Genomic DNA, 57,159 nt, shown 5'->3' with positions numbered 1-57,159 from the left:
CTGTTCGCGCATGGTGTCTGGCTCGGCGAGTGATAACGTGTAGGCGGTGGTCAGTGCGTCGGGTGAGGCTATGCCCGCAAGCGAATGAACAGGCTTGTTTTTCTGTTTGGCCTCCAGGTCCCACAGTGCACAATCGACGGCATTTCGTGCGGCGCCCGGTTTCATCTGGCGCTGCAGTTCGACACGGGTCAGGCCAGCCTCGATGCGCGGGCGAATGGAAGCGATCTCGGCCAACACTGAATCGATCGTTTCACCGTAGCGGCCGTAGGGCACGCACTCGCCGGAACCGGTGTGGGTGCCGTCACTGATTCGGCAAGTAACGACGCTCGCCGTCGTCTTGGAGCCGCGCGAGATCGTAAAGGTGCCTGCGATCGGGAAATGTTCCACCGCTGCATCGAGAGAAAGTGACATGAAAACGTCTCCGGCCTGCATTCTGAAGGGCTGGTATCGCCACCGGTCGAAGGTTCGGGTGACAGCAACGATACGAGCGGTTATGACGGTGTAAGGATTTACGAATCTTTACGGCGGCGCGCGTTGAGATGCGCAAAGTTCGCTGTAACACTTTAGGCCCGCTGCATAAATTTGTCCTGAGACCGACCCCGATCCAGGGAATTATGCAGTAGAAATTCGGGAAAACAGAAGCCACGTGTCGCAACCTGCCCGCAAGATGACCGCTGATGTCGCGCTGGCCGAAAGTGGTGGCGAGCGAAGCTATGTCTTCACCGGCGTCTGGCGGCATGAAACAGCCGAGGCGATGGCGGCGAAGCTGGACCAGCTCGCGCGCAAGGGTGACAGCGCCGCTCAGTTCGACCTTTCCGGCGTGACCGCGATGGATACGGCCGGGGCCTGGATCATCCGCCGCTTCGTGACCCGTGTCGTCGGGCCGTCCAGAGATGACGTTCACTTCGCCGACGGCGGGCAGCGCTATGTCGAGCTGCTCGACGCCTTGCCGGCAGAACTGCGTTCGCCCGATGAAGGCAAGGAGCGGGTGCCGCTGTTCCAGCGCATATTCGCGCCGGTCGGCGAGGTCATGATCGCGACCTGGGAAGATATCGTCGCTGCCATGTACATTCTTGGCTCTGCGGTGCGCGGCGCCCAGCTGAAGCTTGGACGGCACAGCGGTGTCTCGCCGGCGGCGATCGTTCATCAGATCGACCGGATGGGCGTGATGGCAGTGCCGATCATCATGCTGATGTCGTTCCTGATCGGTGCGATCATTGCGCAGCAGGGCGCGTTCCAGCTCCGCTACTTCGGTGCGGAAGTCTTCGTCGTCGATCTCGTCGGCATCCTGCAATTGCGCGAAATCGGCGTTCTTCTCACCGCGATCATGATTGCCGGCCGTTCCGGCAGTGCCATCACCGCCGAAATCGGCTCGATGAAGATGCGCGAGGAAGTGGACGCGCTGAAGGTGATGGGGCTGAGCCCGATTGGCGTTCTCGTCTTTCCGCGCCTCGTCGCGCTCACCGTTGCTCTGCCGCTGCTGACGATCATCGCGAACTTCGCGGCCTTGACCGGTGCCGCTCTGGTTGCCTGGGGCTATTCCGGCATCACCATCCCGACCTTCCTTGCGCGTCTGCAGGAAGCGGTCGATTTTTCATCTGTCGCCGCCGGCATGATCAAGGCGCCGTTCATGGCGCTGATCATCGGGGTGGTGGCGGCCGTCGAGGGGTTGAAGGTCGGCGGCAGCGCGGAATCGCTTGGCCGTCACGTGACGTCCTCGGTGGTCAAGTCGATCTTCGTGGTGATCCTGATCGACGGGCTCTTCGCCATGTTTTACGCGTCAATCGATTTTTGAGGCGGAGAACAGCGTGAACCCATTGGAAAAACGGCACGATGCGTACCAGGCGACCGAGGCGAACGGGCGGGAGTCCGTTCTTTCAGTCCGTGACCTGACGGTGGGCTTCGGCTCCAACATCGTGCTCGACAAGCTGAACCTCGAAATCTACCGCGGCGAGATCCTTGGTTTCGTCGGCGCTTCCGGCACGGGCAAGTCGGTGCTGATGCGCACCGTGCTGAGGTTGCTGGCGAAGCGTTCCGGCAAGATCGAGATCTTGGGCGCCGACTACGACAAGATCACCGAAGCCGAGCGCATCGCGCTCGACATGCGCCTCGGCGTTCTCTTCCAGCATGGCGCGCTCTTTTCGGCGCTGACGGTGCGCGAGAACATCCAGGTGCCGATGCGGGAATATCTCGACCTGCCGCAGAGCCTGATGGACGAACTGGCGCGGGTGAAGATCGAGCTGGTCGGCCTGGAGCCGGAAGCGGCGGAAAAATACCCGTCGGAGCTTTCGGGTGGCATGATCAAGCGCGCGGCTCTCGCACGCGCACTGGCGCTCGATCCCGACCTGGTCTTCCTGGACGAGCCGACCTCGGGCCTCGATCCGATCGGGGCTGCCGAGTTCGACGAGTTGATTGCCAAGCTGCGCGACACGCTGGGATTGACCGTGTATATGGTGACTCACGACCTCGACAGCCTGTTTTCCGTCTGTGACCGCATCGCGGTTCTCGGCAAGAAGAAGGTTCTGGTCGAGGGGACCGTGGAGGACATGCTGGCCTGCGACGACCCCTGGGTGCAGTCCTATTTCAGGGGCAAGCGGGCACGTTCGATCGTGCGGAACGATCAATGATTTCGAGAAGGCGGTTTTGACGCACACATGTCGAGATCGGAGCAAGAGCCGGTGAAGCGGCCACGAAGGTAGTCGGTACGAATGGAAACGAAAGCGAACTACGCCATTGTCGGTTTCTTCACGGTGTTCGTGATCGCGGCCGCATTCGGCTTCGTCTACTGGATGTCGCAATACGGCCGCAGCGGCGAGATGGTCGAGCTGGTGGTCAATATTCCGGGTTCCGCCAACGGTCTTTCCGTCGGTTCGCCGGTGCGCTTCAACGGTATTCCCGTCGGCACGGTGCGCAATCTTGCGATCGACGCCAATGACCCGCGCTATTCGATTGCGGTCACCGAGGTTTCGATCGATGCGCCGGTACTGAAATCGACCAAGGCGACGCTGGAAGTGCAGGGCCTGACGGGCGCCGCCTATATCGAGCTCAGCGGCGGCCGCAAGGGCGACGAGAACATCCTGAGATCCGCGATCGAAAATGGCACACAGGCGCGCATCCTTGCGGATCAGTCGAGCGTTACCAGCCTGCTGGCGACTGCCGACCAGATCATGGACCGGGCCAACGACGCCATCACCGACATCCAGGGTTTTGTGACCGACGTGCGCGGCCCGCTGACGAAAACGATCGGCAATGCCGAAACGTTCTCCACGGCGCTTGCCAACAATTCCGGCGCGATCGACGATTTCCTCAGGAGCGTGACGGAGCTTTCCGGTTCGGTCAGCGCAGCCTCCAAGAAACTCGATTCGACCCTGGAGGCTGCCGAGACCCTGGTAAAGTCGGTGGATCCGAAGAAGATCGACCACATCGTTTCGAATGTCGAGCAGATCAGCAACGACCTGAAGGCGGCTTCGGGCGGAGTGACGGAGACGCTTGCTGCGCTGCGTCGAACGGTCGAGACCTATGACCAGTTCGGCAAGAACGCCCAGAAGACGCTGGAGCGGGTCGATACGCTGGTGGCCTCGGTGGACAAGGAGAAGGTCGAGCTCGTCGTCAACGACATCACAGCAGCGACCGCAGACGCCCGAAAGACGGTCGCCAACATTTCCGCATTTGCCGAAAAGATCACGGCGCGGCAGCAGGATATCGACCGTACCATCACCGATGTCACCCAGTTGGCAAGCAAGTTGAACGCCTCTGCCAACCGGGTCGACAGCATTCTCGTCAAGGTCGATGGTTTCCTTGGTGATGCGGATGCGCCTTCGCTTTCGGCTGACGCCCGCGCGACGCTCGCGTCATTCCGCAAGATGGCCGACAATCTCAATGCGCAGATCGGCCCGATCGCCGACAACCTCAAGCGCTTCTCGGGCTCGGGCCTGCGCGACGTCGAAGCACTCGTCACCGATACGCGGCGTACGGTCCAGAGCCTGGAGAACACCATCTCCACATTCGACAAGAACCCGCAGCGTCTTCTCTTTGGCGGCGAGACGGTGAAGCAATATGATGGCCGTACCCGGCGCTGATTCGGGCGTGGCAAACAGGCGTTATGCTTCGGCTCAAAAGTGCGCCAAGGTGTTTGGGACAAGGGTATTGGCAGTATGAGTTTTCCGGGGCTGGTGGGTGTGCGAGTAGCAGGAGCATGGCGCTCCGCCCTGATTTTCGTGCTGGCAGCCGGACTTGCCGGCTGCGGTACGAAAGCCGTCAACGACACGTACAGCCTTTCGGCTACACCTCTCGTTGAAGGACGGGCATCGACCGGCAAACAAATCCTGGTGCCCGAGCCGACGGCGCTGAAGGCGCTCGACAGCGACCAAGTCGTCATCCGCCTGTCCGGTTCCGAGCTGCAATATCTCTCCAAGGCACAATGGAGCGATCGCCTGCCGAAGCTGGTGCAGTCGAAGCTCGTGCAGGCCTTCGAAGACACCGGCAAGATCGGCGGCGTCGGCAAGCCGGGCCAGGGCCTTGCGATCGATTACCAAGTCATCACCGAAATCCGCGCCTTCGAGATCTCGACGGAAGGTGCCGATACGGCCGTCGTCGAAATCTTCGCGAAAATCCTCAACGACCGCAATGGCACGGTGCGGGTGCAAAAGGCGTTTCGGGCCACGGCCAGCGTGAAGGGTGCGGGCAACCCGGCCTTCATCGAGGCGATGGATCAGGCTTTCGCCAGCGTTTCCGCCGAGATCGTCAGCTGGACGCTGGGCTCCATCTGACGCCTTCTATTTTATGCCGGCTATTTCGATCCGGTTGATCACTTCCGCGACGCCTTGCATGTGTCTTGCCGCCTCTTCGGCGCGGGCAGCTTCGGCCGCGGTCGCGACGAAGCCGGCAAGGATGATCGTGTTGCCCTTGGCAGTCACCGTGAGATCGGCGGCATCGAGGCCGGGCGCCACCGCCAGAAAATGGGCGACGCGGCGCTCGAGCTCGGCCGGGTGATCCGCGGCCTGCCGCTCCGGCTCGTCGCCGTAGAATGTTCGCTTCTTGAAAATCATCGCATCCACCTCGCTCAACGCAGGGGAAACGTCGGATGCCACGCTTTGTTCGCCTGTTTCATTCGAAACAGCGGGAAATCCTCAGTCGTGCCATGTGTCTCCTCAAGCGACGGGATCTGTCGCGGTCACGATCAGCATGCAGGGGACATATCGATGCGCGGCTCTTTTTTCGCCATGGCTCTGGCGATAGCGATGGCACTTGCCTTCGGCACACCGGCGCAAGCCGGGAACTACAGCTATGGCTACAGGCAGAGCTGCGTCGTCAAAACCGTCAAGACCTACGGCGCCTATGGCAGGGTCATCCTGAAGAAGGTGCGGATATGCAGTTGAGGTGGCGAGAGCGTTCGTGCCTGGCGAAACGTTCTCTGTGCTTGCCTTAGGGCCAGCGCACCACCGGGGGCAGCGACGACAGGATCGACTCGACGTTGCCGCCGGTCTTCAGGCCGAAGATCGTGCCGCGGTCATAGAGCAGGTTGAACTCGACATAGCGACCGCGCCGCACGAGCTGCTCATCCCGGTCTTCCTCGGTCCAGGGCATGTTGAAGTTGGTGCGGACGATCTTCGGGTAGACGAGGGCAAAGGCCTTGCCTACGTCGCGGGTGAAGGCGAAGTCCGCATCCCAGCCACCCTGTTCCTCCGACGAGCGCAACCAGTCGTAGAAGATGCCGCCGGTTCCGCGCGGCTCGTTGCGGTGCGGCAGGAAGAAGTAGTCATCGCACCACGTCTTGAACTTGGCGTGGTCGGCGACCGCATGGCGGCTGCAGGTGATTTCCATGGCGCGATGGAAGAGCTGCGTGTCCGCATCGGTCATGACGCGGCGGCGGTCGAGCACCGGCGTGAGGTCTGCACCGCCGCCGAACCAGTTGCTCGTCGTCACCACCATGCGGGTGTTCATATGCACGGCCGGCACGTTGGGGTTCACGGGGTGGGCAATCAACGAAATGCCGGAGGCCCAGAAGCGCGGATCCTCGGCGGCGCCCGGAATCTGGCTGCGGAATTCAGGCGAGAATTCACCAAAGACGGTCGAGGTGTGGACGCCCACCTTTTCGAAGACGCGGCCTTCCATCATCGACATGCAGCCACCGCCGCCCTTGCCATCGTCCCGGCTCCAATCCTTGGCGACGAAACGCCCGGGCGCGCGATCGGAGAGGGGACCGGTCAGTTCATCCTCGATGCCTTCAAAGGCAGCGCAGATGGTGTCGCGCAGCCCTTCGAACCACGCACGCGCCTCGGCCTTCTTCACTTCGATATCTGCGGGGAGGCCCGGGGGGAGCTGCGGTCGTTCCATGGAAAATTGCGTCCTGTTGGCGGGTTTCCCGATGAAATGCCGCCGATTCGATTGAAGTCGCCACAGTTCACACTTTCGCGCCGATGGCAACGTCGGTCCAGCACCTCGGGGCGGTCTGTCGCACCAGAGCGCTGATGGGCAGCGCGAGCCTGCCGCAGAACAATCCTCTGGCAAAGCTCTAGCGCCGTCACTATCTTAGTTATCAGAGGTATAGCCCATGGCAAGAATACCTGCAGGCCCGCCGCTCGATGGATTGCGGCGGCAGATCGCCCGGCATCGCCGGGACAAACCGACACGAGGCGATGGCCTTTTCGTGCGCGAAACCTTTCGGCTCGATCGCAGCGCCGCCCGGGCGAAGGCACGGGAATGGTTCGATACCTGGCCGAAGGCCGCCTACTGGACCGAGGTCGAAAGCTGGCGGCAGCTCGATGGCGACGAGATCGAATTCACCATGCGCCGCCTGCCGAGTGCGGATTGACTCATTTAACTGCCCTCAAGGGTGGCCATCATCATCCATCAACCGCGGTCCGGCGCCTTCCATCGACAGCACGTCGTGCGGGTTGCGCAGCGGACATTCACGCAGCGACAGGCAGCCGCAGCCGATGCAGCCCGTCAGATGATCGCGCAATGCCATCAGGTTGGCGATGCGTTCGTTCAGCTGTTCGCGCCAGTTTTCGGACAATCTGCCCCAATCTTCGACGGTTAACGGACGATCGTCCGGCAATACCGACAAAGCGTCCTGGATCTCCGACAGAGGGATGCCGGTGCGCTGGGCCACCTTGATGACGGCGACCCGTCGCAGCACGCTGCGCGGATAACGGCGCTGGTTGCCGCGGGTGCGGTTGCTGCGGATCAGCCCCTTGGCCTCGTAGAAGTGCAGGGTGGAGACGGCGACGCCGCTTCGCTCCGCCACTTCGCCGACCGTCAGCTCGCGGCGCAATTCGCTGCTTTTCACAACTGTCATGATGGCTATTGACCTCAACTATTGTTGAGGTTTTATAGCATTGGCTCCATGACGTCGACAACAGGAGCTTGATCCCATGACTGAGAAAATGACCCTTGCCGTGATCTATGGCAGCGCGCGCCAGGGTCGCTTCTGCGATACGGTCGCCAACTGGCTGATCCGGGAACTTTCGGCTTCTGATGTGTTCACCCTGACGATCATCGATCCGGCGCGGCTGAGGACCTCGCGTGGGCTGGGCGCTGCGGTCAATCCGGGCGAGTGGCTCGAGCGCAAGATCGCCGAGGCCGACGCCTTCATCATCGTCACGCCCGAATACAATCACGGCTATCCGGCGGCGCTCAAGGAACTGATCGATTCGGTCTACGAGCCCTGGCACGCAAAGCCTGTCTCCTTCGTCTCCTATGGCGGCGCCTCGGGCGGCATCCGGGCCGTCGAGCAATTGCGCCAGGTGTTCGGGGAGCTGCATACGGTGACGCTGCGCGATGGCATCACTTTCCCCAAGGCGTGGTCGAAGTTCGACGCTGCCGGCAACCTCTACAAGCCCGAGGAATTGCGTGCGCCGCTGTTCGTGATGATCGACCGGCTGACCTGGTGGGCACGTGTTCTGAAACAGGCGCGCAAGAGCGCACCCTACAACGAGGTGGCGGCGTAACGCGCCGACCACTGACGGTGGCCGGTTCCGCTTGCAGCGCCCCTCGATCGACAGCCAAGGAGGTAGCAATGTTTACACTGTCAGGCTGGAGAAACCTGCCGGATCGCTTCGCCGGCGATCATCGCGGCGGAGATGGCGATGTTCAGCGAGCGCTGGCCCTCCGCCATTGGAATGAGGATTCGGCCGTCGGCACGCTCGTGCACGTGGTCGGGCACGCCGGCGCTCTCCCGTCCGAAGAGCAGGATGTCGTCGGGGCGAAACTCGTAGCGCGTATAGGGCAGGGCAGCCTTGGTAGATGCGAGCACCAGTCGGCGTCCGCTCGCCGCTCGCCACTCTTCGAAGCGCTCCCAGTTGACATGGCGGGTGAGCGCCACCGAGGCGATATAGTCCATGCCGGCGCGCTTCAGGTTGCGGTCGGAGAGGTCGAAGCCAGCCGGTTCGATCACGTCGACGCAAAGCCCGAGACAGGCGGCAAGACGCAGGATCGTGCCGGTATTGCCGGGAATGTCGGGCTGGTAGAGGGCGATGCGCAGATTGCTCACGTCAGGTCACTCGTTTCCGGTAGCATCACGCCGCGCGTCAAATTCCGCGGCCAGGATGCCCATCATGATGTCGTCATGCCACTCGCCGTCGATCAGAGCCGACTCACGTTCGCGGCCCTCGATGGAGAAGCCGGACTTGCGATAGGCGGCAATCGCCCGCTCATTGAAGGCGAGAACCCTGAGCGACACCCGATGAAGGGCAAGTTCATCGAAGGCATGGGCCAATACCCGCTTGGTGACCGCCGTGCCAAGCCCCTTGCCGAGGCGTTCCGGATCGAAAATGCCGATGGCGAAGCTCGCACGCCGATCGACGTGATTGAGATTGTCGAGCCTCACTTCGCCGGTGAGGCCGTCCTGATCGATGATCCAGGCCGCCGGGTGTCCGGCGATCCGCGCAACCCAGGCGCCTGACTGAAGAGGCCGGGAAAGGACCGGCCCGCACCGAACATTCGGTAGATTTCCGGATGGCGGCCGAGCCTCAGGCGCGCATCCACATCACCGTCGCGGGGGCGGCGAAGGACGAAACCGACACCTTGAAGATCAGGAGGCGTATCCGATGAAGCAGTCATCCGTGTTTTCCGCTGCCAAAGGCTCGGCGCTGCGTGCTTTTGCGGTCGCTGATATTGCCGGCGCTAATCTGTGCCGAAACGGCAACAGATATCCGAACGGTGAAAAAATGTGCAAGAAACAGCCTGCGACAATCTGGCATGCCGGCGCGAATAAGGGTAGAGATCAGGCCTCTTCAACGCGAACCGACGGAGGCAAACATGAATGTATTGATGTTGACACGCCTTCCTGGAGTAGTGGGCCACCGTTTGGCCTGACCGGTTCCGCGACCTATCTTTTAAAAGAGATCGACGCGCTTCCGGGACTCCGGAAGACGAAGCCCTCTTTCGGGCTGCATTTCCGGACTGACCTTTTCATCATATGAATGCGGGGAAACCCCGCTTTCCTTCAAAATACTCTGAAGGAGCAATGCAATGTTCGGCTGGTTTGAATCCCGCCTCAATCCCTATCCGGCGGAGGAGCCGACGCTCCCGCCGAAAAGCCTTTTCGGCTTCTGCTGGCATTATTCCAAGCCGGCCGTGCCGTGGCTACTGATTATGTCCGTCTGCACCATGCTGATCGCCGTCGGCGAGGTGGCGCTGTTCCAGTTCCTCGGCAACATGGTCGACTGGCTGTCGAGCGCCAACCGCGACACATTCCTGGAGGCCGAGGGCGGCAGGCTCTTCTGGATGGGCGCACTCGTCCTCATCGGCCTGCCTGGCCTGGTGGCGATCGACTCGCTGATCATGCACCAGGTGCTGCTCGGCAACTATCCGATGATCGCCCGCTGGCAGATGCACCGCTACCTGCTGCGCCAGAGCATGACCTTCTTTGCCAACGAGTTCGCTGGACGCGTGGCGACGAAGGTGATGCAGACGTCGCTTGCGGTGCGCGAAACGGTGATGAAGATCCTCGACGTCTTCGTCTATGTCGTCAGCTACTTCGTCACCATGCTCGCGGTCGTGGCGACCGCCGACTGGCGCCTCGTTATCCCGCTCACCATCTGGCTCGCGATCTACATCTGCATCGTCAGCTATTTTGTGCCGCGCCTGCAGAAGATCTCCAAGGAGCAGGCCGATGCGCGCTCGATGATGACGGGCCGGATCGTCGACAGCTATACCAACATCGGCACGGTCAAGCTGTTCTCGCATGCCGGCCGCGAGGAAGGCTATGCGCGTGACGGCATGGACGGTTTCCTCGACACCGTACATCGCCAGATGCGCAAGGTGACGCTGTTCCATATCCTCGTTTATGCCAACAACAGCATCGCACTCTTTGCGATCGCCACGCTTGGCATCCATCTCTGGCTGACGAGTGCGATCTCGGTCGGCGCGATCGCGATTGCGGTCGGTCTGGCGATGCGCATCAACGGCATGTCGCAGTGGATCATGTGGGAAGTCTCGGCGCTCTTCGAGAACATCGGTACGGTCTATGACGGCATCGGCATGATGACAAAGGCGCACGATATCGTCGATGAACCGGATGCCAAGGCGCTGAAGGCGGACAAGGGGGCGATTGCCTTCGACAACATCCGCTTCCACTACGGCAAAGCCAAGGGCGTCATCGATCACCTGTCGCTCGACATCAAACCGGGCGAGAAGATCGGTCTCGTTGGTCGCTCAGGCGCCGGCAAGACGACGCTGATGAACCTGCTGTTGCGCTTCTACGACCTGGAGGACGGTGCGATCCGGATCGACGGCAAGGATATCTCCACCGTCACGCAGGACAGCCTGCGCGCCCAGATCGGCGTCGTCACGCAGGACACCTCGCTGCTGCACCGCTCCATTCGCGATAATATCGCCTATGGACATCCGGAGGCGGACGACGAGGCGATCATTACCGCGGCGAAGAAGGCGAACGCCTGGGACTTCATCCAGGGGCTCGAGGACAACCAGGGCCGCAAGGCGCTGGACGCCCAGGTCGGAGAACGTGGCGTCAAGCTTTCCGGCGGCCAGCGGCAGCGCGTCGCGATCGCGCGCGTTTTCCTCAAGGACGCGCCGATCCTGATCCTCGACGAGGCGACCTCGGCGCTCGATTCCGAAGTCGAAGCGGCGATCCAGGAAAACCTCTTCGCGCTGATGTCCGGCAAGACGGTGATCGCGATCGCCCACCGCCTGTCGACGCTGACGGAGATGGACCGGCTGGTGATCCTCGAAGCGGGCCGGATCGTCGAGACCGGCTCGCACGGCGAACTCGTCGCCAAGGGCGGCCTTTATGCCGACCTCTGGTCGCGCCAGTCCGGCGGTTTCATCGCCGACGACGTCGAGAAGGAAGAGGCGGCGGAGTAAGATGCCGTCGGCCCGCCGTTCGAAAGAGCGGCGGGCCGCTCTCTTAGACGTTACGCATTTGTAACCCGCAATCGGACGGAAACCGATTGCTGTTCCCGCCGAACCGCCTATATCGGAACCATGCTCAGCGCCATCGTCCGCCTCTTCGAGAACTGGATCAAGCCGTTCGCGCCGCGCGAGCGTCTGCAGCCGCCCAAATCGCTCTGGGGCTTCGCCTGGTTCTACGCCAGACAGGCGAAGGGACCGTTCATCGCGATGGCCGTGCTCGGCGGTCTCGTCGCCATGCTTGAGGCCGGGCTGTTCTATTTCGTCGGGCGACTGGTCGACGTTCTCGACACGGTGAAGCCGGAAGCCGGCTGGAGCGGGCTCATCGCCGCGAACGGCCCCGAACTTTTGTTCATGCTGCTGACGGTGATGGTGTTCCGCTTTATTGCGGTGTCGCTGGCGGCGCTCGTCGAAGAACAATCGATCATCACCGGTTTTCTCAATCTGGTGCGCTGGCAGTCCTATGTGCATGTGGCCCGACAGTCGCTGACCTTCTTCCAGAACGACTTTTCCGGCCGCATCGTCACCAAGGTCTGGGCAGGCGCCCAGGCGACGAGCGATCTGATCGTCTCGCTGCTGCAGGTCGTCTGGTTCATCGTCATCTACACGGCCTCGACCATGGCGCTGGTGGCGCAACTCGACTGGCGTCTGGCGGCGATGGTCGCCTTCTGGATCGTCGTCTTCCTGGCGCTCGCCCGCTACTTCGTTCCGCGCATCCGCAAACATGCCCGCGATACGGCCGAGATGGCCTCGATGCTGAATGGCCGCATGGTCGATGCCTATTCCAATATCCAGACGCTGAAGCTCTTCGGTCGCGACGACGAGAACGACCGCTATATCCGCTCCGGCTTCGATCGGTTCCAGCATGCGGTCATTCCGTTCACGCGGCTTCTGACGGCGGTGCGCGCTTCGCTGGCGCTGCTTTCCGGCATGATGATCACGGCCATCGCCATCTATGCGATCCATCTCTGGCTCGGCGGCGCGATCAGTTCCGGCGCCGTCGCCTTCACGCTGGCGCTGGTGCTCCGGCTCAACATGCTGCTTGGCCGCATGATGACCCAGTTCAATTCGATCATGCGCAACATCGGCACGATCCAGAACTCGGCCGAACTCGTGTCGCAGCCGATCGGTCTCGTCGACCGGCACGATGCCGCAGAGCTCGCCGTCAGCCAGCCGGAAATCCGATTCGAACACGTCCGTTTCCATTACGGCAAGGGCGAGCGCGTCATCGACGATTTTTCGCTGATCGTTCGCCCGGGCGAGAAGGTGGGCATCGTCGGCCGTTCCGGCGCAGGCAAGTCGACGCTCGTCAATCTGCTGCTGCGCTTCTATGACCTCGAGGGCGGCCGGATCCGTATCGACGGGCAGGATATCGCAGCGGTCACGCAGGAGACACTGCGCGCCCAGGTCGGCATGGTCAGCCAGGATACTTCGCTGCTGCATCGCTCGATCCGCGACAACATCCTCTTCGGCCGGCCGGATGCGAGCGAGGAGCAACTGATTGCCGCCGCGCGCAAGGCCGAAGCCTACGACTTCATTCTCGGCCTGCAGGACCAGCGCGGCCGCAAGAGCTTCGATGCCCATGTCGGCGAGCGCGGCGTCAAGCTTTCGGGCGGTCAGCGCCAGCGCATCGCCATTGCCCGGGTGATGCTGAAGGATGCGCCGATCCTCGTGCTCGACGAGGCGACCTCGGCGCTCGATTCTGAGGTCGAAGCGGCGATCCAGTCCAATCTCGACCGCCTGATGCAGGGCAAGACGGTGCTGGCGATCGCGCACCGGCTGTCGACGATCGCGGCGCTCGACCGGCTCGTGGTGATGGACAAGGGGCGGATCGTCGAGGAGGGAACCCATGCGGAACTCGTTGCCCGCGGCGGGCTTTACGCCGGGCTCTGGTCGCGTCAGTCGGGCGGATTTCTCGCCCGCGAGGAAGCGGCGGAGTAGGGCGGTTCAAGACCGCTTCAACGCCCGCTCGACCGGCCCGAATTCAGCCTAACTGGCGACCGTCAAGTCCTTGTGCCGATTGGCCGCGCTTTTCCCCGCGACAATCTGACCGCATCCCCTTGTCAAGGCTGGACATAATTTGCGATCAAGCATAGAACGCGCCGGATTGACGGGGAATCTGTGTGCCGTGGGTGCGCAGAATTTTTTCGGATTCTGGTGCCGATGTCGTGTTTGCAAGCGCAAAACGGCGGGGGCGTTAGCACTATGAATAGGGCGTGGTTCCTTGACCTGGATCAAACCGCAAGGGGCAGGAATTTCGCCGGGGGCGGATGCGGTTTCCGCAACATTGCGTGAGAGGATGGTTTAGCCGTGAGCGAACACGACACTTCAAGCGAGGCCTTGGGCGAGCCCACTCGCCGCGATTTCCTTTATCTGGCTACCGGTATGGCAGGCGTCGTCGGCGCCGGTGCTGTCGCTTGGCCGTTCATCGACCAGATGCGTCCGGATGCATCGACGCTCGCGCTCGCCTCGATCGAGGTTGATGTTTCGAGCCTGCAGCCCGGCATGTCGCTGACGGCAAAATGGCGCGGCAAGCCGATCTTCATCCGCAACCGTACTGAGAAGGAAGTCGAAGAGGCAAAGGCCGTCAAGCTCGACGACCTGAAGGATCCGGTTGCGCGCAATGCCAACCTTCCGGCCGACGCATCGGCAAGCGACGTCGATCGCTCTGCCGGCGAAGGCAAGGAAAACTGGATCGTCATGATCGGTTCCTGCACCCATCTCGGCTGCGTGCCGCTTGGTCAGGCCGGTGACTTCGGTGGCTGGTTCTGTCCCTGCCACGGTTCGCACTACGATACGGCCGGCCGCATCCGTAAGGGTCCGGCGCCGGAGAACCTTCACGTGCCGACCTTCACGTTCGTTTCCGACACAGTTATCAAGATCGGTTGAGGGGACTACTGATAATGAGTGCTGAACATTCAACCTACACGCCGACGACTGGCATTGAGAAATGGGTTGATTCCCGTCTGCCGTTGCCGCGTATGATTCACGACAGCTTCATCACCTATCCGGTTCCGCGGAACCTGAACTACGCATACACCTTCGGTGCCATGCTTTCGGTGATGCTGATCGTCCAGATCCTCACCGGTATCGTTCTGGCGATGCACTATGCCGCCGAAACGACCGTTGCGTTCAACTCGGTCGAAAAGATCATGCGCGACGTCAACCAGGGTTGGCTGCTGCGCTACATGCACGCCAACGGCGCATCCTTCTTCTTCATCGCCGTTTACCTGCACATCGCCCGTGGTCTCTACTACGGTTCCTACAAGGCTCCGCGCGAAATCCTCTGGATCCTCGGCGTGGTCATCTACCTGCTGATGATGGCGACCGGCTTCATGGGCTACGTTCTGCCCTGGGGTCAGATGTCCTTCTGGGGCGCGACCGTTATCACCGGCTTCTTCACCGCCTTCCCGCTGGTGGGTGAGTGGATCCAGCAGTTCCTGCTTGGCGGCTTTGCCGTTGACCAGCCGACGCTGAACCGCTTCTTCTCGCTGCACTACCTGCTGCCCTTCATGATCGCCGGCGTTGTCGTGCTGCACATCTGGGCGCTGCACGTCGTCGGCCAGACCAACCCGACCGGCGTTGAAGTGAAGTCCAAGACCGATACCGTTGCCTTCACGCCCTATGCGACGCTGAAGGATGCGCTCGGCGTCTCCGTTTTCCTGCTCGTCTATGCCTGGTTCGTCTTCTACATGCCGAACTTCCTCGGCCACCCGGACAACTACATCCCGGCTGACGCGCTGAAGACGCCCGCTCACATCGTTCCGGAATGGTACTACCTGCCGTTCTACGCGATGCTGCGCGCCATCACCTTCAACATCGGCCCGATCGACTCCAAGCTCGGCGGCGTTCTGGTGATGTTCGGCTCGATCATCGTCCTGTTCTTCCTGCCCTGGCTCGATACGTCCAAGGTCCGTTCGGCCGTCTACCGTCCGTGGTACAAGCTGTTCTTCTGGATCTTCGTCGTCAACGCCATCATGCTCGGCTGGCTCGGCTCGCGCCCTGCAGAAGGCCTCTACGTCGTGATGTCGCAGATCGGCACGCTCTACTACTTCGGCTTCTTCTTCGTCGTCATGCCGGTTCTCGGTCTGATCGAAACGCCGAAGCGCATTCCGAACTCCATCACCGAAGCGGTGCTGGAAAAGCAGAATGCCAAGGCGCAGCCGGCCGCCGCGCGCGCCTGATCAGAACAGCGATTGATAAGGAACCCACAACAATGAAAAAGCTTGTTACAGGCATTCTGTCACTCGCTGTCGTCGCTGGTCTCGGTCTCGGTGCAGCTATCGCCGAAGAGGCGAAGGGCGGCGAGGAGCACGGCGGCGGTACGCCTCACTATCCGATCCACAAGCCGGAACAGCAGGAATGGAGCTTTGCCGGCCCCTTCGGCCACTATGACAAGGGCCAGCTTCAGCGCGGCCTGAAGGTCTACGCCGAAGTCTGTTCGGCCTGCCATTCGATGAACCTGGTGCCCTTCCGTACGCTCGAGGGCCTCGGCTATTCGGAAGCACAGGTGAAGGCGTTTGCGGCCAACTACGAAGTTCAGGACGGCCCGAATGCCGATGGGGAGATGTTCACCCGCAAGGCTCTGCCGTCCGACCACTTCCCGTCGCCTTACGCGAACAAGGAAGCGGCTGCGGCATCGAACAACGGTGCAGCTCCGCCGGACTTCTCGCTGATCGCCAAGGCACGCGGTATCGAACGCGGCTTCCCGCAGTTCGTCTTCGACATGTTCTGGCCCTACCAGGAAGGCGGCCCGGACTACATCCATGCGCTTTTGACCGGCTACCAGGAGCCGCCGCAGGGCGTCGAAGTCGCCGAAGGCACGCATTACAACCCGTACTTCGCGAACGCTGCCGCTCTGGCAATGGCGCAGCCGATCTCGAACGACCAGGTCACCTACGACGACGGCACCCCGCAGACGGTCGACCAGTACGCCAAGGACGTTGCGTCGTTCCTGATGTGGGCGGCCGAGCCGCACCTCGAAGACCGCAAGCGCACCGGCTTCATGGTCATGGTGTTCCTACTGATCTTCACCGGCCTCGTCTACCTTACGAAGAAGTCGGTCTACGCCAACAAGGAACATTGATCGTCGGCCGGCTTAAGCCGGCTCTGATTAAGATCCAAAGAAAAGGCCCCGGTTCGTCCGGGGCCTTTTCTTTTGGAAGTCCGGTCGCGGCGGGATGCAGGCCTTGCAGGGGGCCAGCCGACCTGGCGCTGGCCGCAGAGTGCTCGCGCTCGCTGTGGCGCGTGCGGTCAAGCGTCGGACGGGCCCGGCTGCCAGCCGGTTTGGGCCGCCCAGCGATCTGCACGATGGATAATTGTCCAGAGGTGTTCGGACTTGGCCTCGGTGTAGGCCACTCGATCATTCTGGTATCGCGCCGCCAAGGCGCGCTTGAGTTCTCCATAGGGCGCGTGCTCATGGGCGTGGGCACGCATGTAATCCCGGAACAGCAAGGACCATTGCTCGCTCCAGCTTCCGCGCCCGCGCACATGAACATGCGTACGCTCGTTGCCTGGCGCCTCTCGGAAATAGCGCTTGGTCAGGTCAGCATTCGATGGTCGCCACACGTATCCAATGGCCGTCATCCTCTCCCTCAGGACTTCGACGGATTGCAGATCGGCCACCGAAATTTGAATGTCGATGATCGGCTTTGCCGCCAGACCTCGGATCGCCGTCGAGCCAATGTGGTCGATGCGCATAGCGTGCGCGTCCAACACGCTTCGGATGAGCTTTGCCTTGACGGCGAACTGAGTTGGCCATTCGGGACACCAGGCGCAGATTTCAATCGGTTGCATGGTCTTTGTCGGCGCTGTGTTTATTGGCGTTGAGAGATCAAGCTCCTGCAGGGCTCTATGCTGGCGGATTGACTCCGGCTGGTTTGGAGACGACGGCGTAAATAGGTTCGTCGTCCGCAATCGGCAAGCCGGCCAAGGCCGCGGTCCAACGGAGGCCGATCATCTCGCAAGAATGCACAGCGCTTGGTTGTGATTTCGCGCACAAGTCTCTAAATGTGCCCAAGCTCAAACTTCTGCTCCCGAAGGCTCCTTGAACAGGATCGCGCTAATGAAGCTGGTGACCGGTAACTCCAACCGCGCCCTTGCCGAAGCCATTGCCAACCACTTAGATCTTTCCCTCACAGATTGTACGGTCAAGCGCTTCGCCGACCAGGAAATCCACGTTCAACTTCATGAAAATGTACGCGGGGAGGACGTCTATGTTCTCCAGTCGACAAGCGCCCCCGCCGACGGCAATCTTATGGAGTTGCTTCTCCTGGCCGATACACTGCGCCGCTCATCCGCTCGCCGTATCACCGCCGTTATCCCTTACTTCGGCTATGCCCGTCAGGATCGCCGCGCCACTGGCCGCACGCCGATCTCGGCGAAGTTGGTAGCCAACATGATCGCCGCTGCAGGCGTCAACCGCGTGATAACGGTCGATCTCCACACTGACCAGATACAGGGGTTTTTCGATATCCCCACCGATAATCCTTATTCAGCACCCGTGATGACCCGTGACATTGAGCAGCACTACGACATCGAGAACTTAATGGTCGTTTCGCCTGATGTGGGCGGCGTGGCGCGCGCTCGTGCCATCGCCAAGCGCATTGGTACCGATCTTGCGATCGTCGACAAACGGCGACCCCGTGCTGGCGTGTCCGAAGTGATGAACATTATTGGCGATGTTTCCGGGAAGAGATGTCTTCTGGTCGACGACATCGTAGATAGCGGCGGCACGTTGATCAACGCGGCTGAAGCGTTGTTGATGTCTGGCGCCAAGGACGTTTCGGCCTATATCACCCATGGCGTTCTTTCCGAAGGTGCCTGCGAACGCATTGGTGCCAGCCAGCTCAAGGAATCGACTCCATTCACGAAACCGAAGCGCAACGTGAGACCCCCAACATCAGACGCATCACCATCGCGCCGTTGATAGGCGAAGCGCTAGCTCGCACGGCGAGAGAGCAAAGCGTTTCAAGCCTTTTCAACTAAGCCGACACAAGCCGCGACGACCCCGCGACTGAGGATCGCCCCTCCACAAGGGCATCTTCGAAGGAACGTGGCAGCGGAAGCTACCAGCAGGTTTGCTTCGTGATGATCGCGCAAATGAAAACGCCCCCGTCTTGCGACGGGCCGTTGTGTTTTCTAACACCGCCGGCCGCTTTGTTGATCGTAGCGGGCGCCACCCGAGCCTTTCAATCCGCGACAGTCCATTGCGGGTTCCAGGCGATCTCCCAAAGGTGGCCGTCGGGATCCTGGAAGTAGCCGGAATAGCCGCCCCAGAAGCGGTCGTGTGGGCGATCGGTGATGGTCGCGCCGGCGTCTTCGGCCTGTTTCATGACCACATCGACCTCCTCCTTTGATTTGACGATGTGCCCGATCGACACTGCGCCGAGCCGCGTCTGCGTCGCGGTTATTTTTGCATCTTTGGCAAGTGACGGCGCGGGATAGAGCGCCAGTATCAGGTCGTCGCCCATATGGAAGAAGACCACTGCGCCGTCTTCGAACTCCTGGCCGATAATTCCTTTCGTCGGCAGCTCCATGCCGTCGCGATAGAAGGCCAGAGACTTTTCGAGATCGTTTACCGCGAGCGTAAGGACTTTCAACCGTGGTTTCATGTCCGCCTCCTGATCTGAAAACGGAGAGACGCTGCCGGATGGGCCGCGCTGCTTCCAATACATTATAACGGAGGACGCCTGCTTTTTGAGCGGTAGTAATGGCGGTCGGCGTGACGGCCGAGCCCATGCACGAAGGTAGCACTGCCCCTGCTACCGGTCCCGGTTGGTCTTGGCGGGTTTGCATAAGCGAAAACGGCCCCGTCTTGCGACGGGGCCGTTTCTTTATCATATGCCAGCGCCGCTTAGCTGAAGCGGCCGGCGGCGTGGGCGAGCATCGTGTAGACCTTGCCGGTATCCGACGTCAGATAGGTCTGGGTGATGCGCTTGTCCGGATCGTTGCGGGCAACATCGGCGAGCAGCTTCTCGAAGTCGGCGATGTAGCGGTCGACGGCGGTGCGGAACTCCGGTTCGCGATCATACTTGCGCTTGATCTCGTCGAAGGTCTGCTGGCCCTTCAGCGTATAGAGGCGACGGGTGAAGACGTCGCGCTCGCCGCGCTGGTAACGGCGCCACAGTTCGACCGAGGCATCGTGATCGATGGCGCGGGCGATGTCGACCGAGAGCGAGTTCAGCGACTCGACGACGTGGCGCGGGTTGCGGCTGTCGCCGGTGCGCGCCGCAGGCTGTGCTTCGGCCGGGCGCTGTGGCGCCGGCGAGGGGGCCTCTTCGCGCGATGCCGCACGCAGCAGATCGCGCATCCAGCCACCACCTTCTGCAACCTCGCTGGTCACCGCCTGCGACGGAGCGGGCTGGCGAACGGCCGGCTGTTCGATGCCGAGGCTGCCGCGCAGCGCCGGGGCCGGTTCCTGCCGGCGCGTCTGCTCGGCTGGCTGCTGCACCACGGGCTGCTGGACTACGGGCTGCTGGGCAACAGGCTGCTGGGCAACAGGCTGGGGCTGGATGACCGGCTGCGGCGCCGGCTGCTGCTGCACCGGACGAGCGACCGGAGCGGCGGCAGGCTGCTGACGCAGCGGCTGGGCGACCTCGAGCTGCGTCGAGGACTTGCCGATGATGTCGGACAGTTCCTGCAGCGCCTTGATCTGTTCGCCGACGGCGCGACGCATGACCGCCGCATTTTCCTTGGCCTCTTCCGGCAGGTCAAAGGCACCGCGCTTCAGTTCTTCGCGGGTCATATCGAGTTCCTTGCGGATCTCGCCGGCAGAGCGACGGATTTCGTCGGTCGCACCGCTGAAGCGGCCGATAGCCTCGTCGATCGCAACGCGAACCGCGTCGCGCAGTTGCCCTGCGACGCCGTCAGACTTCTTGCCGCTTTCGGCGAGCATGCGCTCGATGTCGGACACCGAGGCTGCGACGCTGCCGCGCAGACGCGAGGCGACTTCCTTGGAGCGTTCCTCGGCGTTGGCAAATGCGCCTTCGATCGATGCACCGGCATCTTCGCCGACCTTGGCGATCGCCTGGCGCAGCGCTTCGGAGGCGCCGAGCGCACGGCCCTCGACCGAGGAGAGCGTCTTGTTGACGTCGGCAAACGAGGTCTCGACGCCGGAGCGGAGCGTGTCGGCGATCTGGCGCGAGCGCTCCTCGGCTCGGCTGAAGACCTGCTCGACCGAGGCGCCTGCTTCGTCGCCGGCCTGGGCCAGCGTGTTTCGCATCGCTTCGGCTGCTTCGGCTGCGCGCTGTTCGGCGCTGGTCAGCAGGCGGCCAACATCCGAGAAGGACTGCTGGATGCCGCTGCGCAGGTTGCCGGCGACAAGGCCCGAGCGTTCTTCGGCCCGCTGGAAGGCGCCATCGACGAAGCCTTCGAGCGCACGCATCGTCCGTTCGATCTCTTCCGAGCGCTGAACGAGCCCGACCGACAGGGTGCGCAATGCATCCTGGCGTTCTTCGAGCGTGCTGACGAGGTTCGACTGGGCGGCGCCGAGCAGGTCGGACGCCTGGCCGAGCACCTTCGAATGGTCCTCGAAGCGGCCGACGATGCCGCCGATCTTCGACAGGGTGGAGGCGGAAATGTCGGACAGCTTGTCGACCTTGCCTTCGATGAGGCGGGTCGAGGTCGAGAGCATGTCGGAGGCCTGACGGGTCGATTCCGACACGCGGGCTATCGTCGATTCCAGACGCTGGTCCATTTCGCCGAGGTTGTTGCTTGCCTGGTCGATGACCGTGGCGATCGCAGCGTTGTTGTTGGCGAGCTGGTCGATCAGGCCCATGGCGGTCGACTGCAGACGGTTCTCGACCATCTTCATCGCCTTCGCCGTTTCCTCGGCGCGGTGCGAGATCGCGTTCAGCGTTTCACCCGTGCGCTCGGCAATGGCGTTGACCAGGGCTGCATTTTCCGCGCGCAGGCGATCGGCGCTTTCCTGGGTCACGGCGGCGATGCGTTCGGCGGCCTCGCGGCCGGTTGCCGCATATTGGTCGATGACCGGGCGGGCCTGTTCGTCGATCAGGCGCGACAGCTCCAGCGAGCGGCCGGCGAGCATCGAGTTGAGCTCGCGGGTGCGGTCGTCGAGCGTGTTGCGGATCGCTTCGCCGCGCGCTTCCAGTGCCTTCTCGGTGTTGGCAAGGCCTTGGTGGATGTTGTCGGCGTGGCTGGCGATCTGGCTGTGCGTGGCAGCAAGCCGTGCCGTCGCCGTATCGGCTGCGTCGGCGATCGACCGGGCAAGATCGGCGTGACGCGCTGCGCTGGCAGCAGCCTTCTGCTCGATCGTATTGGCAAGGTCCGCATGGCGGGCGGCGGTTGCCGCTGCCGTCTGGTCGATCGTGTTGGCGAACTCGGCCTGACGGGCCGCGAGCGCCGAAGCGAAGTCGTCGCCGGCCCTGGAGAGGAGTTCGGCCGAGCGTGCCGCTTCCGCGTCGATCTCCCGGGCAACGTCGCTGACGGCGCCACGAAGGGTGGTGGCGAGGCCAGCAGCCTTGTCCTCAATGCGGATGGCTTCTGCGCCGAGTTCCTGAGCGACATCGCCGACAACGCCGCGAAGTGTGGTGACGAGGCCGGCAGCCTGGTCCTCGATGCGAACGGTTTCTGCATCGAACGCCTGGGCCACGTTGCCGACAGCGCCGCGAAGCGTGGTGACGAGGCCGGCGGCCTGGTCCTCGATGCGGACGGCTTCTGCATCGAACTCCTTGGCCACGTTGCCGACTGCGCCGCGAAGCGTTGTGACGAGGCCGGAAGCCTTGTCCTCGATGCGGACGGTCTCTGCATCGAACTCCTGAGCCACGTCGCCGACTGCGCTGCGCAGATTGCTGACGAGATCGGTGGTCTTGCCTTCGAGGCGGGAGGCTTCCGCGTCCAGATCCTGCGTCGCTTCGCTGACCGCACCACGCAGGCTGCTGACGAGAACGGCGGCCTTGCCTTCGATTGTCCGGTTGACGTTTTCAAGGCCGATGTTGAGGGCACGATCCATGGTGCCGAGACGTTCAGCGATGCGTTCCGCACCAGCCTCGATGGCGCCGGAGATCCGGCTTGCCGCCGTCTCGCTCATGCGATCGATGTCGCCCGCCCGGTCGCCGAGGCTGTCGGCGATGCGCTGGCCGGCGCCGTCGACGACCTCGTTGACGCTGCCGACGCTGTCACGGACGCGTTCTTCAAGCGAGCTGAGGCTGACTTCCAGGCGGAGGCCGGTATCGTCGACCAGGGCGTTGACGTCGTTGACGCTGCCGCGGATGCGGTCCTGCAGGGCGCCGAGGCTGTTTTCGATGAGGGTGCCGGTATCGCCGACAACCGAACCGACGCTGGTGACGCTGCCGCGGATCCGATCTTCCAGCGCACTGAGGCCGCCTTCGACACGGGCAGCGGCATCGTCGACGACGGAGCCGACATTGGCAACGCTGCCACGGATGCGGTTTTCAAGCGCGCCGAGGTTGCTTTCGATGCGGGCGCCGGTGTCGTCGACGACCGTGCCGACATTGCCGACGGTGTTGCGAATGCGATCTTCGAGCACACCGACGCGGGTTTCGATATGCATGCCCGTTTCATCGACGATCGAGCCGATGTTGCCCGCGCTTTCGCGCATGCGCTCCTCAAGGGAGCCAAGGCTCGTCTCGATGCGCAGGCCGGTATCGTCGAGGCGGTCGTTGATGCCGTTGATCGACATGTCGACGCGGTTGGTGAGGCTGTCGGCCGCGAGGCTGATCTGGTTGGCGGTCTCGGCCAGCCGGTCTGCGATGTGCCCCGTCGTCGAACGCATGCGCGTGTCGAGCGTTTCGCCGCTGCGGTCGATGACGCCGGCAAGCGCGGACTGGCGCTCTTCCAGCGACATTTCCAGCATGCTGGCGCTGGTGGCGAGCGTGGTGGCGATAGCGGTCGACTGATCGGCCAGCATGCCTTCGAGCTGATCGCGACCCTGGCCGACAGCGAGATTGATCGCATTGATCCGGTCGTCGAGCGTGGCGCGGATCTGTTCGTGCGTTGACGACAGCGTATCGCGCAGATGCTCGGCGCGGCCGCTCAGCGTCTGCTCGATTTCGGCTGCCTTGCCGGCGAGCGAGGCGGTCGCCTCGGTCGTGCGTGCGGTCAGGGCATCGGCGATGTGAGCGCTGGTCTCGGTCAGCGTGTCGGAAATCTTGCCGACGCGGCCACTGAGATCCTCGGCGATGCGGGCGCTCGTCTGGGTGAGGGTATCGGAGATCAGGCTGACGCGGCCGCCGAGGTTTTCTGCGATCGAGCTGACGCTCTCGGAGAGCTTCTGCTCGATATCGCCGACGCGGTCGGTCATGGTTTCGGCGACGGCCGTTGCGCGGAACGTCAGGCTGTCGGCCACGTCTTCGGCGTGACGGCTCAGCGTGTTGGCCATTTCATTGGCGCGCGACGACATCGTCGAGGTAATGGCGGCGGCGCGTTCGGCGAGGACGCCATCGAGGGCCGACGTCTGGGTCGTGAGCGCTTCGGAGATCGCTTCGCCACGCTCGGACAGAACGCGCTCCAGCCGGTCGGCCGTGCCGCTGACGGCGTTGTCGATCGAGTCCGCGCCCATGGACAGAATGGTCGAAAGGGTGAGCGTGCGCTCGGAGAGCGTGTTGTCCAGGCGGTGCTGGCTGGCAGCGATCGCGCTGGTGATTTCGTCGGTCGAGCCGCTGAGCGTCTGTTCGATGCGGGCATGGGCGGCGTGCAGGCCGTCAACGAAGGCGGCGGTGCGGGTGTCGAGCCCCTCGGTCAGGCGCTGTTCGCTGGTGGTGAGCGCGCTTGCAAGCGCGTCGGCGCGCTGGCCGAAGCCGTTTTCGATGCGCTCCTGCGCCTGGGAGAGGGCGCCCATGAGGCCGCTGGTCTTCTCGGAAAGAACGCTGTCGATGCGGCTGTGCGCATCGCCGACCAGGTTGCCGAGCTCCGAGGTCCGGCTGGTGATCGTTTCCTCGATGAAGTCCTGGGTCGCGCCGAGCGTCGCGGCCAGCGTCAACGACTGGTCGGAGAGGGCGGAGCCGATCTTCTCGATGCTGCTGTCGAGCGCGCTGCCGATCGCTTCCGAGCCGCCGGAGACGGTCTCGTTGATGCGGTGCAGGCTTTCCATGAGCTTGGTGTCGAGCATGCTTGCGCGCTTGTCGAAGGCCGAGGCAAACTCGTGGAAGCGCTCGTCGAAGGCGGTCGCGAGCTGGCCGACGGTGGTCTGCAGCTTTTCTTCGAAGAAGCCGCCGCGCAGGTCAAGATCCATGATCGCATCGTCGGCGCTGGAACGCAGGCTCTGACGGAAGCTTGCGCCTTTCTCGTCGAGCGTGGCGTTGAGCGAGGCGAGGACATGATCGAGGCCGCCGGTGATCGCCTGCTGGCCGACGCTGAGACTTTCATTCAGGTCACGCGTGCGGGCGATCAGCGTCTCGTTGAGCTGGCGTGCGCGGTCGTTCAATGCCGCGTTCAGCCTTTCGGTGCTGGCGTCGAGCGAGGAGGCGCGCGTCTCGAACTGGCTGAGCAGGTCGTCGCCGCGCTTCGTCAGCGTCTCGCTCAACTGGTCGAACCGTGTATCGAATTCGGTGCTGAGGCCAAGGCCGGCCGCCGTCAGGCCGGAAAGCAGCGCATCCGTGCGGGATGACAGCATGGTGCCGATCGACTGCAGGGCGGTGTCCGACTTTTCGCTAAGGGCTGCGGCGCGCGTGTCGATCAGCGAGGCGAAGGCTTCGCCCGAAATCGCGATGCGCGAGGCGATGTCGTCGCTCGCCTGTTCCAGGTCATCCTTCAGCTTGCCGTGGGCGCCAGATATGGCCGAGCGGATACGCTCCGAATGACCAATGATCGCTTCGCGCTCGAGGCCGAGTTCCTGGACCAGCGTGCGGACGCGCAGTTCATTTTCGCTGTAGCTGCGCTCGAGCGCGTTGACTTCGGAATGAACAAGCGTTTCGAGTTCGGTGGCGCGTGCGATGGTGCGCTCGATACCCTCGTTCATCGCCGAGACTTCGCGGCGAACGGCCTGACCGACAGTCATGACGCGATCGGCTGCGGCTGTTTCGGGCTCGGCAAGGCGCAGTGCCACTTCAGCCATGGAGCGGGCGGCGTTGCGCAGTTCCTGCGCACGGGCGATCATGATGGCGAAGGAGAAGAAAAGCATGACCGGCAGCAGGATGCCGATTGCAACGCCAATGGCGCCGGGCGTCGCAGCCAGATCGCTCAGGGAGCGGATCTGCCAGATCTGCGGGCCATAGAGCAGGTTGGCAATGCCGAGGCCGGCGATGGCCCACATGATCGACACCAGCGCGGCAACCCGGATCGCGGCGCGATTGGAGCGCACGTCGAGTGCGCGCAGCATCGCAGCCGGCGAACGGCGGCCATCGTCGTTGGCGGCGGAAAGGGAAGGGGATTTGGGCGCAGGTTCCGGGGCGAGCGTCTTGGCCGCTTCGGCAGCACGCGCAGCGCGGGATGGCTCCGGTTGAGACTTTGCTCTTTTATTCTGATCGGGCGCGGGCGCCTGATTGCCGGGCTGAGACACATTTTCCTCCGGATCATCCAAGGAAGTCTTGTCGTTCGGGCTCGAGTTAAGCTCGTCGAAATCGATCGTCAGGGCCGCTTCCAAAGCCTGGAAGGCCTTCTCGTCGATTGACTCATTGCTCTTTTTCGTCGCCATAGGGATACGCCTCATTACCTTTTGCCAGCGACAAAGCTGCCAGCGATCGCGCACAACGGGCGGGCCGGCTCCTTCCTCGCGGGCTGTGACGGCAAGATACGCGCATCGGATCTACGCAATACCCTACTGATCACACACTGCATTGCCTCGACGGATAGTCACATTTGTGGCCGAAAGGGACCACGAGTTGAGCTTATCCACCGGAACGGTTGCCATTTTCGTACGCAGGCAAGTTCCTAAGCGTATCGTAGTGACACATTAGCTGGGTTCTTACAATTATGAGCGCTCGGGCTTGATTAAAATCCTAATGAAATCTTAATGCGATAGCGGTGCCAAAGCCAGAAAATACAAGGAAATCAGACGGTTTAACAGCCGTTAACCATTTCCCCAGATTCCTGCCCATATTGCGCCCCGATTTAAGCTGATAGCAGCCCGCACCCGCAAAGGATGTGTATCTGAGTTTGCGCGTGTAGGTGTGGGCAATATGGCGACACCGAAAACAAGACCAACATGCAATAAACAATAGGGAATTTGGCTCATGGCGGCCCTCAGGATTGCCTTCGAAGCTCCGGACACCCCGGGAAACTCTGCAGCGACCGGCAAGAAGCCGATCGACTTCGCCCACCTTGCGGCACAGACGATGGGTGACAAGGCACTTGAAATAGAAGTGCTGCAACTCTTCGCGCGCCAGGCGCGCCAGGTCATGAAAGAGATCGTCGAGGGAGAGAGCACGCTTCGCGCTCAGGCTGCCCATCGGCTGAAGGGCGCTGCACTTGCAGTCGGCGCCGTCGATGTTGCCAGCATTGCCGGCGCGATCGAGCAGGACCCGGCAGACGCCTCGCTCTCCGACACGCTTTCGGCCGCTGTGCTGGAGGCCGAGCTCTTCATATTGAAGCTCAGCCGCTAAATCGCGGCCCGACGTCGCCGGAGACGGCCAACGCTCTCCCGGCGTCCCACATTTCAAGATAGCGGCCTCGCGCCTGCTGCGCGCGAGGCACCCGGCGATTGCCGTTGTTGACTGGCCGGCGGATTTGTTGGAAGAACTTCCACTGAATTTGCGCCCGAGCGGCGTGCGTTCTGAACAGGCTTTGCGCCTTGCCAGTCCCAGCAGTTCATTCCGGAAAGAGACATGACAAAACTTACGATCGTTGCCTTTGATGGCGCGCGCCATGAACTTGATGTCGAAAACGGCTCGACGGTCATGGAAAATGCCGTTCGCAATTCGGTTCCCGGCATCGAAGCCGAATGCGGCGGAGCCTGCGCCTGTGCGACCTGTCATGTCTATGTCGACGACGCCTGGTCGGCTGTCGTTGGCGCTCCGGAAGCCATGGAAGAAGACATGCTGGACTTTGCCTACGATGTCCGGCCGACGTCGCGGCTTTCCTGTCAGATCAAGATGAGCGACGCACTCGACGGTCTCGTCGTGCATGTGCCGGAGCGTCAGGCCTAAAGCGCGCCGCGATCTTTTTTGTTTCGCTCCTCGCGCTTTCTCATGTCGTTGGCGCAAAACCGCTGCGCAGTTTTGCGCGACATGTCTTAGCCCTCCGCGCCGTACTGCGGCGCCTTGCCAATTTGTAGCTGACGCACAAAAAAAGCGCCTCGCCAGTCGTTGGACAAGCGAGGCGAGGAGGGCGCATCGCTGACAGATGAGGGAGGGGACATCTGCAGCACCAAGACACGCCAGGAGAACCCACGTTGGCCTCGCTGTTCAGTTTCTTCTTTTTAATATTGAACAACGCCGCCTAAACTAAAGTAACGGCAACATTTAAGCTCTTCGCAAAACTACTGCGCCGCGCTTAACCCGCTCATTCGGCGGAGGCTAGTCTTTATCCCGGCCCCTCGCTCCATGGTTTCAATATAGATGAGTCGGCGGCAGCCAGCCATCGTTATATTTCACCAATAAAATACTGTGGGTATTGCCGCTGAAATCGCGGCGAGCCCGACTATAGTCAGGCTCTTCTTCAGGGTATGGGCGCCGCTACCTATTGTTGCACTTTCTTCAGCGCTTCGAGCCGGTATTGCAAAAGCCGGATCATGCGCTTGTCGAAATTGGCGGCTTCGGTGCGATCAAAGCGCGCCTGATCCTTGTCGTGCGCTTCGATTGCCGTGATGCTGACCCGCGCGACGCTTGCCTGCATGCGTTCGCAATCCGCTTCCGGCTTCAGGGCGAGGAACATCTTTTCCATGCGGCGGGCGTGGTTGCGGGCAATTTCGGCGTGCCGCTCCTCATGGCGCTTGATGTCGCTCGAGAGTGTGTCCCAGACCAGAGCCAGGTCACGACCGGCCTGACGGCGGTATTTCCAGCGCGGCAGAATGATGCGGGTGCTGAGCGTTACGCGCGCCGAGCCGACCGCGCAGCGGCCGCCACGGTTGACGTAGGTGATGGAGCCGCCGAACTTTATCCGGGTGGCGCCCGGGTGGCGCGCGCCGGTGGATTTCATCATCGGGCCGCCGGCAGAAAGCGCCTTGTCGAGTTCCTCCGCAGTCCGTCCACCGATCGTGAAATAGGAAAAGCTCTTGTTGATCACGGTTTCGCCCGACGCAGCGCTCAAGGGGGCGGCGACCAGGAGAGCGAGGAGGGCGGCTTTGAACGGGACGAGTACTCGGGACATCAATGCGTGGTTCTCTTCAGTTGAACTTCGATCAAGCTTGGGGCATAGCCACGACCGGCGCAACAGCAAATCGAGGGCTCTCGGCCGAATGCGGATCGTGAGGGAAAATGACTTACAATCCATTTCAGAAAATTAGCTGGAAGCTGGCGCATGGGCGCAGCCTGGAACTCGGGCCGCGTGGCGTTTTGATGGCGATCGTCAATGTTACCCCGGATTCTTTTTCCGATGGCGGACGTTTCATCGATGCTGTTGCAGCGGCAGCGCAGGGCGTGCGGTGCCTTGAGGAGGGCGCATTGATCCTCGATATCGGCGGTGAATCGACCCGGCCGGATGCGGCGACAGTGAGCGCCGAGGAGGAGCAGGCGCGCATCCTGCCGGTGATCTCCGCGCTCAGCCGCGACACCGATGCGTTGATCTCGGTCGATACCTACAGGGCCTCGACGGCTCGGCTGGCGGTCGAGGCAGGCGCGCACATCGTCAATGACGTGCACGGCCTGCAGCGCGAGCCGGATATCGCGACCGTTGCCGCGGATACCGGAGCAGGGCTCTGCATCATGCATACGGGCCGCGACCGGCAAAAGCTCGCCGACGTGATCGACGATCAGTTCCATTTCCTCGAACGGTCCCTCGAAATTGCCGAAGCCGCTGGTGTCACGAGCGACCATATCGTCTTGGATCCGGGCTTCGGCTTTGCCAAGGATACGGATGAAAACCTCGAACTCATGGCGCGATTTGCCGAGTTGCACCGTTTCGAGCTTCCGTTCCTGGTCGGAACGTCCCGGAAGCGCTTCGTTGGGGCGGTGAGCGGCCGCGAGGCGGGCGACAGGGATGTGGCGACGGCGGCGACCACCGCGCTGCTGCGTGCTGCCGGCGCCTCGATTTTCCGCGTACACGATGTCGCAAACAGCAGGGATGCGCTGGCCATGGCCGATGCTATGCTCAAGGCCAGGGCGGAATGAGGAAAAGCGCGTGCGGCTCTTTTCCCGCATCCGACTGCAACTGACCAGAATCGATCACGTGATGAATTAGGTCGGCCTGACCCAATATCAGCGTGATCCCAAAAAAGCCGACGGGACGGAGAAGCATGAGCCCGACTTACACAATCACTCTCAAGAACTGTGCCTTCTTCGCGCGCCATGGCGTCTTCGACGAAGAAGAGCTCCTCGGGCAGCGCTTTTTTGTGGATGCCGAGCTCGAAGTCGAGCAGGGAACGGCGCTCGTCGATGATTCGATCGAAGACACCGTCCACTACGGTATTGCCTTTCAGGAGATCGAGCGCATCGTCACGGGGCGCCGCCGCTATCTGATCGAGGCGCTGGCGCTGGAAGTCGCCAAGACTCTCTGCGTGCGGTTTCCGCAGATCAAGCGCGCCAAGGTCTCGATCCGCAAGCCGAACGCGCCCGTGCCCGGCGTGCTCGACTATGTCGAAGTGACGGTCGAGCATGTCGTCTGAGGCGGGCTGGCGGGTCGCTACACTCGGCCTCGGCGGCAACCTCGGCGATCCGCGCAGGGCCATGGCCGAGGCGCTGCGGGCTCTCGATGCGCGCGACGACTGCGTCGTCGAGGCCGTGTCGCGGCTTTATCGCACACCGCCGTGGGGAAAGACCGATCAGGCCTGGTTCTTCAACGCCTGCGCTCAGGTCAGGACGACTTTGAAGCCCGAGGCTTTGCTCGATACGTGTCTCGACATCGAACGTTCGATGAAGCGGGTGCGTGACGAGCGCTGGGGACCGCGCACGCTGGATATCGACGTTCTGACCTATGAAGCGGTGGCCCAGGCTGAAACACGGCTGGAACTGCCGCACCCGAGAATGACGGACCGGGGTTTCGTGCTGATGCCGCTTGCCGACATCGCCGCCGACTTGCCGGTGCGCGGACGCACGGTCGGCGACTGGTTGGGTGGGGCGGACGTGGCAGGCATCGAGGTTGCCGATGGCGATATGACCTGGTGGCGCGCAGACACCTGACCGATCCCATCAAGTCGACGAGACCTTTTTAAAACGATAAAGCCCCGGCAAATACTGCCGGGGCTTTATTGTTTGACTGTGCTTTGGAGTTACTTGATCGAGCCGACGGCAATCGCATCGAGCTGGCGGTTGAGGCTGACGCCGATGACCGGCACCATCGTCTCCTCGACCTTGACCGAAATGGTGATGTTCATTGTCTGATCGTCCTGAAGGCGGGCGATCATGGCGCCGTTCAGCTTCTTGCGGTTGATGCCGACGACGACCTTGTCCTTGGCGACATTGCCGGAAACGACATCGAGACCCTTGCCTTCGGCGCCGTCGAGGAACTTGCCGCTGTAGCTGTTGCCCTTGCGGGTGATCACCGCCGACATAGGCTGCTTGAACACGCCGACGCGGCAGAAGCCGTCGAGCTTAATGCCCGTGTCGTCACCGGCAACCGGTTCGCCGGAGAGATCGCAGGTGAACTTGGTGCCCTTGTATTTGCCGGCGACGATCTCGCCCGGGCCTTTCCACTGGCCGGCAACCTTCTCGAAGAAGGCCTTGTCCTTGGCGCCGGAAAGGGCTGGCGTCGCAACGCCGACGGTAGCCGCAAGCGCGATGGCGGCTGTGCCGCGAGCGATCAAAGAGGGGCGCGAGAACATAAACGATCCTTGATGGGTCAACGTCCGAAACTGGAAGCCACATTTGCGCGAAAATGGTTAACGGACGGTTTCCGGGCACCTGATGTTGCGGCTTCTTTGTGGCCGTTGGAGCGATTGCTCACAGGGTTTGCGGCGTGTCGGATTGACCGGACGGAAGTGCTCTCGCGGGCGCAGCGGACGCGCGTGAAACTTGTCCCGACCGCCCTACGTATAGTCATGGGAAACGGGAGATTTCCCATGAACACGACGGAATATGATCCCCAGACGATCACGACACGCGCGCAGGCAAGACTGACGATCCGGCGGCACCGACTTGTCACGCGTCTTACCCATTGGGCGTGGGCGGTGGCCCTGTTCTTGCTGCTGCTCAGCGGCCTGCAAATCTTCAACGCGCATCCGGCGCTCTATATTGGCCAGCAATCCGGCTTCGCTTTCGACAACGGCGTCTTTTCAATCCAGCCGAGTCGCGACCGGAATGGCGAGGTCCGGGGTATAACGACCGTGTTGGGGCGAAACTTCGATACCACCGGCGTCCTCGGCGTCAGCGGGGCCAAGCAGGTACGCGCCTACAGGGCCTTTCCCGCCTGGCTGACTGTGCCATCTTACCAGGACCTTGCTACGGGACGGGTCGTGCATTTCTTCTTCGCCTGGGTCTTTGCGACGGTCTACGCCATCTGGTTCATGGCAAGCGTGATCAATGGGCACCTGAGGCGCGATATCCTTCCCGGCTGGGGCGATATCCGCGCGTTGCCGCACACCTTGACCGAGCACATTCGCTTTCACTTCGACCACGATGGGCGCTACAACAGCTTGCAGAAACTCTCCTACGCGCTTGTTCTCCTGTTGTTTTTCCCGCTGATGATCCTGACGGGCCTGACGATGTCACCTGGCATGAACGCTGCCTGGCCGTGGCTGCTCGACCTCTTCGGCGGGAGGCAGACGGCCCGCACGATCCACTTCGTCGTTATGCTCCTTCTCGTCGGGTTCTTCGTCGTGCACCTGTTCATGGTGTTTGCCGCCGGGCCGATCAACGAGATGCGGTCGATGATTACCGGCCGCTACCGTCTCGACGATCGACACAAGGGAGGGAATGCGAGATGACGCGCTTGTTCGTCAGTCGCCGTCGTTTCATGGGCATCGCCGGGGTGGCTGCATCCACCGTTCCGCTTGCCGGCTGCGATATGCTCGATGGGTTGCTTGCGGGCGACGATCCGGTGCGTGGCTTTCTCGCATCGGCCAACACACTGACCTACCGGTTGCAGCGACTTTTGATCCCCGTGGATCGGCTCGCACCGGAGTTCTCGGAAAGCGAGATCCGTCAGGGGCAGCGGCCGAACGGCTCGACGGACCCGACCGACCCGGCTTATCTCGCGCTGAAGGACGCGGAGTTTGCTGCCTATCGGCTCAATGTCTCGGGGCTAGTGGAGCGACCGATGCAACTGACGCTCGACGAACTCCGCAACATGCCGTCACGCACGCAGATCACACGGCATGACTGCGTCGAAGGTTGGAGTTGCGTCGCCAAGTGGACGGGCGTGCCGCTGGCCCGCGTGCTGGATGAGGCAGGCGTGAAGAGCGACGCACGTTACGTTGTCTTCCATTGCTTCGACAGCATGTCGCTCGGGCTTGCGGGCTCGGCAGCCTACTATGAATCGATCGACATGATCGACGCCCGCCATCCGCAGACGATCCTGGCCTATGGCCTGAACGGCTCTGCGCTGCCGGTCGCCAACGGCGCGCCGTTGCGCGTGCGCATCGAGCGCCAGCTCGGCTACAAGATGGCGAAGTACATCCGGGCGATCGAAGTCGTCTCCGATCTCTCGACGATTGGCGGAGGACGCGGCGGCTATTGGGAAGATCTCGGCTACGACTGGTATGCCGGTATCTAGAGCGCCGCGCGTTCAGATGAACGCACTAAGGTCGCCCTGGCACTTTGTTTCTGGAGCATCTTTCCGCTTTCACGTGATTCGACTTGAAAGCGGGATGCTCCAGTGTCAACCGAACATGCCCTATTTCTCGCCGCCTTCGCTGCCGGCGCGCCCGGCACCCGGACTTAAGTCGGCCAGAAAATCGCCGATACCCGGGCGTTTCAAGGCGCGGAACGGCATCGGACGGCAAAGGTCCATGGCCGCGATGCCGATGCGCGCTGTCATCAGGCCGTTGATCACGCCTTCGCCAAGACGCGCCGAGAGCTTCGAGGCGAGGCCGTGGCCAAGCACCTGCTGGATGAGGCTGTCGCCGGCGGCGATCGAGCCGGTGACGGCAAGGTGGGCGATGACGTCGCGCATGAGCCGCAGCAGACCGAGCGTGCCGGGGCGGCCGCCGTAGAGTTCGGCCATGGCGCGGATCAGGCGAGCGGATTCGTAAAGCACATAGCCGAGGTCGACCAAGGCACGCGGGCTGACGGCTGTGACGATCGATACGCGCTTCGAGGCGGCAAGAATGAGGCGGCGGGCCTCGCGGTCGAGCGGGCTCAGGAGTTCGCGTTCGGTGAGTTCGATCAGATGCGGCCCATCGATGATCTCGCCCTCGGTTTCCTTCAGCCGCGTGCGGCCGCGTGCCGTTCGTGGATTGCTGGCCAGCAGATGGACTAGCTTCGTCTGCGCCGACCGCGCGCGCTTGGTGTTGCCCGAGGTCGCTGCAGCCTCCGTTTCCGATTTCAGCTTCTGGATGGCGGTAAGCTGCATCATCCCGGAGAGCTCGCGGGCAACGACGATCAGCAGCGCCAGCAGTCCGATCGCGACGACGGCAAGGGCGGTGTAACCGAGCCAATCGGCGCGGGTGAAGAGATCGCGCAGCAGGCGGTCGACCCAAAGGCCGGCGGCCAGCGAGAGAATGATGCCGAGAGCGCCGATCGCGATCTTGCCGACCGACAGGCGACGCTTGCGCGGGCTTGCTTCCGGCAACGCGAGCGCCTCGACCGCCAGCGTGGTCTCGCGGAACGGATCTTCCGCATCCGGCGTCAGCACCACATTGTCATCGAAGCTCGCGGGCGAACGCGGGACGCGCGACTGTGGGGCGGCCTGGACAGGCTTCTCCTCTCCAACCGAAAAGGCGCCGGGTCGGCGGCTGCGGCCGTTACTATCGTCACTCATGCGAGCCGGTCTCCGAACAGAAATTGCATGGCTCGGTCGAGACGGATATGCGGTACCGACAGTTTTAAGCCGCCGCCGGTTTCTTCGAGATGCGGCGGGCGGAAGCGGACGAAGCTGAGCTCTGGCCGAGGGTGGGCGCTTTCGACGAAGGTCGTTCCGCCCGACTGCATCTCGATCGCCTTGAAGAGCACTTCAGGATCTTCCGGCAAGTCACCGGGAAATATTGCGGTTTTCTTCTCGCCGTCAAAGATTTCGCCGTTGATCTCCTCGCCGGCGATCGGGGTGCCGACGATCACCGGCAGCGCATGGCCGTCGTGGTTGACGGTCGCTTCGCGGGTCGCCCTGACGGATGCAAGCGCCATGACCTCGAGGCCGGCGCCGCTCATGCCGATGCTCTGCGCGGCGCGATCGACCAGGCGCGCGGCGATGCGCTCCAACCGGTCGTGGCTTTCGTGATGCAGATGATCCGCCTTCGTCGCGGCGATCAGCACCTTGTCGATCCGGCGTGTCAGGAAGGAGGAGAGCCAGCTGTTGGTTCCCGGGCGGAAGCAGGCGAGCACGTCGGCAAGCGCCTGCTCGAGATCGAGCAGCGCTTCCGGACCGTTGTTGATCGCCTGAAGCGCATCGACCAGTACGATCTGGCGGTCGAGCCGTGCGAAGTGTTCGCGAAAGAACGGGCTCACCACATGCTTCTTGTAGGCCTCGTAGCGCCGCTCCATCATCGCCCAGAGCGAACCTTTCGGTGCGCGGCCATCCGGGAGATCGGGAAGCGGCGAGAAGGTGAGTGCCGGTGACCCCTCGAGATCGCCCGGCATCAGGAAGCGGCCAGGCGGGAGGGTCGAAGGAGAGCGTTCGTCCGCCTTGCAGGCCCTCAGATAGCCCGTGAAACTTTCGGCAAGCCTGCGGGCGCTCGCCTCGTCGGCAACGGCCGTCGGTCCGGCCGAAGCGGCCAGCGTCAGCCACTCCGCCGAAAAGGTGCTCCGGCTGGCGGCATGGGCGCGTGCCACGGCGTTGTTGCTGAACGCGCGGAAATCCTGTGCCAGCAGGGGCAGATCGAGCAACCACTCACCGGGGTAATCGACGATATCGAGCGACAGGCGGCCGGGAGAGAACAGCCGGTTCCAGCCGCTGGCACTCTCATAGTCGATCGTGATGCGCAGTTGCGAAATGGCGCGGGTCGAATCCGGCCAGATGCGATCGCGCACCAGGGCAGCGATGTGGTCCTCGTATTGGAAGCGCGGTACGGCATCGTCCGGCTGCGGTTGAAGCCTGACCTTCGAGACCCGCCCGGAACGCACCGGCTCGAACACCGGCAGGCGTCCGCCGTTCAGGAGATTGTGCACCAGCGACGAGATGAAAACCGTCTTGCCGGAGCGCGACAGGCCGGTGACACCGAGGCGGATGGAGGGATTGACGAGGCCGGAAGCTCGGTCGGTCAGATTGTCGAGCGCAATCAGGGCGTCGTCTTTGAAGCTGGTCAGGTTGGGCGCCAAATCTTGCTCTTTCTTGCGGCGTAGTTCCGTGGGGCGTTCTGCTGGCGTCGTCCGGCAGAACTGTCGCACGCAGGCAGCCACCGCGATATAGGCAATATTTCCCCGGTCGCAACGAGGACCCGGCAATTCTTCTATTGGTTGGGCAGCAGGATCGAGACCAATGTCGCGACCGCTGCGCCATCTTTCGGCGCGACGGCGGGCAGGTCGAGGATCGAAAGCCCCGCCGGCGGATAACCGTAGGCAAACGCCTCACGCGCGGCGTCGTCTCCGACCAGCCGGTGAAGCAATTGCTCGATCATCGGGTTGTGCCCGACCAGCATCAGCGAATTCAGATGCCGATGGGCGTCGATGAGGTCGAAGTAGACCGTTGCCGGTCCCGAATAGAGTGCATCGATGTAACGAATATCGAGACTTTCGCTGACGGTGCGAAAGAACGGTTCGGCGGTTTCGCGGCAGCGCACGGCGGTGGAACAGAGGATGCGCTCGGGGCGGATGCCGCGGTCGACAGCCATCTGCGCGAGCCGTTCCGCATCGACATAACCGACCTCGTCCAGCGCCCGGTCGAAGTCGCGTTGCCCGGGCAACGCCCAGCCGGAACGCGCGTGCCGCAGAAGGTAAAGGCGAAGGGCCTTGGGGGCGCTGTCTTGCATCGAGCGGTTTCCGGTGGCTGCCTGTCGCTTGTGGCGGCAGGGTCGAATGGTGTTGTCCGGGCACAGCTTGCGCGTCGCCCGGCAGACCTCCACTTTTTCCCTCGGGAACCGCAAAGATCAAGCTGCCGGCTGCTTTTTTCCGGGGATCGGCAAGCTGCTGCGCTTTGCCGCGGTCGCGATCAGGCGATCCAATGACGCAAACACATCAGTCTCACTTTTCAGCGAGGACGGCCGGACGCAGCGGTACGTACAAGCAGGAATTCAAGTTCCAATGTGTAATTTTGATGAAATATTCGTCAGTTAGCCTGAATCGCGAGCAATATTAAAATACGGTTGAGTGCCTGTTCCGAGGCTTGAATCGAGGCTTCCATAGGTCTATACAGCGCCGCAATGAGATGTTCTTCAGGAGAATCGCGTTGAGTGAGAAGATCGATCTTAGTACCTTCGTCCTGTCCGAGGACGATGAATTCATGAATGCCAACCACCGGGCGTATTTCCGGGCCAAGTTGAATGCTTGGAAAAATGACATCCTTCGTGAGGCACGCGAGACACTGGATCACTTGGCAGAGGAGAGCGCCAATCATCCCGATCTCGCAGACAGGGCTTCTTCCGAAACGGATCGGGCAATTGAGCTCAGAGCCCGGGACCGTCAGCGCAAGCTGATCTCCAAGATCGACGCGGCGCTGCAACGGCTCGATGAAGGCACCTACGGCTACTGCGAAGAGACCGGTGAGCCAATCGGCCTGAAGCGGCTGGACGCACGGCCAATCGCAACCCTGTCGATCGAGGCGCAAGAGCGTCACGAGCGTCGGGAAAAGGTCTACCGGGACGAATAGGATATCCGACTATCGGAACTGTCTGAAAAAAGGCGCGGCTCAAACCGCGCCTTTTTCTTTTGGACCGATTGCTTACCAAGGGTGGACCGCTTCGCGATGCCCAGCGGCGTCACCCGCGAGGGGAAGCTATGGCTTCCGGCCGGCGGAGATATCGGCCAGCATACGGTTCATTTCTTCTTCGATGGTCGGCTCCTTGCGGCCGCCTTCGGCGCCGGGGGCGCCAAGCGTCGGCTCCTGACGGCCGGATGGCGCCAGGGAGCGGCTCTCCGGTGCCACCATGTTCGTGGAGGCAACGGTGCCTGGGTTCGGTACCGTGGCCGGGCCAAGACGCTGCAGGTCGCCGCTGATCTCCGCATCGAGCAGGCGCTCGAAATCCGTGAGGGCAGTGGCCGGCGCCGGCTGGGGCTGCTGGATGGTGGGGGCCGGGCGCTGCAACTGCACGGGTTGTACGGGGATTGGCTGCGCCTGGACTTGCTGGACCGCCGGTGCGGACCTGTTTATGGCGATTTCGAAGTTCGACTGGGGCGCCGAAGCGGCCGTGACAGCCGGGATTTCCGGAGCCTGCTGCACGGACGGACGGACAGGCGGACGTTGTTCGGCCGCAAGGACGGGTGCGGCGACCGGGCGCTGCTCCACGACAACGCGCGGCGGCGCGGCCGGCTCGATACGGGTGACCGGTTGTTCCCCCGGTTGGGCAACGGGGCGGACCGGCGTTACGGCGGCGACGGTTTCAGCTTCAAACGAAGGTGCGGCTTGTTGCGGAAGCTCTCGCGTTGCCGGCCGGCTGTCCACTGCCAGCGGTTCCGCTACCTTGCGCTCCGCGACGGCCGCACGCTCCTCGGGCGCACCGATCCGGCTCTCGATGACGATATCCGTCGGGCCGCCGATCATGATCAGATGCTCGACATCATCGCGGCGCACGAGCACCAGGCGGCGACGGGTGTCGACGGCAGCGGCATCGAGCACGGCAAGGCGCGGCTGGCGGTTCTTGCCGCCGCGAATGAAGGGCGAGGAGGGGCGATTGCGCATGATCCAGAGCACGGCCACGAGGCAGAGAAGTCCGATCGCGACGGCTGCGGCGGCGATGACGAACCGGCTGCCATTGTCTGCGATGATCGTTTCCATCATAGGCTGAACTCCTTCTGCCTTTCGAGTGCCAGTATTTGACGGCTTTTTTCGGGCCCGGACAAGGACTTCGCCGACATTCCCTGTGAATTGGCTGCAATGCTTCCGCAGAGGTGCTTTTTGCTGTTATCTCTGATTGTTAAAGATGATTCTTGTCCGAATGATCGAGGGCCTATCGGGAATGACCGATTTCGCCCGGCGGATTACGCGGATACCGGCCGGAAGTGCCGGCCCGCGCGCGCGGTGCCGGCCGCATAAGAGGATCCGATGACGAAATTGCGGCAGTCAGGCGACTACCAGATGCCGGTTGTTGACCGTGGCGTCAGGCCAGGCACCGTGCTGCGGATCGTTCTGCTCGCGATCGTCCTCACCGTGTCAGCCATCGCCTTCGTGATCTTCAAGAACGAGATGGAAAACGAGATCGTTCTCGGCATCCTCGGCGTTCTTGCCATGGTCGGCATCTTCTTCCTCGTCTCCTCCGTCATCGGCTTCATCGAGGTCATGCCGCAGTCGCGCCCGGACGAACTGGCGCGCGCCTTTCTCGATGCCCATGAGGACGGCACGATCGTCACCGACCGCAAGGGCCGGATCATCTACGCCAACGCCGCCTATGGCGCGCTGACGGGTGCCAAGAGCGCCGCCGGCATCCAGTCGCTGGAAACCATCCTATCGCGCAATCGCGAGGCGACGGAAGCGATCTATCGGCTGACGAACGGTCTACACGAGGGCAAGCAGGGGCATGAGGAATTCCGCCTGCTGAAGCCGCTCGCGACCAGCACCTCCAGCGGCTCCGGCGCCCATTGGTTCCGGCTGAAGGCGCGGGTGCTGCCGCTCGAAGACAGCGAGCGCAATCCGCTTTATCTCTGGCAGATTGCCGACATTACGGCGGAGCGCGACGACCAGGAGCGCTTCTTCAAGGAACTGCAGAACGCGATCGACTATCTCGACCACGCGCCGGCCGGCTTCTTCTCTGCCGGGCGCAAGGGCGAGATCTTCTACATTAATGCCACGCTCGCCGATTGGCTCGGCATCGACCTGACCAAGTTCCAGCCGGGGTCGATCAGCATCGGCGACCTGGTGGCCGGCGAGGGGCTGACGCTGGTTCAGGCCGTGCAGGCGGAGCCTGGCCTGAAGAAAACCAAGATGCTCGACCTCGATCTGCGCAAGCTGAACGGCCAGAGCCTGCCGGTGCGCATGATCCACCGGGTCTCCTCGACGCGCGACGGGGCACCCGGCGAAAGCCGCACCATCGTCATGTCGCGCGAAGGCGGCGAGGACAACGAGCAATCGGCGTCGAGCGCGGCAATGCGCTTTACCCGCTTCTTCAACAATACGCCGATGGCGATCGCCTCCGTCGATGGCAATGGCCGGATTCTGCGCACCAACGCGCCGTTCCTGAAGCTCTTCTCCGGCCTCGTCTCGCAGGACGACGTCGAGCGCGGGGCGCTGATCGAAGCCGTGGTGCACGAAACCGAAAAGGGCCGACTGCACGAGGCGTTGGCGGCAGCCAAGGACCGGCAGGGTGACATCGCGCCGATCGATGCGCTGCACCCGAAGGATGGCGAGCGCCACTTCCGCTTCTATATCAACGCCGTGATCGACCAGAGCGATCAGTCGCCAGAGGAAGCGGCAATCATCCATGCGCTTGAAATCACCGAGCAGAAGGCGCTCGAGAACCAGATGGCGCAGACCCAGAAGATGAACGCCGTGGGCACGCTCGCCGGCGGCATCGCGCACGACTTCAACAACGTGCTGACGGCGATCCTGCTGTCGTCCGACCACCTGCTTCTGTCGGCCCGTACGGCAGATCCGAGCTTTGCCGATCTCATGGAGATCAAGCGCAACGCCAACCGCGCTGCGGTGCTTGTGCGCCAATTGCTCGCTTTCTCGCGCAAGCAGACGATGCGGCCGACGGTGCTCAATATGACGGATGTGATCGGCGACCTGCGCATGCTGGTCGACCGCATGACCGGAACCAACGTCAAGGTCGAGGTGGACTACGGCCGCGATCTTTGGCCGGTCAAGACCGATCTCGGCCAGTTCGAACAGGTGCTGCTGAACCTGGCGGTCAATGCCCGCGACGCAATGCCCGAGGGCGGCACGATCACGCTTCGGACGCGCAACCTGCCCGCTGCCGAGGTTGCGTCCTTCGGACGACGCGAGTTGCCGGACGACGATTTCGTGATGGTCGAGGTCGCCGACCAGGGGACCGGCATCCCGCCGGAGATCCTCGACAAGATTTTCGAACCGTTCTTCACCACCAAGGAAGTCGGCAAGGGCACTGGTCTCGGCCTGTCGATGGTCTATGGCATCGTCAAGCAGTCGGGCGGTTACATCTATCCGGAATCGGAAGTCGGCAAGGGCACCACCTTCCGCATCCTGCTGCCGCGCCACATCGAGGTGCCGGTAGTGGCCGAAGAGACCAATCTGGCGGCGACAACAACGGCGGAGGCGGCTCCGGCGCGGGTAGCGCAGGCGATTGCAGCACCGGCGGCAAAGACCGAGGAGCCGGCCGATCTCACCGGGGATTCAGCCGTCGTCCTGCTTGTCGAGGATGAGGAGGCGGTACGCCGCGGCGGCAAGCGCATGCTGGAAACGCGCGGCTACACAGTCTACGAGGCGGGCTCCGGCGTCGAGGCGCTCGATATCATGGACGAGCTCGACGGTGCGGTCGATATCGTCGTTTCGGACGTGGTGATGCCGGAGATGGACGGACCGACGCTGCTGACCGAGCTGCGCAAAAAGTACCCGGACCTGAAGTTCATCTTCGTTTCCGGCTATGCCGAAGACGCCTTTGCCCGCAACCTGCCGGCCGACGCGAAGTTCGGCTTCCTGCCGAAGCCGTTCTCGCTGAAGCAGCTCGCAGTCTCCGTGCGCGAAATGCTCGACTCCTAGATCAGCGATCTGACACTGAAATCATCAGCCGGTGGAAGTCGGACATGAAAAAGCCCGGCGCTTGCGTGCCGGGCTTTTTCGTCTGTTATCCTATAGGAATTACTTGGCGTTGAGCGCGACCGCGATCTCGCCGGCAAGGCGCGCATTGTTCTCGACCAGCGCGATGTTGGTCTCGAGGCTGCGGCCTTCGGTCATGTGGAAGAGATTGTCGAGCAGGTAAGGCGTGACGGCCTTGCCGGTGATCTCGTCGCTCTCGGCATTGTCGAGCGCGCGGGTGATGTAGATTTCCATCTCTTCGCGCGGGATTTCGCTTTCTTCCGGCACCGGATTGGCTACCAGCATGCCGCCGTCGACGCCGAGCAGTTCGCGCATGTTCTGGAAGTTGGCGATCGCCGCCGGGCTGTTCAGCATCAGCGGGCTCTTGAGGCCGCTGTCGCGCGACCAGAAGGCCGGGAAGACTTCGCTGTCGTAGGTGACGACAGGGACACCGCGGGTTTCGAGCACTTCGAGCGTCTTCGGAATGTCGAGGATCGCCTTGGCGCCGGCGCAGACGACGATGACGCCGGTGCGGGCAAGTTCGTCGAGGTCGGCGGAGACGTCGAAGCTGAGTTCGGCGCCGCGGTGCACGCCACCGATGCCGCCGGTCGCAAAGACGCGAATGCCGGCGCGGGCAGCGGCAATCATCGTCGCGGCAACGGTCGTTGCGCCCGTGCGGCGCTCGGCGATCGCGAACGCGAGGTCGGCGCGCGAGACCTTCATCGCACCTTCCGTCTTCGCCAACTCCTCGAGCTTGGCGTCATCAAGGCCGATATGCAGCACGCCATGGATGACGGCGATCGTTGCCGGCACGGCACCCTGTTCGCGGATGATCGCTTCGACGCTGCGGGCCATGTTCAGATTGCCGGGATAGGGCATGCCATGGGTGATGATGGTCGATTCCAGCGCCACGATCGGCGCGCCACGCGCCTTGGCGGCTGCGACCTCGTCGGAATATGCCATCGGCAGGGAGGGAGAAGCGGGTTTGGTCATGGTCTTTCCTTGGGAGTTCTGCTGGCAATTGTCATGACAGCATTTGGGGCGTGGGCACAAGAGCCAGCGCCTGTTCGAGATTGGCCGCGGACATCTCTTCGGATGCGGCCAAGGGAGAGCGCAATGTGATTCCGGCGGCTGCGATGCCGTGCCGCAGGCACTCGGTCAGATTGCAGCCGGCGAGGCGCGCGGAGAGGAAGCCGGAGGCAAGCGCATCACCGGCGCCGGTGACGTCGGCCAGTGCCGGGAGCGCCGGCGGAACGGCAACGCAGATGCTGTCGCCATCGAAGGCGACGACCGCGCGGCCGCCGCGTGTGACCACGCCGCCATTGAGGCCCGCGCTTCTCAAAAGCGCCGGCCATGCTTCCGCCTCGGCCGCGTCCTTGCCGGTCAGCGCCCGTGCCTCGGATTCATTCATGAACAGGAAGGAGAGATGCTGGAGGCACGGCCGGTAGCGGATGACCTTGGCGGGCGAAACGGCAATGCCGGCGACGAGGCGCCCGTTGCCCGCGGCCGACTGGACCAGCGCGGCGATCGTTTCCTCCGGCAGGTTGGCGTCCGTCAGCACGAGCCTGCTCGTGGCGACGACATCGCGGAGCGCCCGGCGTTGCAATTGTCGCGGCGAGAACAGCCGGTAGAGTTGCATGTCGGCGAGCGCGATCACCAGATTGCCGTCGTTTTCAAGGATCGCGGTGTAGCTCGGCGTCTGGCGATCGAGAAAAGTGAGGGGGCTGTCGATGACCCCTGCTGCGGCCGCCGCCGCCGTCACCATCTCGCCGGCGGCATCGCCGCCGCGAGTGCTGATCATGCGCACGCCATGGCCAAGGCGCGCAAGGTTGCGGGCCGCGTTGAAGCCGCCACCGCCAGCCTCTTCGAACCAGGTGCCGGGATTGCTGGAACCCGGTGCGGTCGTCCCCGATATGCGGCCGCGCCTGTCGATATGCGCTCCGCCGAAGACGGCGATTTCAGCTTCCGTCATGAATGTTCCTCTGCTTGGCCCATCGGCCGAAATATCTGTTGGCTTTCTGCAATGGCCGAGGTCCAAATTCCAAGGACCCATGCGCCCGATCTCTTCGTCTCAGGCGAATCGGCCAAGCCCTGAGGGGCAGGTTTGAAGACGTACTGCGCGCATTTGAGAACCTATGGTTTCAATCCCGTGAACATGAAAAGAACGAAACCAAGATAATCATTGTTTTTCAATATATTGTCCTGCTCTTGCAAATACGGAACAAAACATGTACAAAAACTCCTGCGGCGGCTTCATTGCCTCGGTAGCTTCAATAACCTAAAGGTGGACCAAATGGCACAAAACTCTTTGCGGCTCGTAGAGGACAAATCGGTGGATAAAAGCAAGGCACTTGAAGCGGCACTTTCCCAGATCGAACGGTCGTTCGGCAAGGGATCGATCATGAAGCTCGGTGGGAAGGACAGCATCATCGAGATCGAAACCGTCTCGACGGGTTCTCTCAGCCTCGACATCGCGCTCGGCATCGGCGGCCTGCCGAAGGGCCGCATCGTTGAAATTTACGGCCCGGAAAGCTCGGGTAAGACGACGCTGGCGCTGCAGACGATCGCCGAAGCACAGAAGAAGGGCGGCATCTGCGCCTTCGTCGACGCCGAACACGCGCTCGATCCGATCTATGCGCGCAAGCTCGGTGTCGATCTCGAAAACCTCCTGATCTCGCAGCCGGACACCGGCGAGCAGGCGCTTGAGATCACCGACACGCTGGTGCGCTCCGGTGCGATCGACGTTCTCGTCGTCGACTCCGTCGCAGCGCTTGTGCCGCGCGCCGAAATCGAAGGCGAAATGGGCGACAGCCTGCCGGGCATGCAGGCACGCCTGATGAGCCAGGCGCTGCGCAAGCTGACCGCGTCGATCTCCAAGTCGAACTGCATGGTCATCTTCATCAACCAGATCCGCATGAAGATCGGCGTCATGTTCGGTTCGCCGGAAACCACCACCGGCGGCAACGCGCTGAAGTTCTACGCCTCGGTCCGCCTCGACATCCGCCGCATCGGTTCGGTCAAGGAGCGCGAAGAGGTCGTCGGCAACCAGACCCGTGTCAAGGTCGTCAAGAACAAGATGGCGCCGCCCTTCAAGCAGGTCGAGTTCGACATCATGTATGGCGAAGGCGTTTCCAAGACCGGCGAACTCGTCGATCTCGGCGTCAAGGCCGGCATCGTCGAGAAATCCGGTGCCTGGTTCTCCTATAACAGCCAGCGCCTCGGCCAGGGCCGCGAGAACGCCAAGACGTTCCTGCGCGACAACCCGGACCTGGCGCGTGAGATCGAGACGGCGCTGCGCCAGAACGCCGGCCTGATCGCCGACCGGTTCCTCGAAAACGGCGGCCCGGAACCCGACGACGGCAGCGACGACGCCGCCGAGGCGTGAAACACCAGGAACTGAAGCTTCCGGAGAACCGGTCGTCCTATGACGGCCGGTTTTTTGCTGCCGTCTGGACAGTATGATACGTGAACGATAAAAGCCTTTGGTTCCGGCGACCGAGGGCGTTGGAGGGCGTGGCCATCATGGATGGCCACGGGGTTTAAGGACAATGGCTTAGTGGCGCGGCAGATGCCGGATCCGGGCCGGAATCGGTGCTTTAGAATAGGACGCAAGATGAGCGGCGTGAATGAAATCCGGTCGACCTTTCTCGACTATTTCCGCAGGAACGGTCATGAGGTCGTGTCGTCGAGCCCGTTGGTGCCGCGCAACGACCCGACATTGATGTTCACCAATGCCGGCATGGTGCAGTTCAAGAACGTCTTCACCGGCCTGGAACAGCGTCCCTATTCGACGGCCGTGACCGCGCAGAAATGCGTGCGCGCCGGCGGCAAGCACAACGACCTCGACAATGTCGGCTACACCGCGCGCCATCACACCTTCTTCGAAATGCTCGGCAACTTCTCCTTTGGCGATTACTTCAAGGAGAACGCCATCGAGCTTGCCTGGAACCTGATCACTAGGGAATACGGCCTCGACGCCAAGCGCCTGCTGGTCACGGTCTACCACACCGACGACGAAGCCTTCGATCTCTGGAAGAAGATCGCCGGCTTCTCCGACGACCGCATCATCCGCATTCCGACGAGCGACAACTTCTGGGCCATGGGCGATACCGGGCCCTGCGGCCCATGCTCGGAAATCTTCTACGACCATGGCGACCATATCTGGGGTGGACCGCCCGGCTCGGCCGACGAGGACGGTGACCGTTTCATCGAGATCTGGAACCTCGTCTTCATGCAGTACGAGCAGATCACCAAGGAAGAGCGGGTCAACCTGCCGCGTCCGTCGATCGACACCGGCATGGGCCTCGAGCGCCTGGCAGCGGTGCTGCAGGGCCAGCACGACAACTACGACATCGACCTTTTCCGCGCCCTGATCGCAGCTTCCGAGGAAGCAACCGGCGTCAAGGCCGAGGGCGACCAGCGCGCCAGCCATCGTGTCATTGCCGACCATCTGCGTTCGTCCGCTTTCCTGATTGCCGACGGCGTGCTGCCGTCGAACGAAGGCCGCGGTTACGTGCTGCGCCGCATCATGCGCCGCGCCATGCGCCACGCGCAATTGCTCGGTGCCCGGGATCCGTTGATGTGGAAGCTCTTGCCGGCGCTGGTCGGCCAGATGGGCCGCGCCTATCCGGAACTGATGCGCGCAGAAGCGCTGATCTCCGAGACGCTGAAGCTTGAGGAAACCCGCTTCCGCAAGACGCTGGAGCGCGGTCTGAACTTGCTTTCGGACGCATCTGCCGATCTCTCGGAAGGCGACCAGTTCAACGGCGAAACCGCCTTCAAGCTCTACGACACCTACGGCTTCCCGCTCGACCTGACCCAGGACGCCCTGCGCGCCAAGGGCATCACCGTCGATACCGACGCCTTCTCTGTCGCCATGGAGCGCCAGAAGGCCGAAGCCCGCGCCAACTGGGCCGGCTCGGGCGAAGCGGCGACCGAGACGATCTGGTTCGAGCTCAAGGAAAAGCACGGCGCCACCGACTTCCTCGGCTATGACACCGAGACCGCCGAAGGCGTGATCCAGGCGATCGTGCGCGACGGCGCCGTCGTCGCTTCGGCAGCCAAGGGCGACACGGTCCAGGTGGTGCTCAACCAGACGCCGTTCTACGGCGAATCGGGCGGCCAGATGGGCGACACCGGCACGATCACCACCGAAACCGGCAAGCTTGTCGTGACCGACACGCAGAAGCGCGGCGAGGGGCTCTTCGTTCATTTCGCGACCGTTGCTGAAGGTACGGTGAAGACCGGCGACGCCGCGCAGCTCGACGTCGACCATGCGCGCCGCTCGCGCCTGCGCGCCAACCACTCGGCAACCCACCTGCTGCATGAGGCGCTGCGCGAAGTGCTCGGCACCCATGTCGCCCAGAAGGGCTCGCTGGTAGCCCCGGAACGCCTGCGCTTCGACGTTTCGCATCCGAAGCCGATGACGGCGGAAGAGCTGAAGATCGTGGAGGAAATGGCCAACGAGATCATCGTGCAGAACACGCCGGTGACCACGCGCCTGATGAGCGTCGACGATGCGATCGCCGAAGGCGCGATGGCACTCTTTGGCGAGAAGTATGGCGACGAAGTGCGCGTCGTCTCGATGGGCCGCGGCATTCACGGTTCCAAGGCCAACCGCGCCTATTCCGTCGAGCTTTGCGGCGGTACCCACGTGTCGGCCACCGGTGACATCGGTCTCGTCCGTGTCGTTTCGGAAAGCGCAGTCGGCGCCGGCGTTCGCCGCATCGAGGCGCTGACCGGCGAAGCCGCACGCGCCTATCTCAACGAGCAGGACGAGCGCGTGAAGACACTCGCCAACACGCTGAAGGTTCAGCCGGGCGACGTGCTCGGCCGCGTCGAGGCGCTGCTCGACGAACGCCGCAAGCTGGAACGCGAACTGACCGAAGCCAAGAAGAAGCTGGCGCTCGGCGGTGGCGGCGAGGCGGGTTCCGCCGACGCAGCCCGCGACATCGCTGGCGTTCGTTTCCTCGGCAAGGTCGTCTCGGGCGTCGAGCCCAAGGATCTGAAGAGCCTTGCCGATGACGGCAAGAAGAGCCTCGGCTCTGGCGTCGTCGCTTTCGTCGGCGTGTCCGGCGATGGCAAGGCGAGTGCGGTCGTGGCCGTCACCGACGATCTGACCTCGAAGCTCAGCGCCGTCGACCTCGTTCGCGTCGCATCAGCCGCGCTCGGCGGCAAGGGTGGCGGCGGACGTCCTGACATGGCCCAGGCCGGTGGTCCGGATGGTGAGAAGGCGGCCGAAGCCATCGAGGCCGTGGCCGTTGCACTGGCCGGGTAACCGTCAAAGACAGAAACTAGAAGGGCGCCACTTCGGCGCCCTTTTTTGTTCGATGTCCTCAAATTGTTAGAAAACGTCGGCATCGCTCTGAATTCTCTATTCTTTCGTCGCACCGCGGATGTTGTCGAGAGCAAGTTCGATGGACGCAAACGTTGCGACACGTGGCTCGTGCACGTCGTGGCTCGCCAGCATGCGCCGGACTTGGTGCGAGGCGCCGGTAACGATGAAGCGCACGCCGGTCCGTTCGGCCTTTCGGACGGTGCCTTCGATCACGTTAGCCGCGGTTGAATCCATGAAAGGCACGTCGCTGCAATCAAGAATGAAGTTGCGGCGCTGGTCGGCAATCCGGTCCAGCACCGAGCCAACAGTTGCCGCGGAGCCGAAGAAGAAGACGCCGGAAATGTGATAGATCACCGTATCCGGGTCGTCGGCGGCAACGGGATGTTCCTCGGCGCCATTTTCTTCCGCGCTGGATCCTGGGCGCTTCGCTTTGCCGATGGCGATGCTCTTGGCCATACGGTCGATGAAGAGAACGGCTCCAAGCGCGAAGCCGACGACGATACCTTCGGTCAGATCGCGAAAGACGACGATGGCAAAGGTGGCGAGCAGCACCACGGCATCGCCGCCTGACGATCGCAACAACGCCATGAAGGCCGGCTTCTCGACCATGTTCCAGGCGACGATCGCAAGCATGCCGGCAAGGGCTGCAAGCGGGATATAGCTTGCAAGTGGAGCAGCCACGAGCATGAAAGCGAGAAGGAAAGCCGCGTGCAGCATGCCCGACACCGGACTGGTGCCGCCGGCCCGCACATTCGTCGCCGTGCGTGCGATGGTGCCGGTGACGCAGATGCCGCCGAAGAGTGCCGAGCCGATGTTGGCAATGCCCTGGCCGATCAGTTCGACGCTGGAGCGATGACGCCGGCCGGTCATGCCGTCAGCGACGACGGCGGAAAGCAGGGATTCGATGGCTCCGAGCAGCGCGAACGAAACTGCATCCGGGAAGACCGCAGCGACCCGGTCGAAGGATAACGGCGGCAGCGCCGGCCTCGGCAGGCCGCCGGGGATGCCGCCAAAGCGGGTGCCGATCGTTTCGGTCGGCAGGTGTAACAGGGCGACGGCGACAGACGCGACGGCGATCGCGATCAGCATGCCCGGCCAATGCGGCCTCAGCTTGCGCAGGGCGAAGATAACAGCAATCGTCAGTGCCGCGGTTGCCACGGTCGCCGGGTTGATCGTGTCGATCGCGGCAGCGAGGGCGGTGATCTTGTCGAGGAAGGGGCCGGGCTCATTGCCCTCAAGCGTGATCCCGAGAAGATCGCGCAGTTGGCTTGCGAAGATGATCACCGCGATGCCGGCGGTAAAGCCAACGGTGACGGGATAAGGAATGAACTTGATGTATTTGCCGAGCCGCAAATAGCCGGCAGCAATCAGCATCACCCCGGCCATCATCGTCGCCAGCAGGAGACCGTCGACGCCGTGGCGATTGACCGTGGCAGCGACCAGCACGATGAAGGCGCCAGCCGGACCGCCGATCTGGGAGCGGCTGCCGCCGAGGAAGGAGACAAGAAAGCCGCCGACAATGGCGGTATAGAGGCCGCGATCAGGCGTGACGCCCGATGCGATGGCGATCGCCATCGACAGGGGCAAGGCAACGATTGCGACAGTGAGGCCGGCGATCGCGTCGGCGCGCAGGCGGGCGCCGTCATATCCTTCAGTGAAAACGCTCACGATCTTCGGAACAAGAGTATCGGTCATCGGCTGGGCCTTCGGCCAGAAGAGTTCCGTATCCGGTGGATTCCGGGCGGAGCCTGCAAGACGGCAATAACATAGAGCTAGCTTGAGTCGCGGCGCTTGCAAAATTGTGGCGGTACGCCGGAGAAGTCCGCAGGATTTGTCAAATTGATCTATGGTCTACAGATCCGTGAGCAAAGCGCGAAAGGGTAGACATGGACGATCGGGTAGCGTGGGCGACCTATGAACGGCGCCTGCACAGGGTCAGCGACTACATTTATGGCCATCTCGACGGCGATCTCGACCTCGATCGTCTCTCCAAGATCGCCTGTCTATCGCCGCACCACTGGCACCGCATCTATCGTGCGGTCCATGGCGAGACGCTGGCCGCAACCGTGAAGCGGCTGCGACTGCAGCGGGCCTCGGCCGATCTCGCCCAGTCCGATCTTCCTGTCGAAGAGATCGCGCAGCGCTCTGGCTACCCCAATCTCCAATCCTTCAACCGCACCTTCAAGGGAGCTTACGGGCTGCCGCCGGCGCGCTACCGGAAGGAGGGCAGCCATGTCGCCTTTGAAACCGCGTCAACGGAAGGAATCCCTGATATGTATGAAGTCACCCTCAAGGAGGTCGAGGCCTTCGACCTCGTCGGCGTCGCCCATAGCGGCTCCTACATGGAGATCGGGCGGGCGTTCGAGACGCTCTACGGAACCTTGTTCTCGCGCCAACTGTTCCGGCCGGACATGGAAATGATCGGCATCTACCTCGACGACCCCGAACTGGTGCCGACCGACAAGCTGCGCTCCTTCGCCTGCGTCAGCGCTCGCGAACAGATGCCGGTGGAGACGCCCCTGACACAGCAGCACCTTGACGGCGGCCGCTACGCCGTGCTGCGCCACAAGGGTCCCTATGCGGATATGCCGAACGCGTACCAATGGCTCTACGGCACCTGGCTGCCACAGTCCGGCCGTGAGATCCGCGACAGCCTGATGTTCGAGAAATATCTCAACAATCCCCGCGAAGTGGCGCCGACGGAGCTGTTGAGCGAAATCTATCTGCCGCTGAAGTGAGGCTTGCAAGACGTCGGTGATCGGTTGCGATCGGCGAAGTGGAACACCTCTGAACGGCCGACAAGGTTTCAAGCCTTGTCGGCCTTTTCCTGATGGCACCTGCCGATCCAGGCGCAGACATCCGGCCACACAAACAAGAAGGCCGGCTGAGCCGACCTCTCTTCGTCCGCCGTTTTGCAGTGCCGGTACATCCGTGGCCAGCAATCGCAATGCTATTGAGCCGTCGGCTTTCGCCCCTCACGGCCCGCAAGGCTTGATCAACTTGCTCATATTGATGCCGGTAACGCGAAAACCTGCGACATCGTAGACGTGTTTGGCACGTCGATTGTTCTCGGCGACACGCAGCTTTATCTGCTTAAAGCCTTTCGCTGAAAGCTCGGTTTCGAGTGCATTGAGGGCCTGCTTGGCGAAACCTTGCCCCTGCTGGCTGGCAAGGATGTGGAAATCGCTGATGAAGACCGAATGGCCGGCGAGGTCTGGTCTATACCAGAGGTAGCCTATGAGGCTGGAATCGGTCTCATTGATCACACAGAGCAGCACGTTGCCCGGCGTCTTCACGCCCTGCGGCAGATCTTGTGCGATTTCACGTCTTGCCTGCACCAGCGCGTCAGCGTCGGAAAAACCGTAGTTAGCCGAAATTTCAATGGCGTAGTCCGGAATGAAATAGTCGAGATAGGCCGGGTATTCGCTATCAAGCATCGGTCTGAATGAGATCATCGGTCGTTCCCGTAAGGGGTTGCCGCCGCGGAGACCAGCTGAGCGACGGTACTGGTAAAGACGGTGCTGGTAAAAAAGAAACCCGGCGCATGGCCGGGTTCCGTGTTTTTCGACGTGTCTGGCGCCGATCAGGCAGCCATGGCCTTCTGCAGGTTCTCGTCGATCTTGTCGAGGAAGCCGGTGGTCGAGAGCCAGGGCTGATCGGGACCGATGAGCAGCGCCAGGTCCTTGGTCATGAAGCCGGATTCGACGGTGTCGACGCAAACCTTCTCGAGCGTGTCGGCGAACTTCGCGAGTTCGGCATTGCCGTCGAGCTTGGCGCGGTGGGCGAGGCCACGGGTCCAGGCGAAGATCGAGGCGATCGAGTTGGTCGAGGTTTCCTCGCCCTTCTGGTGCTGGCGGTAGTGGCGGGTAACCGTGCCGTGGGCAGCTTCGGCTTCGACCGTCTTGCCATCCGGCGTCATCAGAACCGAGGTCATCAGGCCGAGCGAGCCGAAGCCCTGGGCGACGATGTCCGACTGCACGTCGCCGTCGTAGTTCTTGCACGCCCAGACGTAACCGCCGGACCACTTCAGGGCGGAGGCGACCATGTCGTCGATCAGGCGGTGTTCGTACCAGATCTTCAGTTCCTTGAACTTCTCGGCGAATTCTTCCTCGAAGACCTTCTGGAAGATGTCCTTGAAGCGGCCGTCATAGACCTTGAGGATGGTGTTCTTGGTCGAGAGGTAGACCGGAACCTTGCGCTGGATGCCGTAGTTGAACGAAGCACGCGCGAATTCGGTGATCGAATCGTCGAGGTTGTACATGCCCATGGCAACACCGGCCGACGGTGCGTCGAAGACGTCGTATTCGATTTCCTTGCCGTCTTCGCCGACGAACTTCATCGTCAGCTTGCCCTTGCCCGGGAACTTGAAGTCGGTGGCGCGGTACTGGTCGCCGAAGGCATGACGGCCGACGATGATCGGCTTGGTCCAGCCCGGAACCAGGCGCGGAACGTTCTTGCAGATGATCGGCTCGCGGAAGATAACGCCGCCGAGGATGTTGCGGATCGTGCCGTTCGGCGACTTCCACATCTTCTTCAGCTTGAATTCCTCGACGCGGGCTTCATCCGGCGTGATCGTGGCGCACTTGACGCCGACGCCGTGCTTCTTGATCGCGTTGGCAGCATCGACCGTCACCTGGTCTTCGGTGGCATCGCGGTTTTCGACGCTGAGGTCGTAATATTCCAGATCGACGTCGAGGTAGGGATGGATCAGCTTGTCCTTGATGAACTGCCAGATGATGCGGGTCATCTCGTCGCCGTCGAGCTCGACGACCGGATTGGCGACCTTGATCTTTGCCATGAATATGCCTCGTAGCTTATGCGGGACAGCGGGAGCGATGTCCCTTCCTCTCTGAAAAATCCTGTGCCCTATAGCACTCAGAACCGGCAAGGCAAAGCATGCTTGGCTGAAACTTTGGACGGAGGTTGAAACTGGCCTCGCACAAGGCTTCGGCACGCCTTTCCGGCTGGGCTTTCAGCGCGCCGGCCTTGCAAAGATCGCGCCTGCCGCTATGCAGAAAGAACCCCGCGAAGCGACGCGCACGTGAGGCGAACGCAGACAGATAAAGGCATCCGATGGCATTTCGTTCCCGTATGCGCGATTGGCTTCTTGCCAACGATCCGGCCTTCTCCCGCCTGCGGCAGGCCTCCCGCATCACCGCGACGATCGTCGTTTCCATTCTGCTGCTGATGGCGTTTCACTATCTCGTGGCGCCGCTGCCGCCGGCCGCCTTCGGCCTCGCTGCGTCGCTGTCGATCGAAGGCGGTCTCGCCGTTCGCGACACGACGGTGGCAGGCCAGCGCCTGACGCGCATTATCGCCGTCGCCGTCGGTGTTTGCATGGTCGGGCTTGCATCGGTTCTAGAGACTCATCGCTACGCATCTGATGTCGTTTTCCTGCTGATCATATTTCTCGCCGTCTATGGCCGGTCCTTCGGGCCCCGCGGCTTTGCCGTCGGCATGTTCGCCTTCATGTCCTATTTCACCGGCGCCTATCTGCGACCGACGCTCGACCAGCTGCCGGCGCTGTTCTTCGGCGCGGCGGTGTCAGCCACGGTCGCGCATCTTGTTCGCACACGGCTGCTGCCGGATGATCGCTACCAGGACCTGTTGCGCGCGACGGCCAGCGTGCAGCGCCGCGTCGACCAGATGCTGCAGCAACTGGCGGAGATCGCCCGCAAGCCGGTTCTCTCCGAGGTCGACCGGCGTCGGCTGCACACGACGGAAGAACGGCTGAAGGAAGCGGTGCTGATGGCCGAAAGCTTCATTCCGACCGAGAACCGGCGGCCGGAACCGGAGCCGGGCCTCGCCTCGGCCGATGTCGTCGTCAATCTTTTCGACCTGCATCTCGCGGCCGAAAGCGTGATCGTGGTGAGTTTCCAGTCGATGCCGCCGCCAGCACTGGTCGAGGCGATGCTGGCGCGTGACGGCGAGCGGATCGACGAGGAGATCGCGCGGCTCGGCGATGCCGCACCACGCCGCGCGGAAACGGTGAAGGCGCTGCTCTGGCTTCGCAATGTCAGGCAGAGGCTTGCCCGCAGCCTTGCAAAGCTGACGCCGGCCGACCTCGAAGAGCCGCAGGCACACATGAGTGGCGGACCAAGCCGCTGGAAGCCATCGCTTACTGACCCGGCGCTGAAGGCAGCGATCCAGATCACGCTTGCTTCCGGCATCGCCATGGTCTTCGGGCTGATGCTGTCACGCGAGCGCTGGTTCTGGGCGGTGCTCGCGGCGTTTCTGGTCTTCACAAACACACGTTCGCGTGGCGACACGGCCGTCAAGGCGCTGCAGCGCTCGGCAGGCACCCTCTTTGGCATCGTGGTCGGCATCGTCGTCGGCACGCTGGTTGGCGGCAATATCTATCTCGTTCTGCCGCTCTGCGCCCTCTGCGTCTTTCTTGCCTTTTATTTCCTCGCCGTTTCCTACGCGACGATGACCTTCTTCATTTCCGTCGTGCTGTCGCTGGTCTACAGCCTCATGGGCGTGCTGACGCCGCATCTCCTGCAGCTTCGTCTCGAGGAAACCATGATCGGCTCGATCGCCGGTGCGGCCGTCGCCTTCGTCGTTTTTCCGACGCGCACCCGCACCACGCTCGATGCAGCTGTCGCGACCTGGTGCGACGAACTGATCGGCCTGTTGCAGGCTGCGCGGGACGGCACTTCCGGCATGGTTCTCGTTGCCCGCTCTCAGGCGCTCGACCGGGCCTATCGCGAGCTCGCGGCGGCGGCAAAACCGCTCGGGCTTCCGTGGCAGCTGGTGACGCGCCCCGGCCATGTGCGCCAGGCGCTGGCAATCTTCATGGCCTGCACCTACTGGGCACGGGTCTTCGCGCGACGCGTCGGCACGGATGCGGAGCTGGAGGGCACCGATTTCAAAGAGGACATCGACGCCAATCTCGAACTCGTTCGGTCGGTGCGCGACAAGGCGTCCGCCTATTTCTACGAGGTCGGCCGGATCGGTGCGCCGGTCGATCGGCACCTGCCGATCTCGAAGGACGATGCGGAGCTTGGTCTCGAGATGATCGGCGTCTCTCTCAACCGGCTTCATTTGTAGTGGACTTTAATTTCCGCGGTATTTGTGCAAGGGAAGCGCCGAACGACAGGCGAAGGCACGGGAAAATGGCAGGTACGAACAGCGAGCGCGAACTTCTGGTGGAAGGACCGGCGATCATTCTCGCCTATCCGCAGCTCGGCGAAAACATCGGCATGGTTGCGCGAGCGATGGCGAATTTCGGTCTGGCAGAGCTTCGGCTCGTGAATCCGCGCGACGGCTGGCCGAGCGAAAAGGCGCGCTCGGCTGCGAGCCGCGCCGACCACGTCATCGACAGCGCCAAGCTCTATGGTTCGGTCGAAGAGGCTATTGCCGACCTCAACTTCGTCTATGCGACGACCGCTCGCGACCGCGACGGCTACAAGCCGGTCCGCTCTCCGATTGTCGCAGCGCGCACGCTGCGCCAGCGCTTCCAGGGCGGCGAGAAGACCGGGATCCTGTTCGGGCGCGAGCGCACCGGGCTTACCAACGAGGAAGTGGCGCTTGCCGACGAAATCGTGACCTTTCCGGTCAACCCGGCCTTCGCGTCGCTCAATCTCGCTCAGGCGGTGCTGCTCATGTCCTATGAGTGGCTGAAGACCGGCATGGAATCGGAGGACCAGACCTCCTTCCAGGCGATCGAGCAGCGGCCGGCAACCAAGGAACATCTGCAGGGGCTCTTCGAGCATGTCGAGGAAGCGCTCGACGCGCGCAACTATTTCCGCTCCGCCGACAAAAAGCCGAAATTGGTCGAAAACCTGCGCGCTGTTCTGACCAGACCATCCTTTACCGAATCCGAAATCCAGGTGCTGCGCGGCGTCATTTCTTCGCTCGACCGGTTCACGCGGGAAAACCCGCGGGGCTCCGGCGCTCCGGGTGATCACAGCAGGGGCGAGCACAACAGGAAAGCGCGAGACAAAGGTGACAGCGAGTGAACTGAAACCCATTCTCGTCTTCGACAGCGGCATCGGCGGCTTGACCGTGCTGCGCGAGGCGAGGGTGCTGATGCCCGAGCGGCATTTCATCTATGTGGCCGACGACGCCGGCTTTCCCTATGGTGGCTGGGAAGAGGCGGCGCTGAAGGCGCGGGTGATCGAGCTTTTCGGCCGGCTGCTTTCCGAGCATGATCCGGAAATCTGCGTGATCGCCTGCAACACCGCCTTCACGCTGGTCGGCGCCGACCTTCGCGCCGCCTATCCTCAGATGACCTTCGTCGGCACAGTGCCTGCGATCAAGCCGGCAGCCGAGCGCACACGTTCCGGTCTTGTGTCTGTTCTGGCGACGCCGGGCACCGTCAAGCGCGCCTATACGCGTGATCTCATCCAGTCCTTCGCCAGCCAATGTCACGTGCGCCTCGTCGGCTCGGAGAACCTCGCCAAGATGGCGGAGGCCTATATTCGTGGCGAGAAGCTGGATGATGAGACGGTCCTTGCCGAAATCGCCCCGTGTTTCGTCGAGATGGACGGCAGGAAGACCGATATCGTCGTGCTGGCCTGCACGCACTATCCCTTCATGGCCAATGTCTTCCGAAAGCTCGCGCCATGGCCTGTCGACTGGCTGGATCCGGCCGAAGCGATTGCCCGGCGGGCGCGTTCGCTCGTGCCGCTGCCGAACGGCTTCGAGCCGTTGAATGGCCAGGATCCGGCAATTTTTACCTCCGGCAAGCCAGATTTTGCGACCCGGCGGCTGATGCAGGGATTCGGCCTGACGGTAACGCCCGACGCAGCCGTGGAGCACCGGGCGAGACGGACTGAGGCGATCGGCTAGAAGAAGATCGCCAGGGAAATGCCGATCAAGACAGCCAGCACGCAGGCGGTCCGGAAGTGCATGCGGCTGGTGCGTGCGGCTTCATCCCTTGACGTGATGCGTTGCGTATCCTTGTAAGCGTCGCGCATGCGCTGATCGAGATTGTTCATCTCCATTTGCTGTTCTGTTTCGTAGTGTTCCATCACTGCCCCTGGCAAAACGCTTCGACCATAACCGATATGGGCATTCGCCTTTGCTCGCAAAAGTACGAACTTCAGCCAACCTCAACTTTATCTTGCGGCGAGCGGATTTGTGCATCCGGTTCTTTCCGGGTGACTTTCCGGCATGTATTCCCTGTGGGTTTTCTGCGTCGGAGGCACGCATTCCGGCAAAAGCGTGCTAGGTGTCGCCGGCTCGGCGGTCTGCGCCCGAGCGCGAATCAATTCAGCAAGAGGTGGAAATGAAGGTCGGCATCGACATGGGAGCGACGTCCGAAGGGACATCGGCCTCGCTCGATATCGAGGAGCTTCTGGCCACCCGTCTGCTGGTGCAGGGTAATTCCGGTTCGGGCAAGTCGCACCTGTTGCGTCGGCTGCTGGAGCAGTCGGCACCCTGGGTGCAGCAGTGCATCATCGATCCCGAGGGCGATTTCGTCACGCTCGCCGACAAGTTCGGCCATGTGGTCGTCGAGGGCGAGCGGACCGATGCGGAGC

General features: G+C 62.5%; 49 protein-coding genes and 2 pseudogenes (2 of these 51 only partly in view). 30 read left to right on the top strand and 21 right to left on the bottom strand.

Features of this window, described 5'->3' with window-relative positions; genetic code table 11:
• Window positions 1-411 (bottom strand): annotated as a pseudogene (dgcA, locus tag ACN9MO_RS08210) (N-acetyl-D-Glu racemase DgcA); its annotated part reaches 495 nt to the left of the window's first position; the annotation flags it as partial.
• A 256-nt stretch (window positions 412-667) separates the two neighbouring features.
• Here dgcA and ACN9MO_RS08205 point away from each other — a divergent pair.
• The 4 genes from ACN9MO_RS08205 to ACN9MO_RS08190 all read left to right on the top strand — a co-directional run bounded on the left by ACN9MO_RS08205 (window position 668) and on the right by ACN9MO_RS08190 (window position 4,769).
• The gene (locus tag ACN9MO_RS08205; protein ID WP_082615754.1) at window positions 668-1,795 is read left to right on the top strand and encodes an ABC transporter permease; all 1,128 of its coding nucleotides are present in this window, start codon (window positions 668-670) and stop codon (window positions 1,793-1,795) included.
• A 22-nt stretch (window positions 1,796-1,817) separates the two neighbouring features.
• Entirely contained in the window at window positions 1,818-2,627 is an 810-nt protein-coding gene (locus ACN9MO_RS08200) for an ABC transporter ATP-binding protein (protein ID WP_057248887.1), read from the top strand.
• Window positions 2,628-2,708: 81 nt separating this feature from the next.
• Complete coding sequence (locus ACN9MO_RS08195; RefSeq protein WP_057248888.1) at window positions 2,709-4,079, top strand: MlaD family protein; 1,371 nt, start codon at window positions 2,709-2,711, stop codon at window positions 4,077-4,079.
• Between the two features lie 75 nt (window positions 4,080-4,154).
• On the top strand, window positions 4,155-4,769 hold the full coding sequence (locus ACN9MO_RS08190; protein ID WP_057248889.1) for an ABC-type transport auxiliary lipoprotein family protein: 615 nt from the start codon (window positions 4,155-4,157) through the stop codon (window positions 4,767-4,769).
• 6 nt (window positions 4,770-4,775) lie between these two features.
• On the opposite strand, the gene ACN9MO_RS08185 is transcribed toward ACN9MO_RS08190, so the two are convergent.
• The gene (locus tag ACN9MO_RS08185; RefSeq protein WP_057248968.1) at window positions 4,776-5,048 is read right to left on the bottom strand and encodes a BON domain-containing protein; all 273 of its coding nucleotides are present in this window, start codon (window positions 5,046-5,048) and stop codon (window positions 4,776-4,778) included.
• Window positions 5,049-5,201: 153 nt separating this feature from the next.
• Here ACN9MO_RS08185 and ACN9MO_RS08180 point away from each other — a divergent pair, with 153 nt between their 5' ends.
• On the top strand, window positions 5,202-5,378 hold the full coding sequence (locus ACN9MO_RS08180) for a hypothetical protein (protein WP_156414592.1): 177 nt from the start codon (window positions 5,202-5,204) through the stop codon (window positions 5,376-5,378).
• Window positions 5,379-5,424: 46 nt separating this feature from the next.
• On the opposite strand, the gene hemF is transcribed toward ACN9MO_RS08180, so the two are convergent.
• Entirely contained in the window at window positions 5,425-6,336 is a 912-nt protein-coding gene (gene hemF / locus ACN9MO_RS08175; protein WP_113132894.1) for an oxygen-dependent coproporphyrinogen oxidase, read from the bottom strand.
• Between the two features lie 217 nt (window positions 6,337-6,553).
• Here hemF and ACN9MO_RS08170 point away from each other — a divergent pair, with 217 nt between their 5' ends.
• Window positions 6,554-6,814: a hypothetical protein gene (locus ACN9MO_RS08170; RefSeq protein ID WP_057248891.1), complete on the top strand. Its 261-nt coding sequence runs from the start codon at window positions 6,554-6,556 to the stop codon at window positions 6,812-6,814.
• A gap of 15 nt (window positions 6,815-6,829) precedes the next feature.
• Here the strand turns inward: ACN9MO_RS08170 and soxR are convergent, their stop codons facing one another.
• Window positions 6,830-7,300 carry a redox-sensitive transcriptional activator SoxR gene (soxR, locus tag ACN9MO_RS08165; protein ID WP_057248892.1) on the bottom strand — a complete coding sequence of 157 codons (471 nt, stop codon included), beginning with the start codon at window positions 7,298-7,300 and terminating at the stop codon, window positions 6,830-6,832.
• A gap of 76 nt (window positions 7,301-7,376) precedes the next feature.
• On the opposite strand from soxR, the gene ACN9MO_RS08160 reads away from it, so the two are divergent.
• Complete coding sequence (locus ACN9MO_RS08160; protein ID WP_057248893.1) at window positions 7,377-7,952, top strand: NADPH-dependent FMN reductase; 576 nt, start codon at window positions 7,377-7,379, stop codon at window positions 7,950-7,952.
• An 80-nt stretch (window positions 7,953-8,032) separates the two neighbouring features.
• On the opposite strand, the gene ACN9MO_RS08155 is transcribed toward ACN9MO_RS08160, so the two are convergent.
• Together ACN9MO_RS08155 and ACN9MO_RS08150 are read right to left on the bottom strand one after the other, a co-directional pair.
• The gene (locus ACN9MO_RS08155) at window positions 8,033-8,494 is read right to left on the bottom strand and encodes a tRNA (cytidine(34)-2'-O)-methyltransferase (RefSeq protein ID WP_057248894.1); all 462 of its coding nucleotides are present in this window, start codon (window positions 8,492-8,494) and stop codon (window positions 8,033-8,035) included.
• A gap of 6 nt (window positions 8,495-8,500) precedes the next feature.
• Complete coding sequence (locus ACN9MO_RS08150; protein WP_425987117.1) at window positions 8,501-8,857, bottom strand: GNAT family N-acetyltransferase; 357 nt, start codon at window positions 8,855-8,857, stop codon at window positions 8,501-8,503.
• Between the two features lie 193 nt (window positions 8,858-9,050).
• On the opposite strand from ACN9MO_RS08150, the gene ACN9MO_RS08145 reads away from it, so the two are divergent.
• From ACN9MO_RS08145 to ACN9MO_RS08120, 6 genes are all read left to right on the top strand, one after another.
• Window positions 9,051-9,425 (top strand): hypothetical protein, encoded by a 375-nt coding sequence (locus ACN9MO_RS08145; protein WP_156414593.1) that lies wholly within the window; start codon window positions 9,051-9,053, stop codon window positions 9,423-9,425.
• Window positions 9,426-9,474: 49 nt separating this feature from the next.
• Window positions 9,475-11,328, top strand: a complete 1,854-nt coding sequence (locus ACN9MO_RS08140; RefSeq protein WP_057248896.1) for an ABC transporter ATP-binding protein — start codon at window positions 9,475-9,477, stop codon at window positions 11,326-11,328.
• Window positions 11,329-11,448: 120 nt separating this feature from the next.
• Entirely contained in the window at window positions 11,449-13,314 is a 1,866-nt protein-coding gene (locus tag ACN9MO_RS08135) for an ABC transporter ATP-binding protein (protein WP_113132893.1), read from the top strand.
• 369 nt (window positions 13,315-13,683) lie between these two features.
• The gene (gene petA, locus ACN9MO_RS08130) at window positions 13,684-14,262 is read left to right on the top strand and encodes a ubiquinol-cytochrome c reductase iron-sulfur subunit (protein WP_057248898.1); all 579 of its coding nucleotides are present in this window, start codon (window positions 13,684-13,686) and stop codon (window positions 14,260-14,262) included.
• 14 nt (window positions 14,263-14,276) lie between these two features.
• On the top strand, window positions 14,277-15,557 hold the full coding sequence (locus tag ACN9MO_RS08125) for a cytochrome b (protein WP_057248899.1): 1,281 nt from the start codon (window positions 14,277-14,279) through the stop codon (window positions 15,555-15,557).
• A gap of 32 nt (window positions 15,558-15,589) precedes the next feature.
• Window positions 15,590-16,459 carry a cytochrome c1 gene (locus ACN9MO_RS08120; protein WP_057248900.1) on the top strand — a complete coding sequence of 290 codons (870 nt, stop codon included), beginning with the start codon at window positions 15,590-15,592 and terminating at the stop codon, window positions 16,457-16,459.
• A gap of 167 nt (window positions 16,460-16,626) precedes the next feature.
• On the opposite strand, the gene ACN9MO_RS08115 is transcribed toward ACN9MO_RS08120, so the two are convergent.
• On the bottom strand, window positions 16,627-17,169 hold the full coding sequence (locus ACN9MO_RS08115; protein WP_113132892.1) for a GrpB family protein: 543 nt from the start codon (window positions 17,167-17,169) through the stop codon (window positions 16,627-16,629).
• 268 nt (window positions 17,170-17,437) lie between these two features.
• Here ACN9MO_RS08115 and ACN9MO_RS08110 point away from each other — a divergent pair.
• Window positions 17,438-18,360 (top strand): annotated as a pseudogene (locus ACN9MO_RS08110) (ribose-phosphate pyrophosphokinase).
• 203 nt (window positions 18,361-18,563) lie between these two features.
• On the opposite strand, the gene ACN9MO_RS08105 reads toward ACN9MO_RS08110, so the two are convergent.
• A complete protein-coding gene (locus tag ACN9MO_RS08105; RefSeq protein WP_057248902.1) occupies window positions 18,564-18,986 on the bottom strand; it encodes a VOC family protein in 423 nt (140 codons plus the stop codon).
• A gap of 242 nt (window positions 18,987-19,228) precedes the next feature.
• Window positions 19,229-25,987, bottom strand: coding sequence for a kinesin (locus ACN9MO_RS08100; protein ID WP_425987055.1), 6,759 nt, complete (start codon window positions 25,985-25,987; stop codon window positions 19,229-19,231).
• A 538-nt stretch (window positions 25,988-26,525) separates the two neighbouring features.
• On the opposite strand from ACN9MO_RS08100, the gene ACN9MO_RS08095 reads away from it, so the two are divergent.
• On the top strand, window positions 26,526-26,894 hold the full coding sequence (locus ACN9MO_RS08095) for an Hpt domain-containing protein (RefSeq protein WP_057248904.1): 369 nt from the start codon (window positions 26,526-26,528) through the stop codon (window positions 26,892-26,894).
• A 222-nt stretch (window positions 26,895-27,116) separates the two neighbouring features.
• Entirely contained in the window at window positions 27,117-27,437 is a 321-nt protein-coding gene (locus ACN9MO_RS08090; protein ID WP_057248905.1) for a 2Fe-2S iron-sulfur cluster-binding protein, read from the top strand.
• Window positions 27,438-27,969: 532 nt separating this feature from the next.
• Here ACN9MO_RS08090 and ACN9MO_RS08085 read toward each other — a convergent pair.
• The gene (locus tag ACN9MO_RS08085; protein ID WP_057248906.1) at window positions 27,970-28,599 is read right to left on the bottom strand and encodes a DUF922 domain-containing Zn-dependent protease; all 630 of its coding nucleotides are present in this window, start codon (window positions 28,597-28,599) and stop codon (window positions 27,970-27,972) included.
• A gap of 107 nt (window positions 28,600-28,706) precedes the next feature.
• On the opposite strand from ACN9MO_RS08085, the gene folP reads away from it, so the two are divergent.
• The 3 genes from folP (at window position 28,707) to folK (ending at window position 30,566) form a co-directional block, all read left to right on the top strand.
• Window positions 28,707-29,558, top strand: a complete 852-nt coding sequence (gene folP / locus ACN9MO_RS08080; RefSeq protein WP_057248907.1) for a dihydropteroate synthase — start codon at window positions 28,707-28,709, stop codon at window positions 29,556-29,558.
• A gap of 125 nt (window positions 29,559-29,683) precedes the next feature.
• Window positions 29,684-30,052 carry a dihydroneopterin aldolase gene (gene folB, locus ACN9MO_RS08075; protein ID WP_057248908.1) on the top strand — a complete coding sequence of 123 codons (369 nt, stop codon included), beginning with the start codon at window positions 29,684-29,686 and terminating at the stop codon, window positions 30,050-30,052.
• A complete protein-coding gene (gene folK / locus ACN9MO_RS08070; RefSeq protein WP_057248909.1) occupies window positions 30,042-30,566 on the top strand; it encodes a 2-amino-4-hydroxy-6-hydroxymethyldihydropteridine diphosphokinase in 525 nt (174 codons plus the stop codon). Before folB ends, folK begins: the two co-directional genes overlap by 11 nt.
• 89 nt (window positions 30,567-30,655) lie before the next feature.
• On the opposite strand, the gene ACN9MO_RS08065 is transcribed toward folK, so the two are convergent.
• On the bottom strand, window positions 30,656-31,207 hold the full coding sequence (locus tag ACN9MO_RS08065; RefSeq protein ID WP_057248910.1) for a hypothetical protein: 552 nt from the start codon (window positions 31,205-31,207) through the stop codon (window positions 30,656-30,658).
• A gap of 237 nt (window positions 31,208-31,444) precedes the next feature.
• Here ACN9MO_RS08065 and ACN9MO_RS08060 point away from each other — a divergent pair, with 237 nt between their 5' ends.
• Complete coding sequence (locus tag ACN9MO_RS08060; protein ID WP_057248911.1) at window positions 31,445-32,308, top strand: cytochrome b/b6 domain-containing protein; 864 nt, start codon at window positions 31,445-31,447, stop codon at window positions 32,306-32,308.
• Complete coding sequence (locus ACN9MO_RS08055) at window positions 32,305-33,096, top strand: molybdopterin-binding protein (protein ID WP_057248912.1); 792 nt, start codon at window positions 32,305-32,307, stop codon at window positions 33,094-33,096. Before ACN9MO_RS08060 ends, ACN9MO_RS08055 begins: the two co-directional genes overlap by 4 nt.
• Before the next feature lie 120 nt (window positions 33,097-33,216).
• Here the strand turns inward: ACN9MO_RS08055 and ACN9MO_RS08050 are convergent, their stop codons facing one another.
• From ACN9MO_RS08050 to ACN9MO_RS08040, 3 genes are all read right to left on the bottom strand, one after another.
• Window positions 33,217-34,302, bottom strand: a complete 1,086-nt coding sequence (locus ACN9MO_RS08050; protein ID WP_057248913.1) for a YcjF family protein — start codon at window positions 34,300-34,302, stop codon at window positions 33,217-33,219.
• Window positions 34,299-35,795, bottom strand: coding sequence for a YcjX family protein (locus tag ACN9MO_RS08045; RefSeq protein WP_057248914.1), 1,497 nt, complete (start codon window positions 35,793-35,795; stop codon window positions 34,299-34,301). Before ACN9MO_RS08045 ends, ACN9MO_RS08050 begins: the two co-directional genes overlap by 4 nt.
• Window positions 35,796-35,926: 131 nt before the next feature.
• A complete protein-coding gene (locus ACN9MO_RS08040) occupies window positions 35,927-36,445 on the bottom strand; it encodes a SixA phosphatase family protein (protein ID WP_057248915.1) in 519 nt (172 codons plus the stop codon).
• A gap of 416 nt (window positions 36,446-36,861) precedes the next feature.
• Here ACN9MO_RS08040 and dksA point away from each other — a divergent pair, with 416 nt between their 5' ends.
• On the top strand, window positions 36,862-37,281 hold the full coding sequence (dksA, locus tag ACN9MO_RS08035; protein ID WP_034794589.1) for an RNA polymerase-binding protein DksA: 420 nt from the start codon (window positions 36,862-36,864) through the stop codon (window positions 37,279-37,281).
• A gap of 126 nt (window positions 37,282-37,407) precedes the next feature.
• Here the strand turns inward: dksA and ACN9MO_RS08030 are convergent, their stop codons facing one another.
• Entirely contained in the window at window positions 37,408-38,409 is a 1,002-nt protein-coding gene (locus ACN9MO_RS08030) for a flagellar biosynthetic protein FliO (RefSeq protein WP_057248917.1), read from the bottom strand.
• 264 nt (window positions 38,410-38,673) lie between these two features.
• On the opposite strand from ACN9MO_RS08030, the gene cckA reads away from it, so the two are divergent.
• Window positions 38,674-41,301 (top strand): cell cycle histidine kinase CckA, encoded by a 2,628-nt coding sequence (cckA, locus tag ACN9MO_RS08025; protein ID WP_057248918.1) that lies wholly within the window; start codon window positions 38,674-38,676, stop codon window positions 41,299-41,301.
• A 99-nt stretch (window positions 41,302-41,400) separates the two neighbouring features.
• Here cckA and ACN9MO_RS08020 read toward each other — a convergent pair whose 3' ends face one another.
• Window positions 41,401-42,330, bottom strand: a complete 930-nt coding sequence (locus tag ACN9MO_RS08020) for a pseudouridine-5'-phosphate glycosidase (RefSeq protein WP_057248919.1) — start codon at window positions 42,328-42,330, stop codon at window positions 41,401-41,403.
• A gap of 31 nt (window positions 42,331-42,361) precedes the next feature.
• A complete protein-coding gene (locus ACN9MO_RS08015) occupies window positions 42,362-43,309 on the bottom strand; it encodes a carbohydrate kinase family protein (RefSeq protein WP_057248920.1) in 948 nt (315 codons plus the stop codon).
• A 321-nt stretch (window positions 43,310-43,630) separates the two neighbouring features.
• Here ACN9MO_RS08015 and recA point away from each other — a divergent pair, with 321 nt between their 5' ends.
• Both recA and alaS read left to right on the top strand, forming a co-directional pair.
• A complete protein-coding gene (gene recA, locus ACN9MO_RS08010) occupies window positions 43,631-44,722 on the top strand; it encodes a recombinase RecA (RefSeq protein WP_057248921.1) in 1,092 nt (363 codons plus the stop codon).
• Window positions 44,723-44,950: 228 nt separating this feature from the next.
• Window positions 44,951-47,614, top strand: coding sequence for an alanine--tRNA ligase (alaS, locus tag ACN9MO_RS08005; protein WP_057248922.1), 2,664 nt, complete (start codon window positions 44,951-44,953; stop codon window positions 47,612-47,614).
• Between the two features lie 96 nt (window positions 47,615-47,710).
• Here alaS and ACN9MO_RS08000 read toward each other — a convergent pair whose 3' ends face one another.
• Entirely contained in the window at window positions 47,711-49,369 is a 1,659-nt protein-coding gene (locus tag ACN9MO_RS08000; RefSeq protein WP_057248923.1) for a SulP family inorganic anion transporter, read from the bottom strand.
• A gap of 191 nt (window positions 49,370-49,560) precedes the next feature.
• Between ACN9MO_RS08000 and ACN9MO_RS07995 the strand changes: the two genes are divergently transcribed.
• Window positions 49,561-50,412, top strand: a complete 852-nt coding sequence (locus tag ACN9MO_RS07995) for an AraC family transcriptional regulator (RefSeq protein ID WP_425987045.1) — start codon at window positions 49,561-49,563, stop codon at window positions 50,410-50,412.
• 237 nt (window positions 50,413-50,649) lie between these two features.
• Here ACN9MO_RS07995 and ACN9MO_RS07990 read toward each other — a convergent pair whose 3' ends face one another.
• Together ACN9MO_RS07990 and ACN9MO_RS07985 are read right to left on the bottom strand one after the other, a co-directional pair.
• Entirely contained in the window at window positions 50,650-51,111 is a 462-nt protein-coding gene (locus tag ACN9MO_RS07990; RefSeq protein ID WP_197417423.1) for a GNAT family N-acetyltransferase, read from the bottom strand.
• A gap of 146 nt (window positions 51,112-51,257) precedes the next feature.
• Window positions 51,258-52,472 (bottom strand): NADP-dependent isocitrate dehydrogenase, encoded by a 1,215-nt coding sequence (locus ACN9MO_RS07985; protein ID WP_057248926.1) that lies wholly within the window; start codon window positions 52,470-52,472, stop codon window positions 51,258-51,260.
• A 275-nt stretch (window positions 52,473-52,747) separates the two neighbouring features.
• Here ACN9MO_RS07985 and ACN9MO_RS07980 point away from each other — a divergent pair, with 275 nt between their 5' ends.
• The 3 genes from ACN9MO_RS07980 to murI all read left to right on the top strand — a co-directional run bounded on the left by ACN9MO_RS07980 (window position 52,748) and on the right by murI (window position 56,467).
• Window positions 52,748-54,724, top strand: a complete 1,977-nt coding sequence (locus tag ACN9MO_RS07980) for an FUSC family protein (protein WP_057248927.1) — start codon at window positions 52,748-52,750, stop codon at window positions 54,722-54,724.
• A gap of 65 nt (window positions 54,725-54,789) precedes the next feature.
• On the top strand, window positions 54,790-55,635 hold the full coding sequence (locus ACN9MO_RS07975) for an RNA methyltransferase (protein ID WP_057248928.1): 846 nt from the start codon (window positions 54,790-54,792) through the stop codon (window positions 55,633-55,635).
• A complete protein-coding gene (murI, locus tag ACN9MO_RS07970; protein WP_057248929.1) occupies window positions 55,622-56,467 on the top strand; it encodes a glutamate racemase in 846 nt (281 codons plus the stop codon). Before ACN9MO_RS07975 ends, murI begins: the two co-directional genes overlap by 14 nt.
• Here murI and ACN9MO_RS07965 read toward each other — a convergent pair.
• The gene (locus tag ACN9MO_RS07965; protein WP_156414594.1) at window positions 56,464-56,649 is read right to left on the bottom strand and encodes a hypothetical protein; all 186 of its coding nucleotides are present in this window, start codon (window positions 56,647-56,649) and stop codon (window positions 56,464-56,466) included. The genes murI and ACN9MO_RS07965 overlap by 4 nt on opposite strands.
• 257 nt (window positions 56,650-56,906) lie before the next feature.
• Here ACN9MO_RS07965 and ACN9MO_RS07960 point away from each other — a divergent pair, with 257 nt between their 5' ends.
• Window positions 56,907-57,159 carry the start of an ATP-binding protein gene (locus ACN9MO_RS07960; RefSeq protein ID WP_057248930.1) on the top strand. The gene runs 1,265 nt beyond the window's last position, so 253 of the gene's 1,518 nt are visible here — the first part of the coding sequence; it begins with the start codon at window positions 56,907-56,909; the stop codon falls past the right edge of the window.

The sequence above is a fragment of the Ensifer sp. R-19 genome, assembly GCF_049905105.1.
Lineage (GTDB): Bacteria > Pseudomonadota > Alphaproteobacteria > Rhizobiales > Rhizobiaceae > Ensifer.
This window is presented reverse-complemented; position numbering and strand designations above follow the sequence as displayed.

Bases quoted from the DNA above. Each gene is read 5' to 3' on its own strand.
- ACN9MO_RS08205 (WP_082615754.1), top strand. From the start codon at position 668: ATGACCGCTGATGTCGCGCTGGCCGAAAGTGGTGGCGAGCGAAGCTAT.
- ACN9MO_RS08195 (WP_057248888.1), top strand. From the start codon at position 2,709: ATGGAAACGAAAGCGAACTACGCCATTGTCGGTTTCTTCACGGTGTTC.
- ACN9MO_RS08190 (WP_057248889.1), top strand. From the start codon at position 4,155: ATGAGTTTTCCGGGGCTGGTGGGTGTGCGAGTAGCAGGAGCATGGCGC.
- ACN9MO_RS08185 (WP_057248968.1), bottom strand. From the start codon at position 5,048: ATGATTTTCAAGAAGCGAACATTCTACGGCGACGAGCCGGAGCGGCAG.
- ACN9MO_RS08180 (WP_156414592.1), top strand. From the start codon at position 5,202: ATGCGCGGCTCTTTTTTCGCCATGGCTCTGGCGATAGCGATGGCACTT.
- hemF (WP_113132894.1), bottom strand. From the start codon at position 6,336: ATGGAACGACCGCAGCTCCCCCCGGGCCTCCCCGCAGATATCGAAGTG.
- ACN9MO_RS08170 (WP_057248891.1), top strand. From the start codon at position 6,554: ATGGCAAGAATACCTGCAGGCCCGCCGCTCGATGGATTGCGGCGGCAG.
- soxR (WP_057248892.1), bottom strand. From the start codon at position 7,300: ATGACAGTTGTGAAAAGCAGCGAATTGCGCCGCGAGCTGACGGTCGGC.
- ACN9MO_RS08160 (WP_057248893.1), top strand. From the start codon at position 7,377: ATGACTGAGAAAATGACCCTTGCCGTGATCTATGGCAGCGCGCGCCAG.
- ACN9MO_RS08145 (WP_156414593.1), top strand. From the start codon at position 9,051: ATGAAGCAGTCATCCGTGTTTTCCGCTGCCAAAGGCTCGGCGCTGCGT.
- ACN9MO_RS08140 (WP_057248896.1), top strand. From the start codon at position 9,475: ATGTTCGGCTGGTTTGAATCCCGCCTCAATCCCTATCCGGCGGAGGAG.
- ACN9MO_RS08135 (WP_113132893.1), top strand. From the start codon at position 11,449: ATGCTCAGCGCCATCGTCCGCCTCTTCGAGAACTGGATCAAGCCGTTC.
- ACN9MO_RS08125 (WP_057248899.1), top strand. From the start codon at position 14,277: ATGAGTGCTGAACATTCAACCTACACGCCGACGACTGGCATTGAGAAA.
- ACN9MO_RS08120 (WP_057248900.1), top strand. From the start codon at position 15,590: ATGAAAAAGCTTGTTACAGGCATTCTGTCACTCGCTGTCGTCGCTGGT.
- ACN9MO_RS08115 (WP_113132892.1), bottom strand. From the start codon at position 17,169: ATGCAACCGATTGAAATCTGCGCCTGGTGTCCCGAATGGCCAACTCAG.
- ACN9MO_RS08105 (WP_057248902.1), bottom strand. From the start codon at position 18,986: ATGAAACCACGGTTGAAAGTCCTTACGCTCGCGGTAAACGATCTCGAA.
- ACN9MO_RS08100 (WP_425987055.1), bottom strand. From the start codon at position 25,987: ATGGCGACGAAAAAGAGCAATGAGTCAATCGACGAGAAGGCCTTCCAG.
- ACN9MO_RS08095 (WP_057248904.1), top strand. From the start codon at position 26,526: ATGGCGGCCCTCAGGATTGCCTTCGAAGCTCCGGACACCCCGGGAAAC.
- ACN9MO_RS08090 (WP_057248905.1), top strand. From the start codon at position 27,117: ATGACAAAACTTACGATCGTTGCCTTTGATGGCGCGCGCCATGAACTT.
- ACN9MO_RS08085 (WP_057248906.1), bottom strand. From the start codon at position 28,599: ATGTCCCGAGTACTCGTCCCGTTCAAAGCCGCCCTCCTCGCTCTCCTG.
- folP (WP_057248907.1), top strand. From the start codon at position 28,707: ATGACTTACAATCCATTTCAGAAAATTAGCTGGAAGCTGGCGCATGGG.
- folB (WP_057248908.1), top strand. From the start codon at position 29,684: ATGAGCCCGACTTACACAATCACTCTCAAGAACTGTGCCTTCTTCGCG.
- folK (WP_057248909.1), top strand. From the start codon at position 30,042: ATGTCGTCTGAGGCGGGCTGGCGGGTCGCTACACTCGGCCTCGGCGGC.
- ACN9MO_RS08065 (WP_057248910.1), bottom strand. From the start codon at position 31,207: ATGTTCTCGCGCCCCTCTTTGATCGCTCGCGGCACAGCCGCCATCGCG.
- ACN9MO_RS08060 (WP_057248911.1), top strand. From the start codon at position 31,445: ATGAACACGACGGAATATGATCCCCAGACGATCACGACACGCGCGCAG.
- ACN9MO_RS08055 (WP_057248912.1), top strand. From the start codon at position 32,305: ATGACGCGCTTGTTCGTCAGTCGCCGTCGTTTCATGGGCATCGCCGGG.
- ACN9MO_RS08050 (WP_057248913.1), bottom strand. From the start codon at position 34,302: ATGAGTGACGATAGTAACGGCCGCAGCCGCCGACCCGGCGCCTTTTCG.
- ACN9MO_RS08040 (WP_057248915.1), bottom strand. From the start codon at position 36,445: ATGCAAGACAGCGCCCCCAAGGCCCTTCGCCTTTACCTTCTGCGGCAC.
- ACN9MO_RS08030 (WP_057248917.1), bottom strand. From the start codon at position 38,409: ATGATGGAAACGATCATCGCAGACAATGGCAGCCGGTTCGTCATCGCC.
- cckA (WP_057248918.1), top strand. From the start codon at position 38,674: ATGACGAAATTGCGGCAGTCAGGCGACTACCAGATGCCGGTTGTTGAC.
- ACN9MO_RS08020 (WP_057248919.1), bottom strand. From the start codon at position 42,330: ATGACCAAACCCGCTTCTCCCTCCCTGCCGATGGCATATTCCGACGAG.
- ACN9MO_RS08015 (WP_057248920.1), bottom strand. From the start codon at position 43,309: ATGACGGAAGCTGAAATCGCCGTCTTCGGCGGAGCGCATATCGACAGG.
- recA (WP_057248921.1), top strand. From the start codon at position 43,631: ATGGCACAAAACTCTTTGCGGCTCGTAGAGGACAAATCGGTGGATAAA.
- alaS (WP_057248922.1), top strand. From the start codon at position 44,951: ATGAGCGGCGTGAATGAAATCCGGTCGACCTTTCTCGACTATTTCCGC.
- ACN9MO_RS08000 (WP_057248923.1), bottom strand. From the start codon at position 49,369: ATGACCGATACTCTTGTTCCGAAGATCGTGAGCGTTTTCACTGAAGGA.
- ACN9MO_RS07995 (WP_425987045.1), top strand. From the start codon at position 49,561: ATGGACGATCGGGTAGCGTGGGCGACCTATGAACGGCGCCTGCACAGG.
- ACN9MO_RS07990 (WP_197417423.1), bottom strand. From the start codon at position 51,111: ATGCTTGATAGCGAATACCCGGCCTATCTCGACTATTTCATTCCGGAC.
- ACN9MO_RS07985 (WP_057248926.1), bottom strand. From the start codon at position 52,472: ATGGCAAAGATCAAGGTCGCCAATCCGGTCGTCGAGCTCGACGGCGAC.
- ACN9MO_RS07980 (WP_057248927.1), top strand. From the start codon at position 52,748: ATGGCATTTCGTTCCCGTATGCGCGATTGGCTTCTTGCCAACGATCCG.
- ACN9MO_RS07975 (WP_057248928.1), top strand. From the start codon at position 54,790: ATGGCAGGTACGAACAGCGAGCGCGAACTTCTGGTGGAAGGACCGGCG.
- ACN9MO_RS07965 (WP_156414594.1), bottom strand. From the start codon at position 56,649: ATGGAACACTACGAAACAGAACAGCAAATGGAGATGAACAATCTCGAT.